This window comes from Brevundimonas sp. (assembly GCF_036732845.1).
In the GTDB taxonomy this organism is placed as follows: domain Bacteria; phylum Pseudomonadota; class Alphaproteobacteria; order Caulobacterales; family Caulobacteraceae; genus Brevundimonas.
This window is the reverse complement of the sequence record NZ_DAINBO010000006.1, coordinates 55,449-96,390: the sequence shown is the minus strand read 5'-3', so window position 1 is coordinate 96,390 and position 40,942 is coordinate 55,449. Positions and strand designations below refer to the sequence as shown.

Sequence of the window (40,942 nt, the reverse complement as noted above, 5' to 3'; positions counted from 1 at the left end):
TCTACTACTGGTTCGAGAAGATGTTCGGGGTGAAGTACAACGAGTTCCTGGGCGCCGCCCACTTCTGGATCATGTTCGTGGGCGTGAACCTGGTGTTCTTCCCGCAGCATTTCCTGGGCCTGCAAGGCATGCCGCGCCGCTATGTGGACTACCCGGAGGCCTACACCTACTGGAACCACATCTCCTCGATCGGCTACGTCGTGACCATGGCCGGCGTCGGCGTGTTCCTGATCATGCTGCTGGAGGCGGCGATCCGTCGTCGTCCGGGCGTGGCCAATCCGTGGGGCGAAGGCGCCACGACGCTGGAGTGGACCCTGTCCTCGCCGCCGCCGCACCACCAGTTCAACGAACTGCCGGTGGTCAAGTCCGACGAGCACTGAAGACCTCCCGGAGCGATCCGGGCCGGGGGCCGCCCTTCCCGACCGGGAAGGGCGGCCTTCGCCTTTTCAAAGCCCCGCAAAAGCGTATGACACGACCGCGATGATCGACGCCCCCGCCAGACCCGCCGTCTCCACGGCCCAGCCCGAGGACTATGTCCAACTGCTGAAGCCGCGCGTCATGTCGTTGGTGATCTTCACCGCCGTGACCGGACTGATCGTGGCGCCAGGCGACATGAATCCGCTGTCGGCGGCCCTGTCCATCCTGTGCATCGCCGTGGGCGCGGGCGCCGCCGGGGCCTTGAACATGGCGTTGGAGGGCGAAACCGACGCTCTGATGCGCCGCACGCGCGGACGGCCCGTCGCGGCCGGTCGCGTCAGCAAGGGCGACGCCATGGCCTATGGCGTGGTGCTGTCGGTCTTTTCGGTCATGCTGCTGGGCATGGCGGCCAACTGGTTCGCCGCCGGTCTGTTGGCCCTGACCATCGTCTATTATGCGGTCTTCTACACCTTGATGCTGAAGCGGCGGACGCCGCAGAACATCGTCATCGGCGGCGCGGCCGGCGCCTTGCCGCCGGTCATCGGCTGGGCCGCCGCGACCGGCCAGGCGCCGTGGCAGGCGTGGCTGCTGTTCCTGATCATCTTCCTGTGGACCCCGCCGCATAGCTGGGCCTTGGCGCTGTATTCGGCCGGCGACTACGCCCGGGCGGGGATACCGATGATGCCCGTGGCGCGCGGGGCCAAGTCCACTCGCGGTCAGATCGTTCTTTACAGCCTGCTGTTCGTTCCGGCGGCGATCGCCCCGGCCTTCGTCGGCCTGGGCGGGACCATCTACGCTGTCGTTTCGATCATCGGCGGCCTGGCCTTTCTGGCCCTGGCGGTCCAGGTCTGGCGTTCGCGCGCGGGCGACCAGCCCGACAAGGCCGACACGGTGGGGCGAGAGGCCGCATTGTACGACGTCCGCGCCGAGGCCAAACCGGCGCGCAATCTGTTCGCCTTCTCCATCCTCTATCTGATGGCCCTGTTCGCCGCCCTGCTGGTCGAACAAATCCCGGGCCTGGGACTGTAAGACCATGCGCCTGACCCCCGAGGAACTGGCCGCCCGCAAGCGCCGCAACATCGCCCTGGCCTGGGCGCTGGTGGCCTTCATGGCCCTGGTCTTCACCACCACCTTCCTGCGCATGCAGCACAACCGGGCCGAGGCCGCCGCCACGCGCCAGGCGGTCCTCGCCGCACAGGCGCCCGCCCAGGCTCCGGCGGCCCGGCCGTGAATCGCAAGAACGCCATCGCCATCGCCTGCGTCCTGGCGGTGATGTGCATGACCGGCGCGGCCTTCGCGGCGGTGCCGCTGTATCGGCTGTTCTGTCAGGTGACGGGCTTCGACGGCACGACCATGCGGTCGGACAAGCCGTCGGAGGTGGTGCTGGATCAAACCGTGCTGGTGCGATTCGACACCAATGTGCGCGGCCTGCCCATGACCTTCCGCGCCGAACAGGTCAGTCAGCGCGTGCGCATCGGCGAGACGGGCATCGCCTATTTCGACGTCACCAACACCTCGGACGCCCCGATCAGCGCCAAGGCCGCCTACAACGTCGTGCCCGAGCGGGCCGGCGCCTATTTCCAGAAGCTGCAGTGCTTCTGTTTCGACGAGCAGATCATCAAGCCCGGCGAGACCCGCCAGTTCCCGGTTCAGTATTTCGTCGCCCCCGAATTGGCGACCGATCGCGAGGGCCAGGGCGTGCATGAAATCACCCTGAGCTACACCTTCTATCCGACCCAGGGCTTCGACGCGGCGCAAACCGCGGGCTGACCACTGGCGCGCTCGGCGAGGCGGCGCTATAGCCCGTCGTTGAATCGAGAACTCTTCTCTGAGACCGGAAGACCCCATGGCCGACGCGCACGCCGTTCCGCATCACGACTATCACCTGGTGAACCCCAGCCCGTGGCCGCTGGTCGCCTCGATCGCCGTGACGATCATGATGATCGGCGCCGTGATCTGGATGAAGGGCCTGGCCCCGGCCGAGTCGGGTCCGGTCGCCGCCGCCCTGCTGGCCAAGGGCGACAAGGCCTTGTTCTTCGCCGGTCTGGCGGGGGTGCTGGTGTCGATGTTCGGCTGGTGGTCCGACGTCATCAAGGAGAGCCGTGCGGGCGACCACACGCCGGTCGTGTCGCTGGGTCTGCGCTACGGCATGATGCTGTTCATCGCCTCGGAGGTGATGTTCTTCGTCGCCTTCTTCTGGATGTTTTTTGACATGGCGCTGTTCAACGAGGCGCGCACCCTGATCCCCGAGGTCGGCAACTGGACCGACACCGCGGCGGCCTGGTCGACCTGGCCGCCCAAGGGCGTGGAGGTGCTGGACCCGTGGCAGTTGCCGCTGCTGAACACCATCATCCTGCTGCTGTCGGGCACGACGGTGACCTGGGCGCACCACGCGCTTCAGGTCGGCGACCGCAAGGGCGCCAAGACGGGCCTGCTGATCACCGTGCTGCTGGGCGCCCTGTTCACGGGGGTCCAGGCCTATGAGTACCAGCACATCATCCACGAGCACCTGTTCTTCAACGAAGAGGCGGCCAATTCGGGCCTGTACGGCTCGATCTTCTTCATGGCCACGGGCTTCCACGGCTTCCACGTGCTGGTGGGTTCGATCTTCCTGCTGGTCTGCCTGCTGCGCCTGTACGCCGGTCAGATGACCCCCGAGAAGCATTTCGGCTTCGAGGCGGCGGCCTGGTACTGGCATTTCGTCGACGTGGTGTGGCTGTTCCTGTTCGCCTTCGTCTATGTCGCCTTCGGTTGACGCCTGACGCACAATCCAAGGACGCTGTTCCGGCGCGGGTCGATCCGATCCGCGCCGGTCTGCTTTGCCGCTGTCCCCATTGCGGGCGCGGGCGGTTGTTCGACGGTTTTCTGAAAGTGGTGGAAAACTGTGAAACCTGCGGCTTCGACTATCGCGGGCTGAACACCGGCGACGGGCCGACCGTCTTCGTGATGCAGATCGCGGGCGGGATCGTGGTGTTCAGCGCCCTGGGCGTGGAACTGGCCTACAGTCCGCCCATGTGGGTGCATCTGGTGCTGTGGCTGCCGCTGGTGGCCGTCCTGTCCCTGGGCCTGATGCGTCCGGCCAAGGGGCTGATGATCGGCCTGCAGGTGCGCAACCGCGCGGCCGAGGTGCGCAATGACGAATTCTGAGCGCGCGCACTTCCCCTGGGTCCTGACGGTCGTCACGGCCCTGGCCCTGGCGGTGCTGATCGCCCTGGGCGTCTGGCAGGTGCGGCGGCTGGCGTGGAAGGAAGGCCTGATCGCCGCGGCCGAGGCGGCCGCCGCCAAGCCCGCGGCGCCCCTGGTCCAAATACTGGCCGAGGGCGGCGATCTGGAGTTCCGCAAGGCGGTCGTGGACTGTCCGGGGCTGGCGAGCGCGCCCTATGTCGAGCTGCGGACCATTCAGGACGGCGAACCGGGTCTGCGCCTGGTTTCGGCCTGTCGGGCGGCGGGTCGGACCTGGCTGGTCGATCGCGGCTTCGTGCTGGAGACGATCTCGGCGCGCCCGCCTGAAGCCGTTTCTGAAATCCCGACCCGGATCACCGCCGAGATCCGCGCCGCGCCGCCGCCGGGACCGATGACGCCGCCCGCCGAGGCGCGGATGTTCTATGGCCGCGACAACGCCGCCATGGCGCGCGCCCTGGACGTCCAAGGCCCGGTCGAGGCGCGGACCCTTTATGCCCTGACGTCGTCCAATCCCGATTGGTCGGCGCTGAAGCCGTCGGCGCCGCCGGTCGCCTTTTCAAACAACCACCTCGGCTACGCCCTGACCTGGTTCGGCCTGGCCGGGGCGCTGGCGGCCGTTTACGCCGCCATGCTGCGGCGGAGGCGAAAGTCCTGAGCGCGACCCTGCACACCTTGTCGAACGGCGTCCGCGTGGTCTGCGACCCCATGCCGGGCGTACGCACCCTGGCGTTGGTCGTCGCGGTCGAGGGCGGCGCGCGATGGGAGCCGAAAAACCGCTCCGGCTGGTCGCATCTGCTGGAGCACCTGGTGTTCAAGGGCGCGGGCGACATGTCGGCGCGCGACATCGTCGAGCGGATCGAGTCCGAGGGCGGTTCGATCAACGCCGCCACCGGCTATGAGCGGACCAGTTTCGAGGTGCGCGGCCTGGCCGGGTCGCTGCCCCTGGCCATGCAGGTGGTGTCCGACCTGTTGTTCCGGCCCACGCTGGACCCGGTCGACATCGAACGCGAGAAGGACGTGGTCGGCCAAGAGATCGCCGAGGCCTATGACACGCCCGACGACCACGTCTTTGACATGGCCCAGACGCGGGCCTTTTCCGGCCAGTCGCTGGGCCGGCCGATCTTGGGTTCGATCGCCAGTCTGAAGCCCGCCGACCGCGCCTCGGTCGGCGACTGGCGCGCGCGGCTGTACTCGCCGGATCGAATGGCGGTGGCCGTGTCCGGCGCCGTGGACGAGACCGAGCTTCTGGCCCTGGCCGAGCGCTGGTTCGGCGCCGAGACGGCGACGCCCGCCGAGCGACCCCGGGCAGCCGCGTTCGTCGGCGGTTCGGCCAGGCTGGGACGACGCATCGAACAGGCCAATCTGGTGTTGCAGCTTCCGGGCGTGTCGGCGACCGACCCGGACCTGCCCGCCATGCGCATCCTGACCGAGATCCTGGGCGGCGGCATGGCCTCGCGCCTGTTCCAGAGCGCGCGCGAGGAACGGGGCCTAGCCTACGCCATCGACGCCTATCACGAACCCTATGCCGACATCGGCGTGCTGGGGATCTATGCCGGCTGCGCCGCCGACCGAGCCGAAGAACTGGCGCGGGTGTGCGCCGACGAGGTGAAGGCCCTGGCCGCCGACGGCCCGACCGAGACCGAACTGGCGCGGGCGCGCACGGTGCTGACCGCCGGCCTGTGGATGTCGGACGAAAGCTCGATGAGCCGCGCCGGGCGGATCGCGACACAGGCCCTGATCTATGGACGCCCCGTGTCGTCCGACGACCTGGCGACAGCCATGGCGGCGGTCGGCCGTGACGATGTGCGCCGTTCGGCGCGGCGTCTGCTGGAGGGCGGACGGTCGGCGACGGCGGTGCTGGGTCCGCGCGCGTCGGGCGGCGCCGGAGACGTGTTCACGCAAAGTCTGTTTCCGGGCGGAAACGGCGGCTAGTCTGCGGCCATGGCTCTGCTGGACTGGATGACGGAGACGACTGGCCCGGTGATCGAGGGCCGAGGCGTGACGCTGCGTCCGCCGCGCGCCGCCGACTTCCAGCCCTGGGCCGAATTGCGCGACCTGTCGGCGGCCTATCTGCAACCGTGGGAGCCGTCCTGGGCCGAGGACGACCTGACCCGGCCCGCCTTTCGGCGGCGGCTGTCGGTCTATGCGCGGGAAATGGAGCTGGAGACGGCCTGGCCCTTCTTCATCTTCGCCAATGGGGGCGAGACCCTGGTGGGGGCGGTGACCCTGTCAAACATCCGGCGCGGCGTGGCCGAGAGCGGGACCCTGGGCTATTGGATCGGCCGCCCCTTCGCCGGTCGGGGCCATGCGACGGCGGCGGTGAAGGCGGTTCTGACCTTCGCTTTCGACACATTGGACCTGCACCGGGTCGAAGCCTCGTGCCTGCCGACCAATTTGCCGTCGCGGCGCGTGTTGCAGAAATCGGGCTTCCGCCAGGAGGGCGAGGCCAAGGCTTATTTGAAAATTAACGGCGCGTGGGCAGATCATCTTCTGTTCGGCGTGGTGTCGGACGACTGGGTTCGCGACGCCTGACGCGGCCCGTTGAGGGGCGGAACGTCGTTTGAACGCTCGACCGCGATCACTGGGCTGGGACGCGACCACCGCCATCGAGGCGCTGGCGGCCGCGGATGCGGCCCTGTGGGAGTGGACCCCCGCCGACGACCAGATCCGTTTCACCGGCTCGACCCGGCCTCTGGGCCTGGGACCGCTGGCCCCGGAGTGTTCGGGCGCCGCCTTCGTCGCCTTGGCCCAGCCGCAGGACCGCGCCCTGGCCGAGCGTGTGCTGAAACCGCAGGAGGAGGGGACCGAGATCGCCCTGCGTCTGCGCATGCGCGGCTCCGAGGTCTGTCTGTGGCGCGGCGTCTGGCTGGAGGACGGGCTGCGCGCCGCCGGCATGGTGGCCCTGGAGACCAAGTTCGCGGGTTCGGACAAGGACGGGCTGACCGGCCTGTTGGACCGCCGCACCTTCATCAATCGCGCCGCCGAGACCCTGACCCAGCCGGGCGACTATGATCTGATCGTCGCCGACGTGGACCGGCTGCGCCGCCTGAACGAGGCCTTGGGCCACGAACGCACGGATCTGGTGCTGTCGGCCCTGGGGTCGCGTCTGAGCGCCGCCTTCTCGCACGGCACGGCGCCGGCGCGGATCGGCGAGGATGAGTTCGCCGTGCTGTTGCCGCGCGGTCCCGGCAATCCGGCCGACCGGGTGCGCGAGGCGCTGGAGCAACCGCTTCGGGTCGCGGGCTTCGACATCTATCCGACCGTCTCCATCGGCGCCGTATCGACCGAGGGCGGGCCGGACGCCGCCGATGCGGCCGAACTGTTGCGCCGGGCCGAACTGGCGGTCGAGCAGGCCAAGAGCGCCGGGCGCGGCGGGGCCGCCGCCTATGGCCGGGCGCTGGAAAGCGACAGCCTGAGCCGACTGGCGCTGGAGGCGGACCTGCGCAACGCCTTCGTGCGCGGCGAGATCGAACCCTTCTTCCAGCCGATCGTGAACCTGACGACCGGCGCCGTGGCCGGTTTCGAGGCCCTGGCGCGCTGGCGTCACCCCAGGCGCGGTCTGGTGGCGCCGGATGAGTTCCTGACGCTGACCGATGAAATGGGTCTGATGAACGACCTGGGCCTGCTGATGATGACCCAGTCGGCCAAACAGTTGGCGGAATGGCTGCATCGCCATCCGACGGCCGGAAAGCTGTTTTGCAGCGTCAATCTGTCGGTCGGCGAGATCGAGCGGGCCAATCTGGTCGATGACGTCGCCCGCGTGATCAAGGAGACGGGTCTGCCGCGCGGGGCGCTGAAGCTGGAAGTCACCGAAGGCGACATCATGCGCGACACCGAACGCGCCGCCGAGGTGCTGCGTCAGTTGAAGGGGGTGGGGGCTTCGCTGGCGCTGGACGACTTCGGCACCGGTTTCTCGTCCCTGTCCTATCTGGCCAAACTGCCCTTCGACACGCTGAAGATCGACCGCTATTTCGTGCTGACGATGGACAAGGACGAAGGTTCGGCCAAGATCGTCAAATCCGTCGTCAACCTGGGCCGCGACTTGGCGCTGGAAGTGGTGGCCGAAGGGGTCGAGAACGCCGGCCTGGCCATGCTGCTGATCGATGCGAGCTGCCATTACGGCCAGGGCTTCGGCTATGCGCCCGCCCTGCCGGCGCAAGAGGCCGAGGTCTATCTGAACGAAAGCCTGGCCGATGGTGCCGCGCCGTTGAAACAGCGCTCGGCCTGACGTTTCAGGCCCAGGCGTTTCAGGCCCGGCCGCCCTGGGCCGACAGGCGGGCGGCGTCGACGCCGATGCCGGCCAAGGCCCGGCTCCATTTGCTGTCGTGGTCGGTGTCGAAAATGATGTCCAGGTCCGCGTCGGCGGTCAGCCAGACGTTTTCGGCCAGTTCGTCCTCCAACTGCCCCTCGCCCCAGCCGGCATAGCCGAGCAGCAGGACCGAGCGCCCAGGACCGGTTTCCGGGTCCGTCATCGCCGTCAGGGCCTCTCGCGTGCCGGTCATGGCCAGGCCCTCGCCGAAGGGCAGGGTGGCGTCCGGGCTGATCCAGTCGTCGGTGTGCAGGACGAAGCCGCGTTCGCGCTCCACCGGCCCGCCGACCAGGACGATGCGGCCCTGGGCGGTGTCGGGAGAGGCGATGTCCAGCCGGTTCAGCACCGCCTTCAGATCGACGCCGTTCGCGGGCCGGTCGAGCCGCAGCCCCATGGCGTGGTCGTCCTCATGCGCGCAGATCAGGATGACCGCGTGCTCGAAACGCGGATCGCCGATGCCCGGCATGGCGACCAGAAGACGACCCGCGAGGGACTGGAACTGCGACATGCACCGATCATCGACCGCAACCGGCCAGGGCGCAAGGCGTCAGGGCGGCGAACATTCAAGGCGGTGAACGTCGATGTCTTGGCGTGGGCCGCAAGGCTCTCTATCTGATCGACATCGCATCGGCGCCGCGCGCGCCCAGCCCGGAGAACACCCATGACCATCAAGGTCGGCGACCGCATCCCTTCGTCCATGCTGGGCGTGATGACGCCGGAAGGCCCGCGTCCGATCAATTCGGACGAGGTGTTCAAGGGCAAGACCGTGGCCCTGTTCGCCGTGCCCGGCGCCTTCACCCCCACCTGTTCGGCGCGCCACCTGCCCGGCTTCAAGGACAAGCGCGACGAACTGGCCGGCAAGGGCGTGGACACCGTGGCCTGTCTGTCGGTCAACGACCCCTTCGTCATGGGCGCCTGGGCGCAGAGCCAGAACGTCTCGGGCGACGAGATCGTGATGCTGGCCGACGGCAACGGCGACCTGACCCGCGCCCTGGGCCTGAGCATGGACGCCACCGGCTTCGGCATGGGCGAGCGGTCGCAACGCTATTCCATGCTGGTCAAGGACGGCGTGGTCGAACAGTTGAACGTCGAACAGGGCGGAGAATTCCGCGTGTCGTCGGCCGAGCATCTGCTGGCGCAGCTTTAAAATCCGCTCATCCCCGCGAAAGCGGGGACCCAGTCCTTTGGGCGATGCATTGAGGACGGGTCATGCCGAACGATATCCAAACCTGGAGTACGCGGCTCTCACTGGGTCCCCGCTTTCGCGGGAATGAGCGGCGTTGGGTTTGATCGGCGTGGCCGACGTCTTCACGCCTGAACAGCGCAGCGCCGTCATGCGGCGGATCAAGGGCCGCGACACCGGCCCGGAACGTCGCGTGCGCGCGGCCCTGCGTGCGGCGGGGATCGGCTATCGCCTGGGCGGACAGGGTCTGCCCGGACGGCCCGACGTGGTGATGAAGGGACGGCGGATCGCCGTCTTCGTGCACGGCTGTTTCTGGCACGGGCACGACTGTCCGCGCGGCGCGCGCCGACCCCAGGCCAACGCCGACTACTGGATCGCCAAGATCGGACGAAACCGCGCGCGCGACGCCGTCAATGCGGCGCGCCTGGCTCAGGACGGCTGGGCCGTGGTCACGGTCTGGGAATGCGCCATGCGAGCGGCCGATTTCGACGACCGATTGGTCGCTGCCGTGCGGGCGGCTCAGGCGGCGACGATTTCCGGCGCGGCTTCCTCTTCGCCCGACTGAGCGTCGGCCAGGACGTGCTGCAAGGCGCCCAGCAGGGCGGCCGGCGTCAGCGGCTTGGAGACGAAATAGGCCATGCCGGCGGCGGTGCAGGCCTCGACGTCTTCGGGCTGGGTGTCGGCGGTGACGGCGACGACCGGGGTCTGGGCGTTCGGGCTGTTCCCGGCGCGCAGGCGGCGAGTCGTCTCGCGGCCGTCCAGCTCGGGCATCCGCACATCCATGAAGATGACGTCGAACACGGCGCCCTCGCAGGCCGCCAGCGCTTGCAGGCCGTCGGCGGCGGTGGCGATGTCGCAGCCCAGCGGCTGGAGGATCAGTTGGATGGCGCGACGGTTTATGTCGTGGTCGTCGACGACCAGCACCGACAGCGGACGACCTTCGTCCTGAGCGGAGTCCTGGGCCGATGCGGTCTCGGTCTCGATCTCGATTTGGGCGGGCGCCTCGGCGGACGGCGGCGCGATCGGGGCGGCGATCGGGGCCTCGGCGCGGATCGGCGTTGCGGCCGTCGGCGCGAGACGCGGGCGGTCGGCCAGGGCGCGGGCGATGGCGCCGCGGCTGGCGTCGTCCAGGCCGGCGCCGACCGGGGCGGCGACCTGGCCCTCGCCGGGAGACAGGGTCAAGGACAGGGTGAAGCGCGCGCCCTGGCCCGGTCGGCTGCGAACCGTCAGGCGGCCGCCCATCAGGTGGGCCAACTCGCGGCTGATGGCCAAGCCCAGGCCCGAGCCGCCGAAGCGGGCGCCGACGCCGTCGGCGGTCTGGTCGAAGGCGGTGAACAGGCGGTCGAGCTGGTCACGGCTCATGCCGGGACCGGTGTCGGCGACCTCGAAGGTGATCGCATTGGCGCCGCAGTCTTCGGCCCAGGCGGCCAGGCGCAGGGTGATCGACCCCTGGTCCGTGAACTTCATGGCGTTGGACATCAGGTTGTTCAGCACCTGACGGATGCGCATGGCGTCGCCGCGCACGGCGGTGGGCAGACGGCGGCCGCCCTCCAGGGTGAGCCTCAGGCCCTTGGCCTTGGCCGGGCCGCGCCACAGACGGGCGGTCTGGGCCACCAGGGCGCGCAGGTCGAAATCGGCGACCTCGACCTTCATGCGGCCGGCCTCCAGCTTGGAATGATCCAAGAGGTCGTCCAGCAGGCCTTTCATCATCAGGCCGGCGTCGGTGATCAGGGCGGCGTGGGCGCGGGCGGCCGGGTCGCCGCCGCGCGAAACCTCGGAGGCGCCGGTCAGGATGGCGCCGATGGGCGTGCGAAGATCGTGGCCGACGGCGGCCAGGAAGGCGGCGCGGCCCGCCATGACCCGTTCGGCCTGGACGCAGCGGCGCTCGGCGTCGTGACGCGCCTTGGATTCGGCCTGGGAGGCCTTGTTCATGCGCTGCCAGGTGGTCAGGCAGAAGATGGCGAAGACGGTCTGGGCCGCGCCCGCCGCCAGCACATAGGCCGGGTCCGCTCCCGCGGCGGTCATGAAGGCCGGCGTCATGGCCATATAGATCAGTTGCGGCGTGGTGGTCAGGGCCAGGACGGTTCCCGATCGCGGGGCGTTGACCATGGAATAGACCAGGGCGGCGGGCAGCAGCACGCCCGCGCAGATGCCGCCCATGGGACCGCCGAACAGCCACAGCGGGATGGACAGGCCCCCGATCATGGCCGTGTTCAGAACCAGCACGGTCCCGCCCAGGGCGCTGCGCCACAGGGGCATCTGGTTGGCCTGGCGTCGGATGATGGGGGCGAACAACGCCGCCTCGACCATCTGCATGGCCAGATAGGCGGACAGCCACGGCAGGCTGACGGCGTATCCCAGCAGCGGGCTGACGATCAGGGCGGTGGCCGCGCCGACGCACAGCCGGATCACCAGCGCATGGCGACGCTGACGGACGGCGGCGGCCCAGCCGGGCGTTTCGTCGGTCAGATGCGGCATTCACCATCCCCACTTGGGCGCATTCTCCGCCCCTTGGGGTGACCATGGCAGATCGGCCCTAACGCTCCGTCAACGGCAGCGTCCCAACGGCGTCGCGCAGGGTGGGAAAACCGTCGGCGCGCAGGCGGCGGGCCAGATCCCGCTTGATTCGACCGACCAGTCCGGGACCCTCGAAAATCAGCGCGGAATAGAGCTGCACCGCCGAAGCGCCCAGGCGGATGCGGCGATAGGCGTCGGCGCCGGAGGCGATCGCGCCCACGCCGATCAGGGGCAGGCGGCCGTTCGCCGCCTCGGCGGCGGCGATCAGGGCGGTCTCGGCCCGATGTTGCAGCGGGGCGCCGGACAGGCCCCCGGCTTCGCCGCGATCGGGCGCGCACAGGGTCTCGGGCCGGTCCAGGGTGGTGTTGGACACGATCAGGGCGTCGATGCGGTGGGCCAGGGCCGCCTCGACGATCATGGCGATCTCGGCGGCGGTCAGGTCCGGGGCGATCTTCAGGAAGACGGGGGCGCCGTCGGCGGGTCGGGCTTCGGCGATCCGGCCCAGCAGGTCGTCCAGCGCCTCGCGGCCTTGCAGAGCGCGCAGGCCGGGCGTGTTGGGCGAGGAGATGTTGATGGTGAAATAGGCGGCGCGTCCGGCCAGACGGCGCAGGCCCGTCACATAGTCGGCGGCCTTGTCCTCGGTCTCCTTATTGGCCCCCAGATTGGCGCCGACGACCACGCCGCGCGGGCGCCGGTCCAGCCGGGCGGCGAAGGCGTCCAGGCCCGCATTGTTGAAGCCCATGCGGTTGATGACGGCGCGGTCTTCGCTCAGGCGGAACAGGCGCGGCTTCGGATTGCCCGGCTGCGGCCGGGGCGTGACCGAGCCGCATTCGACGAAGCCGAAGCCCAGGCGCGACAGCCCGCCGATGGCCTCGCCGTCCTTGTCCAGACCGGCGGCTAGGCCGATGGGATTGGGCAGGCTCAGACCCGCCAGCGTGGTGTGCAGGATCGGGTCGTCGGCGGGCGCGACGGGTGCGGGCAGGACCGACAGGCCGCGCACGGCCAGTCTGTGCGCCGTCTCGGGGTCCAGCCGCCGCAAGGTCCAGGCGCCGAGGTCGCCCAGGCTCACGCCGGGTCCTCCTCGAAGACCATTTCGCCGTCCTGGCGGACATGGAAGGCGCGGACGCGGCTGACGCTCGCGACGGACAGGCGGCCGTACAGGTGCGGGAACAGGGCGCCGCCGCGAGACGGCTCCCACACGATCGCCTGGCCATAGGGCGTCAGGTCCACGTCCAGCAGCCTCAGGTCGGCGCGACCGGCATAGTGTTTGGCCGCCGTGCCCGCCAATTGATCGGCGGCGGACAGGTGGATGTAGCCGTCGCGCAGATCCACCGCCGAGCCGTCATAGCCGCCGGCGGCCTGGATCGAGACCCAGTCGGCGGCCGAGACGATCTTATAGGCGACGTCGCTCACGCCAGGACGCCCGGATCGCGCGGGGTCAGATAGGCTTCGTGCGTCCGGCGGCCTTGCGGGTCGATGGCGAAGACCGCGGCCGAGCCGGGCGGAAAGCCGCCGGTCATCCGCTCCATCAAGGCGGGCGAGGCGGCGGCCTGCAACAGATAGTCGCCCGCCAGCACGGGGACGCCCGGATTGTGGGCCAGAACCAAGAGGCAGCCCGCGTTCTCGGCCGCCTCGGCGATCAGGGCGCGCAGCATCTCGGCCGGGGCGTTGTAGAGGTCCGGTTCGATCCGCACCTCGACGTCGCCGAAGGCGTCCTGCATCAGATCCCAGGTCTGGCGGGTGCGGACGGCGGACGAGACCAGGGCCAGGTCGGGCCGCAGGCCGCGCCGGGCCAGGGTGCGGCCCATGACGCCCGCGTCATCGCGGCCTCGGGCGCTGAGCGGACGTTCGCGGTCGCCGCCCGGATGGGCGCGCTCGGCCTCGGCGTGGCGCATCAGGATCAGGCGGTGCATGGCCTCGCCTTAAGGGCGTTCGGTCCCAGAGACCAGATGTCTTGCGGCGCAAGACCCCCTGGACGCGGGAACGGGCGTGACCGGCTGGGGTGCCAGATCGCCCAGGGCGGCGGCGGCCTGTTCGGCCAGGCCGGGGCGCACTGGGGCGTAGGCGCGGCGGCCCGCCTCCAGCAGGACGACCCCCGCCGAGCCGGGCGCGAGGCGGCGCGCCACCTGCTCCCAACCCTCGGCCAGGGAGAACAGCGGCGGCCAGGGCGGGGTGAACAGGGTGGCGGACCAGGCCAGCGGCTCCAGGCCCGCCTCGCGCACCAGACGCTCCATCTGACGGCGAGTGAAGGGACGGCCGTGGCCGAAGGGCGTCGATTCCGCGCGCGCCCACAGGCCGCCGCGCGCCGCCGCGACCAGGATGATGCGCCCCGCCGGGGCCAGGGCGCGCACCGCCTCCAGCATCAGGGCGCGGGCGTCGTCGGCCTCTTCCAGGGCGTGGACCAGCAGGATGCGGTCAAAGGCGCCCGCGGCGAAGGGCAGGCGCGCATCCTCGACCAAGAGGGCGCGGTTGCGGGCCGAGGCGGCGGGCCAGGGTTCGACCCCCTGGCCGCCGGGCATGGCGGCGATCGTGCGGCGGGCGCCGACGAAGGCGTCGAGCCACGGCGTGGCGTAGCCGATCCCCAGCACGTCGCAGCCGTCGGCCTCGCCCCAGGCGTCGGCGAGGCGACGCGCGATCAGCCGACGGGTCAGCACCCCGGCTGGTTCGCCGTAGAAGGCCCGCAATTCCTCGATGGCGCGACGCATGGATGGACCATAGGCCGACCAGGCGTGTGGGGCTAGGATGGGGCCATGGCCCTCGACATCCGAATGTTCCCCTGCCTCGGCGACAACTACGGCTTTCTGGTGCGTGACGCCGCGACGGGCGCGGTGGCGACGATCGACACGCCCGACGCCGACCGCATTCTGGCCGAGCTGGAGGCGACCGGCTGGGGGCGGCTGGACCTGATCCTGAACACCCACTGGCACGCCGACCACGCGGGCGGGAACGCGGCGGTTCAGGCGGCGACGAACTGCGAGATCGTGGGACCGGAGGAGGTGCGGAAGATCGCGCCGCTGGACCGGGTCGTGGCGGGCGGCGAGACCGTCATGCTGGGCGAGACGGCGCTGGAGGTCACGGCCACGCCGGGCCACACCCTGGGCCATGTCGTCTATCGCAGCGCGGCCGACGGCGAGGCCTTCGTGGGCGATACGCTGTTCGCCCTGGGGTGCGGACGTCTGTTCGAGGGGACGGCGGATCAGATGTTCGCCAGCCTGGGCGCCCTGGCGGCCTGGTCGGACGACACGCGGATCTGGTGCGCGCACGAATACACCGCCTCCAACGCCCGTTTCGCCCTGAGCCTGGACGACCGGCCCGAGATGAAGGCGCACGCCGAGGCGATCTTCGCGGCGCGTGCGCGGGGCCAAGCGACCGTGCCGACGGTGTTGGGGGTCGAGAAGCGGTTCAACCCCTTCCTGACGGCCGGAGATGCGGCCGAGTTCGCCCGGCGACGGGCGGCCAAGGACGGGTTCAGCGGCTGACCTGTTCGTCGGCGAAGGCGTTGATGATGCGCGCCGAGGAGGGACGGCCCGCGGGGCCTCGGTCGGGATCGACGACGATGCGCAGATCGCCGCGCGCATAGGTGGCCGAGACGCGGTCGCCCTCGACGATGGTGATGCTGCGCAGCCGGGCCAGATAGCCGCGCGCGGTGGCTGAGCGGGCCATGCGCACCACGGCGTCGGTGGTGACGATCAGGGCGTCGACCGACAGGGCCTCGGACCTCTCGCCCGACAGATTGATCTCGACCAGGCGGCCCAGGGCGGCCGAGACCAGGGCGCTGCGCCGGGCCATCAGGTTGAACAATTGCACCGGACCCAGGGTCGGCGGGGTCAGGCTTTCGCCCGGTCCGGCCAGGGTGACGGGCGAACCGGCGGGAACCCGTTTGGTGTACAGGGTCATGCCGCCGTCGGCGGTGACGCGCAGCACCAACTCGCCCGCGTCGTTGCGATACAGCACATCGCCGCGCGGGGCGGGGGTGGGACGCAAGGCCCAGGTCTCGACGCTGCGGTCGAAACGCAGCAACGGCGTCGATTCGCTGCGGTCCAGAACGAAGCCCTGGCCGGATTCGGCGACGTAACGGCCCTGGGCGGGCAGGTTGCGGCTGAACAGGCGGTCGCGCAGGGATCGGCTCTGTTGCGCCTGGGCGTTGCCGCCCGTCTGGGCCGCGGCCGCGTCGGCCGTGATCAGCGGCGACAGGGCCGTTCCCGCGACGGCGAACGCCGTCGCGGCGGCGAGGGGCGCAACCGCCCGCAAGACCGTGACCCTCAACTTCATGCCCGGATAGTCGCCATCAGGCGGAGGCGGATTTTAGGCGCCGATCCCCAAGCTTGAGCTTAGCCGACCAGATACTGACCGCCGTTCAGCGATAGGGTGCAGCCTGTGACATATCCGGCACGTTCGCCTGACAGCCAGGACACCATGTCGGCGATCTCCTCGCCCTTGCCCAGGCGGCCGACGGGGATCTGGGCGATGATGCTGTCCAGCACCTTCTGGTCCATGGCGCCGACCATTTCGGTGTCGATATAGCCGGGGGCGATGCAGTTGACCGTCACGCCCTTGCGCGCGTTCTCCAGGGCCAGGGCCTTGGTGAAGCCGATCATCCCGGCCTTGGCGGCGGAATAGTTGGTCTGGCCGATCTGGCCCTTCTGGCCGTTGATCGACGAGATGTTGACGATGCGGCCGAAGCCCCGGTCGCGCATGCCGTTGATGACCTGGCGCGTCATGTTGAAGACCGAGTCCATATTGACCCGGATCACGTCGGACCACTGGTCGGCGCTCATCTTGTGGAAGAAGCCGTCGCGGGTGATGCCGGCGTTGTTGATCAGCACGTCGATGGGTCCCAGTTGAGCCTCGACCTCGGCCACGGCGCGCTGGCAGTCCTCGAACGAGCCGACGTTGCCCTTGACCACCATGACGCCCAGTTCGCGGGCGGTGGCTTCGGCGGCCTCGGTGTTGCCGGAATAGCCGGCGGCCACCTGCATGCCGTCTTCCTTCAATCGCTGGACGATCGCCTTGCCGATGCCGCGGGTTCCGCCCGTGACGAGAGCCGTTCGAGCCATGTGCGCTTCCTTTATGTCCCTGGCGACGGCCTCTGGACGGGCCGCCTTCAGGAGAAAGCATTAGCGATCTCAACGTGCGGCGCCAAATTTCTCCTCCTCACGACGTGGAGGGGAGGCGCGGGCGGCTAGATCCGGCTCATGTCCAAGACGAAACGATAGCGCACGTCCGACTTCTCCAGCCGTTCATAGGCCGTGTTGATCTGATCGGGGGCCAACAGTTCGATGTCGCAGGCGATGCCGTGCTCGGCGCAGAAATCCAACATCTCCTGGGTCTCGCGGATGCCGCCGATCAGGCTGCCGGCCACGGCGCGGCGGCGCCACAACAGGCCCAGGGCGTAGATGGGCAGCCCCTCGGTCGACAGGCCCAGCATGATCATGGTCCCGTCCTTGGCCAGCAATTGCACGTGGCCCGCGATCTCATGCGTGGCCGAGACGGTGTTGATGATCAGGTCGAAGCTCTCGGCCGCCGCCGCCATGGCCGCCTGGTCGGAGTTGATCAGGAAATGCTTGGCGCCCATGCGTTCGGCGTCGGCCTTCTTGCGATCCGAGGTCGACAGCACGGTGACCTCGGCGCCCATCGCGGCGGCCTGTTTGACCGCCATATGGCCCAGGCCGCCCAGGCCGATCACCGCCACCTTGGACCCCGGCCCGACCTTCCAATGGCGCAGCGGCGAATAGGTGGTGATGCCCGCGCACAGCAGCGGGGCGGCGGCGTCCAGCGGCAGGGCGTCGGGGATGCGCACGACATAGTTCTGATCCACCACGATGGCGGTGGAATAGCCGCCCTGGGTGATGGTCTCGCCCGACTGGGCGGCGTGGCGGTCGGGCCAGCCATAGGTCTGGTCGAAGCCGGGGACGCAATACTGCTCTTCGCCATCACGACAGGGTTTGCACTGGCGGCAACTGTCGACCATGCAGCCGACGCCGACCCGGTCGCCGACCTTGAAGCGGGTGACCTGATCGCCCACGGCGGCGACCACGCCCGCGATCTCGTGGCCGGGCACGATCGGATAGCGGGTGTTGCCTAGGTCGTTCTTCACGATGTGCAGGTCGGAATGGCAGACGCCCGCGAATTTGATGTCGATGAGCACGTCGTCCGGGCCGGGGTCGCGGCGGTTGAAGTCATAGCGCGACAGGGGCGCGTCCGAGGCGGTGGCGGCGAAGGCGCGGGTGGCGATGGGCATGGGGTGGTCCTTCGATCTGGCGGCTATTTGAGTTTTTCGATCAGCGCTTGCGCGGCGGCGGGGTTCCGCACCTTCGCCCCGGCGATGAAATAGGCGAAGACGTCGCCGCGCCTGGCCCAGTCCTTGGTCTGTTTCGCCACCGCGTCCAGTTCGGCCGAGGTCATGCCGGTCGGCTCGTCCTCGCGGCTGGACATCAGTCGGGCGTAGGTGAAGTCCGCGGTCGGCTGGTCGATGCGGGGCCATTCGGGCGCCTCGTCGTCGACCGCATAGACGATGGCCGCGCCGTATTTCGCCGCCAGATCATAGAATTGTTGCGTGTCGAAGGTCGGGCTGCGGACCTCCAGCGCGTGGCGCAGACGCACGCCGTCCTTTTCCTTGGGCAGCAGCTTCAGGAAGCCCTCGAAGTCGACGGGATCGAATTTCTTGGTGGCCATGAACTGCCAGTTGATCGGTCCCAGCTTGTCGCCCAGGGCCGTCAGCCCCTGATCCAGAAACCGGCCCACGCTGTCGCCGCCCTCGGACAGGATTTTCCGGTTGGTGCAGAAACGGCTGGCCTTGACCGCGAAGACGAAGCCGTCGGGCGTCTCGTCGCGCCACTTCATCCAGGTGTCGATCTTGAAGCCGGAATAGTAGGTGCCGTTGATCTCGATGGAGGTCAGGGCGCGGCTGGCGAACTCCAGCTCCTTCTTCTGGCTGAGCTTGTCCGGGTAGAAGACGCCGCGCCACGGCTCATAGGTCCAGCCGCCGATGCCGACGCGCAGGGTTCCGGTCATCTGAACTCTCCTTTTGCCTTACAGGCTTGGCTTCGGGCCTGAGGGGTCATGAACCCCAAAAAATCCGAGATCAAATGTCTCGGGATTTGGAATAACGCGCATCACGGGAATGCCGCGCTTGATGCCCTGATCAATTAGCCAGAATGCATCTTCGTCTCTGGTCTTTGCGCCGAGAACTATGCTCGTAATGACTTTTGGATCGAACTCGATTGTTTTTCCCGCACCAGCCGGTTCGACAAAGCGCCACTCCTGTTCGTATTTCCAAAATTCGGCTTTGGTGCAAAGCGCGGTGGTAATCGCTTCTGCTTGGTTGTCTCCGCTAAAGAACGCCGTCAGGGCCGCCCTTTCGCTGCTGTAACGCACCTTAAAGAGTGGCATCAGTCCGCAATCTAAGCGACCACGGAACTCAAATCGAAGCGCTATACCTTTGTGATTATCGGCGTAGTGCGACCACATGAGGACAGATTGGATACACTCAGCAAGACAGAATACGCCCATTTGGGCGCCGCTGTTGTTGAAGCTCTCTCGCGTGATTTCGGTAAAAGCATCTATGCTGCTATTACCTATTGCCTGATCGATGACGGACGTGATGTCCGCTACGGACATATGCGGCATGGACTGATGAAGTCGCTGCGCAAACGCCGGTTTTTGCTCCTCGAATTCGTCAAGCGTCTTGGGCAAGAGCACCGGCGGGAGGCAGTCGAAGGGATCGTTGAAAGCCAGAGGCGATGAAAGATAGGCCTTACCTTCGAGGTACGCTGAAACCCTGTCCTGCCAAGGGGGATATTGCCCATCAGCAAGGCTAAGAAACTTGAAAAGAGGTGAAGTCGGAAAGGCGTCTTCCCAGATCATCCTCATGCCCTGCCGCCGAAACGCAGACTTTTGGCCACGACTTCGTCCTCAGTAGGCGAAGTCGCGATACACCCGGCTGATGTCGCCCTGCCAGGCGCCGTTGTAGAGGTCCAGCAGCCGTTCCGCCGGAGTGACGCCCGAGTCGGCGATGTCTTCCAGTTCGGACAGATAGCCGCGCTCATCGACCATGCCGCCGCTGAAGCGGGCGCGGTTCTTCAGGCCGTCGCGGGCGATGTGGACCATGTCCCTGGCCACGTCCTGGACGGTGCGGCCGGCGACGGTGGCTTTCAGGCCCAGGCGGGTGACGTCGCGGCGCAGACGCTCGTGATCGTCGATGTCCCAGTCCTTGCACAGGTCCCACGCCGCGGCGAGAGACGGGGCGTCGTACAGTACGCCGGTCCACAGGGCGGGCAGGCCGCAGATGCGGCTCCACGGGCCGCCGTCGGCGCCGCGCATCTCCAGATACGATTTCAGCCGCACCTCGGGGAACAGGGTGGTCAGGTGATCGGCCCAGTCCGCCTTGGTCGGCCGTTCGCCGGGCAGGGCGGGCAGGCGTCCGTCCATGAAGTCGCGGAACGACTGGCCCGAGGCGTCGATGTATCGGCCGTCGCGCTTGGCGAAATACATCGGGGTGTCCAGGGCGTAATCGGCGTAACGCTCGAAGCCGAAACCGTCCTGGAAGACGAAGTCCAGCATGCCGGTGCGGTCGGGATCGGTGTCGGTCCAGACGTTGGCGCGCGCCGACAGGAAGCCGTTGGGCTTGCCCTCGGTAAAGGGGCTGTTGGCGAACAGGGCGGTGGCGATGGGTTGCAGCGCCAGGCTGGCGCGGAATTTCAGCACCATGTCGGCCTCGCTGTCGAAGTCGAGATTCGCCTGGATGGTGCAGGTGCGCAGCATCATGTCCAAACCCAGCGAGCCGCGCTTGGGCATATAGGACCGCATGATGTCGTAGCGGCCCTTGGGCATGATCGGCACGTCCTGGCGCCGCCACATCGGATCGAAGCCCAGGCCCAGGAAGCCCAGGCCGATCTGGTCGGCCACTGACTTGACCTCCATCAGATGCTGGCCGGTCTCGGAACAGATTTCGTGGATGTCCAGCAGGGGCGCGCCGGACAGTTCGAACTGGCCGCCCGGCTCCAGGCTGATGGAGGCGGTCAGGCCGTCGGCGTTCTTGCGCTCCAGGGCGATGACGTGGCCGCCCTCGGACACCTCGCTCCAGCCGAAACGGGTCAGGCCGGTCAGCATGGCCTGGATGCCGTTGTCGCCTTCATAGGCGGGACGGCGCAGGGTCAGGCGGTCGAAGCCGAACTTCTCGTGCTCGGCGCCGATGCGCCACTGGGCCTTGGGCTTGATCCCCTTGGCCATGGCGCCGATGAGGTCTTCGCGGGTGAGCGGCGCGGTATCGGCCATCGTCTGTTTCAGCCCCTGTTGCGAAGGCTAGATGGGCGACGCAGCGGCTTCGCTCAAGAGGCTTCGGTTCGCCAATCGCCCAGGGTCGACTGCCACAGGGTCAGGGCGGCGGCCGCGGCGGTGTCGGCGCGCAGGATGCGCGGACCCAGCGAAACGGCGACGGCGAAGGGCAGGGCCAGCAGCCGCGCGCGCTCCTCGGGCGCGAAACCGCCCTCGGGACCGATCAGGATGGACCACGGGCCGAGAGGTTGGGCGGCCAGGGTCGCGGCGGCGTCGGGACCTCCGGTCTCGTCGCAGAACAGAAGGCGGCGGCCAGCGTCCTGGCCGGCGTCCCAGCCGTCCAGCAGGGCGTCCAGCTTCACCGGATCATCGACGGGCGGCACGTCCAGGCGGCCGCACTGTTCGGCGCTCTCTTCGGCGATGGCGTCGAGACGGTCCAGGCGCAGGTGTTCGCTGGTGGTGCGGCGGGTGCGGACCAGGCGGATGCGGCGCACGCCCAGCTCGGTCGCCTTCTCCACCGCGAACTCCAGCGGCGCCTTCTTGACCATGGCCATCAGCAGTTCGACGTCGGGCGAGGCGGCTTGCGGCCGGACCTGTTCCTGGGCGCGCAGGACGACGCCCTTCTTCAGCACCTCGGCGACGCTGACGCGCCATTCGCCGTCCTGGCCGTTGAAGACCAGCAGGTCGTCGCCCGCCTTCAGCCGCATGACCTGGGTCAGGTAGCGCGACTGGTCCAGCGTCGGCGCGACGGCCGCGCCGGGGGCGAGGGTCTGGGGGATGTGGAGGCGGATCATGGGTTTTGCATTACCGCTCGCGACACCCACCGTCATCCTCGGGCTTGACCTTGTCATCCCGGACGCCGCGAAGCGGCGATCCGGGACGGGATGACACCGACCTTGACGCCTCCCGGACAACCCGCAAGGGTTGCGCCGGGAGACGGCCATGCCCAAGACCTTTTACGTCTATCTGCTCGCCAGCGGCCCGTGTGGATGGCTGTACGTCGGGGTCACCAACGACCTGGTTCGGCGCGTCGGAGAGCACAAGCAGGGATTGATCCCCGGCTATACGTCTGAGCGCGGAATTGATCGTCTCGTCTGGTATGAGACGCATACGTACATCGACCAGGCGATCCTGCGGGAAAAGCGGATCAAGCGGTGGCGGCGCGAGTGGAAATTCGCGCTGGTCGAGGAAAACAATCCGCGTTGGGCCGACCTCTATGGGGAGTTGAGGGCGGGGCAGGTTTAGGCCCGGTTCGGCGGGGCCGCCCGGGCCTGACGATTTGTCAGCTAGTTCGTCCCCGATCTCGCTTCGCTCGTCGGGGATGACAAGGGAACGAGGGCGCGGTCAGAGCGTCCGCGCGATCAGCAGTTTCATGATCTCGTTGGTGCCGCCGTAGATGCGTTGCACCCGGGCGTCCTTGTAGAGTTGGGCGATCGGATACTCGTTCATATAGCCGTAGCCGCCGTGGAGCTGGAGCATCTCGTCGATGGTCTCGCCCTGGATGTCGGTGACCCAGTATTTGGCCATCGAGGCCGTGGCCGCATCCAGTTCGCCCTTCAGGTGCAGGCCGATGCAGTGGTCGACGAAGACGCGGGCGACGGTCAGCTTGGTCTTGACCTCGGCCAGTTTGAACTGGGTGTTCTGGAAGTCGATGACGCGCTTGCCGAACGCCTTGCGCTCCTTGACGTAGGCGACGGTCGCCTCCAGCCCGCGTTCGGCGGCGGCGACGCCCTGGACGGCGATGTTCAGCCGTTCCTGGGGCAGTTGCTGCATGAGCTGGTAAAAGCCCTGTCCCTCGACCCCGCCGATGATGTTGTCACCGGGGACCTTCACTTCGTTGAAGAACAGTTCGGAGGTGTCGTTCCCCTCCATGCCGATCTTGTGCAGGTTGCGGCCGCGCTCGAAGCCCTCTGCGCCGTCCGTCTCGACGACGATCAGCGACACGCCCTTGGCGCCCTCGGCCGGGTCGGTCTTGGCCACGACGATGACGAAATTCGCCAACTGGCCGTTGGTGATGAAGGTCTTGGAGCCGTTTACGACGTACTGGTTGCCCTGTTTCAGGGCCGTGGTCTTGACGCCCTGAAGATCGGAGCCGGCGCCCGGCTCGGTCATGGCGATGGCGCCGACCAATTCGCCCGAGGCCAGACGGGGCAGCCAGCGCGCCTTCTGCTCGGCCGTGCCGTAGTGCCAGATGTAGGGGGCGACGATGGCGTTGTGCAGCGAGATGCCGAAATGGTCCGCGCCCTTCCAGCCCAACTGGCGCATCAGAACGACTTCGTGCCGATAGTCGCCGCCCATGCCGCCGTCTTCCTCGGGCATGGACAGGCCCAAGAGGCCGGCCTCGCCCGCGTCGTTCCACAGCGAGCGGGGGACGCTGGAGTCGGCGATCCATTGCGCCACCTTTTCCGGCGGGGCGTGTTCGTCGATCCATTTGCCGACGCTGTCGGAGAAGAGGGTGATCTCCTCTTCCTGCATGAAATCGGGGGTCGGGACGTTGAGGACGTTCATGAGGAGGTTCCGAGACGTTCGATTACTTGCATCAATTCATGCGCCTGACCGTGGGCGTCGCCACCGTTCCGAGCCTGGGGGAATTCGATCAGATCGACGGCAGACGACAGACGAAAGCGCCATTCGTCCCGAGACACCTGACGCTGCTTGAGTTCGCTGCGCAGCGTTTCAACAAGCACGGCCTTGTCTTTGTCGGAACGACCGGATTCAAGGTAACGTCCGAAATGTTCCGCCAAGCGACCTTGCAGCGGATCGTGCGTGTTCACGGATCGAGTCCGAACCCAGCCGACCACGCAGATCACAATCCCGCCCAAGATGCCGAAAACCCATGGCAACGGCAGGCTGAATTCCACCTCAGAACGCCTCGGCGGGCATGGTCATCAGCACATCCGCGCCGGTCTTCAGCTTCTTCAGATGGGCCGCGCCGTCGGGCAGGATGCGCTCGACGAAATAGCGGCCGGTCTGCAGCTTGGCGACATAGAAGGGATCGGTCGAACCGGCGTCGATCTGTTTCTGCGCGGCGACGGCCATCTGCGCCCAGACATAGGCCAGGGCGTTCAGGCCGAAGATGTTCAGATAATCGGTCGAGGCGGCGCCCGCGTTGTCGGGGTTGGCCATGCCGTTCTGCATCAGCCACATGGTGGCCTCTTGCAGGGTCTTCTTGGACTCGGCCAGACCGTCGATGAAGGGTTTGACGGCGTCGCCCGCGTCGCCGTGTTCGGCCACATAGGCGTCGACGTCGCCGAACCAGCTCATGATGGCGCGGCCGCCGTTGGACGGCAGTTTGCGACCCACCAGGTCCAGCGCCTGGATGCCGTTGGTGCCCTCATAGATCATGGTGATGCGCGCATCGCGCAGATATTGCGACGCCGGGAAATGCTCGGTGTAGCCCGAGCCGCCGTGGACCTGCATGGCCAACGACGCGGCGTGGAAGCCCTTGTCGGTCAGATAGGCCTTCAGCACCGGGGTCAGCAGACCCATGTAGTCCTTGGCCTTGGTCGCCACGGTCTCGTCTTCCGACTTCTCCAGGTCGGCCTGCAGCGCGGTCCACAGGATGAAGGCCTGGCCGCCCTCGACGAAGGCGCGGGCCTCCAGCAGCATGCGGCGCACGTCGGGGTGGACGATGATCGGATCGGCCGGGCCGTCCGGGTTCTTCGGACCCGTGAGCGAACGGCCTTGCAGGCGGTCCTTGGCGAATTCGACGGCGGCCTGATAGGCGGCGGCGCCGATGGCCAGGCCTTGCAGACCGGTGCCCAGGCGGGCCTCGTTCATGACCACGAACATATTGTTCATGCCCCGGCCTTCCTCGCCGATCAGCCAGCCGGTGGCGCCGTCGTACTGCATGACGCAGGTGGCGTTGCCGTGGATGCCCATCTTGTGCTCCAGGCCCGCGCATTCGACGGCGTTGCGTTCGCCGATCGAGCCGTCGTCGCCGACCATGAATTTGGGCACCAGGAACAGCGACAGGCCCTTGATCCCGGCCGGGGCGCCTTCGACGCGGGCCAGGACGGTGTGGATGATGTTGTCGGCGAAGTCGTGCTCGCCCGCCGAGATCCAGATCTTCTGGCCGGTGATGGCGTAGCTGCCGTCGCCGTTGGGCACGGCCTTGGTGCGCACCATGCCCAGGTCGGTGCCGCACTGCGGCTCGGTCAGGTTCATGGTGCCGGTCCATTCGCCGGTCGTCATCTTGGGCAGGTATTTGGCCTTCAGTTCGTCCGAGGCGTTGGCGTGGATGCCCGCGTGGGCGCCCGCCGTCAGGCCCGGATACATCGAGAAGGCCGCCGAGGCCCCGGCGGTGAACTGGCCCACGGCCGAGCCGATGACCGACGGCATGCCCTGGCCGCCGTAGGCCGGGTCGGCGGTCAGGGACGGCCAGCCCGCCTCGACCATCTGATGATAGGCTTCCTTCCAGCCCTTGGGCGTGGTGACCACGCCGCCCTCGGCCCAATGGCAGCCTTCCTTGTCGCCCGGATTGTTGATCGGGGCGATGACCTCGTCGGAGAAGCGCGCGGCCTCTTCCAGGATCTGCTGGGCCAGGTCGGACGACACGTCCTGGAAGCCGGGCTGATTGGTGTAACGGTCGATCTCCAGCACCTCGTTCAGGATGAACGTCAGGTCGCGGACAGGCGCCTTATAGGCCATGGTCAGGCTCTCGCTTTGAAGGGCGGGTGATGGTCGGGGTTCAGGCGTTCACGCAGCAGGCTGGCGTATTCCTCGGCGCCGGGCAGCAGGTCGGGGCGGTATTCGCCCAGTTGCTGCTCCATCCAGGCGCAGGCCTCCTCGGCCGTCTGGATGGCGCCCTCGATGTCGTCGCGCTGTTGTTTCAGGGCCTCGATCTGGGCGCGGTGACGGCGCAGGGCCACGGCCATCTGATGGGCGTTGTGGTCTTTGCGGTCGTACAGATCCAGCATCTCCTGGATCTCTTGCAGGGTGAAGCCGATGCGGCGGCCGCGCAGGATCAGCTTCAGCCGCGCCCGGTCGCGCGCGTCATAGACCCGCGTCTGGCCCTTGCGGGCCGGGGTCAGAAGGCCCTTGTCCTCATAGAAACGCAGGGCGCGCGCGGTCGCGCCGAACTCGCGGCACAGGTGCCGGATCGAATAGGTGCGATGATCGTCGGCGGTCGGCATGACCGCCTGCATAACCCGAACTTGACGTGCACGTAAAGGGAAGCTTTCGCCTCCCTCGACATCAGGCGTTCGGTCGGCGGCCGATCAGCACCGCGCCGGTCATGCTCAACAGGATCAGATTGACGACCGCCAGGCCCCATTCGCCGCCGATGGCGTGGACGCCGGCCATGACGGCCGCCAGCGTCGCCAGGCCGACGGTCGAGACCAGCAGCACAGGGCGGCCGATCCGCCACGAGACCAGCGGCGCCAACAAACCTAGGGCCAGGCCGACCTCCAGCCCGCCCAGACCGCGCACGAAGCCGTCCGAGGCCATGGCCGGCCAGGACATCAGGGCGATCAGATTGTCCATCGGCTCGGTCAGCTTGGCGTAGCCGGCGGCGATGAAGAACATCGCCAGCCACCCTTGCAGGGTCCACAGGCCGAGGTTGCGGTAGGTGGCGCACAGCTTCAACTGCGCGGGGGTCAGGGTCTGGGTCGTCATGATCGGAGCCGGGGAGGGCATGGTTCTGTAACAGCAGCCAGATCAGATCGCGGACGTCATCCTTCAAGGGCGACGAGCGTGACCGTAACCAAGCGTGATGCTTATCCCGTTAACGCCGCGGCCGAAACGTGGCCGTGAGCGCTGAAAATGCGCGATTTGGGCGGCCGGATCGCCTGTCGGTTACTGACCGTTGCCGTCGGGCCACGCCCAGGCGTCGCGGGCGCTCTCCAGCCGGGCCAGTTTGGCGTGCAGGGGCGCCCAGTCGTCGTTCGCGTCGATGGCGGCCCAGATCGCCTCGACCTCGTCGATGCGCATCTCTTCCGGTTCGGCGGCGGCGAACATGGCGTGCTCCAGCCGCTCGGGCCGATCCGGCTCGTGCTCGAACAGGGCGAAGCGGAAGGCGTCGAACGCCTCGCCCTGATAGACGGCCCGGCGCGGCCCGCGCAGGGCGCGCTCGGACGAGGCGAAGCCGGCGAACCAGTCGAAGAACAGCGGCTCCCACCGCACAGCCTCGCGGCCTTGACGCAGCAGGGCCAGGGCCGTGTCCAGCAGGCGCTGGTCGGCGGCCTCGCCCAGGCTTCGGACGCCCAGCCGGGCCAGGAAGGCGGCGCGCAGTTCGGTGATATAGGCCGGGCCGAAACCGTTCAGGGCCTCGGTCAAGGCCGCCGCCTCGGCGACCGGCTTCAGACAGCCGGCGAACTGGGTCAGGTTCCAGAACACCGCCTCGGGCTGGCGCGCAAAGGCGTAGAGGCCGAACTGGTCGAAATAGGCGGCGGTGAAGCCCGGTTCATAGTGCGGCAGGAAACGCCACGGGCCGTAGTCGAAGCTCTCGCCCGTGACGTTCAGATTGTCGGTGTTCAGCACGCCGTGCACGAAGCCCGCCGCGATCCAGCGCGCGGTCAGCCGGGCGTTGGCCGCCACCACCGCCGCCAAAAGGCCAGGCGCGTCGCCGGGCGCGACGGCGGGGTGATACAGCGACCGGACGTGCTCGATCAGGCTCTCGATCTGGTCCGTGCGCTCGAAATAGGCGGCGCGCTGGAAGGTCCCGAAGCGGATGTGGCTGTGCGACAGCCGCACCAGAACGGCCGAACGGGTCGGCGACGGCTCGTCGCCGCGCTCCAGCGCCTCGCCGGTCTCGATCAGGCTGAAGGCGCGGCTGGTGGGCACGTTCAGCGTCTCCAGCATTTCGGCGGCCAGCACCTCGCGCACTCCGCCCTTCAGCGTCAGCCGTCCGTCGGCCGTGCGTGACCAGGGGGTCTGGCCGGACCCCTTTGTGCCCAGGTCGAGCAATCGGCCATTGCGGCTTGCCCTATCGCTCTCGGCTTGAGGGCGCTCGCGCATCTGGGCGAACAGAAACCCCCGTCCGTCGCCCAGGTCGGGGTTATAGGTGCGGAACTGGTGGCCGTGATAGCGCATGGCCCTCGGCTGCGGCTGGCCGGGCAAGGGCTGGAAGCGGCCGAAATGGGCGATCCATTCAGCGTCGCTCAGGGTCTCCAGCCCGACCGTGGCGGCGGCGCGGTCGTTGCGGCGGCGCAGGACGGTCTGGGGAAAGTCGGCCGCGCGCACGGCGTCGCCGAATTCGTCGCCCAGATCGAAGAAGCGGGGTTCGGGGCGATAGGCGGGGGAAACGGGCATGGGCCGCAGATGCGGCCTGGCGCGCTCTGACGCAACCGTGATCCGTCGCCCTTGAACGGCGAGGCCGCATCCGTATGGTCGCGCCCAGAGATCGGGCCGCGCCAGCGGTCAGGCCGGCGCCGACAGGCGAACCCGGTCCCGACGTCCGTCGATAACCGGGCGTCACGACAGTCCCATCGCTTTGTGGAGGCCGCCGTGGCGCGCAAGATCACCCTGGATTTCCTGAAGACCGAAGCCGGTTCCGGCGCCGTGCTGGGCCTGGCCGCCCTTCTGGCCCTGATCGTCGCCAATTCGCCGATGGCGGGCGGTTATTTCGCCTGGCTGAAGAGCGAGCATCTGTTGCAGCTCGGGCCGCTGACCCTGACGATGTCGGTGTCGGAATGGATCAAGGAAGGCCTGATGGCGGTCTTCTTCCTGGTCGTCGGCCTGGAGATCAAATACGAGATCCTGCGCGGCGAGCTGAGCGATCCCAAGAAGCTGGCGACGCCGGTTCTGGCGGCCCTGGGCGGCATGATCGCCCCGGCCCTGGTCTATCTGGCGGTGACGACGCCGCTGGGCGGGCCGCACCAGGGGTGGCCCGTTCCGCTGGCCACCGACATCGCCTTCGCCCTGGCCGTCTTCGCCCTGGTCGGACGGGACCTGCCGACCTCGCTGAGGGTCTTTCTGCTGACCCTGGCCATCGTCGACGACCTGGGGGCCATCGCCCTGATCGCCCTGCTGTTCAGCCAGGGGGTGTCGTGGCAGCCGCTGCTGATGGTGGTCATCCTGTTGACCGTGGGCGGGGTGCTGGCCCGGTTCCGCAAGGTTCCGGCGCCGTTCTGGGTGCTGGGGTTCGCGGCGGTCTGGTGGCTGACGGTCGAGGCGGGGCTGTCGACGTCGCTGAGCGCGGTGGCCTTCGCCGCCATCGTGCCGATCCGCGCCCGCGCCGAGGACCGCCAGAGTCCGTTGCGGGAGGCGATGCACGATCTGCATCCCTGGGTCGCCTTCCTGGTCCTGCCGCTGTTCGCCTTCGCCAAGGCGGGGGTGTCGTTCGCCGGCCTGTCGCTGGATCAGGCCTTCGCGCCGCTGGTGATCGGCATCGCCCTGGGCCTGTTCCTGGGCAAGCAGGCGGGGGTGTTGGGCCTGGCCTGGCTGGCGACGGCGCTGAAGATCGGCAAGCGGCCGACCGGGGCCAGTTGGATGCAGGTGTACGGCGTGGCCGTGCTGTGCGGCGTCGGCTTCACCATGAGCCTGTTCATCGGCGCCCTGGCCTTCCCCGGCGCCGTGGATTCGCCGCAGCAGATCGAGGTCAAGCTGGGCGTCATCGGCGGGTCGCTGATGTCGGTGCTGTGGGGCGCCCTGGTTCTGGCCCTGGCTGGACGCAAGTCGGGCAAGGAAATCGCCGAAACCGAGCCGGTTTAGCGGCTTAAAGGGTCGAATATTGACCTAGCGTCATCGGTTTTTGTCGCTTTCGTGTCACAGTCGAGGCGACGGTAAGGACAATTGGACGCGGGAAGCTTCGCCGCTCCTTGGCAGGGACTCGGGGTCGCGGTACCCATAGGGTTCGAGAATCCTCGCTCCACAGAAGGGCGGGGACAGGGATCAGGAACGTCTCGGTCGTCCTTCCGGCGGCCGAGCCATCGAGAGCCGGGAGAGCCGTCCATGCGTCGCGCCAATCTTCTACGTTGCACCGTTTCCGCCGCCGTCGTCGGCGCGGTCGCCTTCGGTTTCGCCGGGGCCGCCGCCGCCCAGGACGGGCCGACGACGGTCGACGACATCATCGTCACCGCCCAGAAGCGCGAACAGAGCCTTCAGGACGTGCCGATCGTGGTCACCAGCCTGTCGCAGGAAGTCCTGCAAGACGCCGGCGTCAAGGACATCAAGGATCTGACGATCCTGACCCCGGGCATGACCGTGACCTCGACCACCACCGAGGCTTCGACCACCGCCCGCATCCGCGGCGTCGGCACCGTCGGCGACAACCCCGGCCTGGAAAGCTCGGTCGGCGTGGTGGTCGACGGCGTCTATCGCTCGCGCAACGGCGTCGGCTTCGGCGACCTGGGCGAAATGGCCCGCATCGAGGTGCTGAAGGGTCCGCAAGGCACCCTGTTCGGCAAGAACACCTCGGCCGGCGTCATCAACATCATCACCGAGGCCCCGTCCTTCACGCCGAGCTGGAACCTGGAAGCGACCGCCGGCAACTATGACGCCTGGGGTCTGTCGGGTTCGGTCACCGGCCCGATCACCGACGAAATCGCCATGCGCCTGTACGCCGCCCGGCGCGAGCGTAACGGCTTCTATGACGTCGATGTCGGCGCCGGTCCGCGCACCCTCACGGACGACGCCAACCAGGAATTCTACACCCTGCGCGGCCAACTGCTGTTCCTGCCGAACGACGCCGCCTCGATCCGGGTGATCGCCGACTATACGCGCCGCACCGAATACTGCTGCGCCGCCGTGCAGGTCCGCACCGGCCCGACCTATCCGTTCATCGACGGTGCGGCCACCGGCACTGGCCAGCGTCCGCCGGCCCCGGGCAACGGCGCCCTGCCGTTCTCGCGTCAGGCCTTCTCGAACCGCGACACGGGCCAAGAGATCATCGACCGCGGCATCTCGGCCGAAGCCAATATCGACGTCGACTGGTTCGGCGGCTCGACCCTGACCTCGGTCACCTCGTTCCGCGACTGGTCGACGACCAACGGCATGGACCTGGACTTCACCAGCGCCGACATCGCCTATCGCAACCAGGACGGCGAGTTCCGCTCGTCGTTGGACAGCCTGACCCAGGAATTCCGCCTGGCCGGCGCCAATGACCGTCTCGACTGGCTGGTCGGCGTCTTCGCCAACCGCGAGAACGTGACCCGCCGCGACAGCTTCTACTTCGGCGCCGCCTATGCGCCGGTGCTGTCGTACCAACTGTCGGCCTCCCTGAACGCCGCCACGGCCGGCGCTATTCCGATCAGCCCGTCGATCATCCCCTGCTTCACCCGCACGGCCCAGACGACCCTGGGGCTGCAGCAGTGCCTGGGCACCGGCGGCGCCATCATGGGCGGCGGGCCGTCGTTCGCCGCCGGCCAGAGCCTGCGCGACAACTACGCCCAGGCCTCGGAATCGGTCGCTCTGTTCACCAACAACACCTTCCACCTGACCGACGCCTTCGACATCACGGTCGGCCTTCGCTACACCTATGACAGCAAGCGCCTGGACTCGCTGCAGACCAACGTCGGCACAAACGGCCTGACCTGCGCCGCCGGCCTGGCCAACCAAGGGGCCATCGTCGGAGCCGTCGGCGCCACCAACGCTCCGGCCATCCTGGGTCGTCTGTGCCTGCCCTGGTCGAACCCCTTCTACGCCAACCGCGCGCGCTCGGAAGAGGTCAACGACAGCGAAGTCTCGGGGACGGTCAAGGCCAGCTACCGCCTGAACGACTCCATCATGGTCTATGCGTCGTACGCTCGCGGCTACAAGAGCTTCGGCTTCAACATGGACCGGGTGCAGTCGGGCGTGACTCCGAACGCCTCGCTCTACTTCCCGTCGGAAATCGCCGACAGCTATGAGGCGGGCATCAAGACCACCCTGTTTGACCGCACTGTGCTGTTGAACGCCACCTACTTCGACCAGACGTTCAGCGACTTCCAACTGAACACCTTCCTGGGCACCGCCTTCGTGGTGGAATCGATCCCCGAGCTGACCGCTCGCGGCGTCGACGCCGACTTCATGTGGTTCACCCCGATCGAGGGCCTGAGCTTCGCGGGCGGCGTGACCTACACCGACGCCAAATACGGCAAGTTCACCGCTGCGGACCTGTTCAACCCGGCCAACTTCAACCAACTGTCGCTGCTGCCGGGCAACCGCTCGTCCTTCGCGCCGGAATGGTCGGGCACCGCCTCGATCAACTTCGACCGCGAAATCGGCGGGGGCCTTCGCGCCGGCTTCGCCCTGTCGGCCAAATACATGACCGAGTACAACACCGGCTCGGACCTGCTGCCCTTCAAGATGCAGGACGCCTTCACCACGGTGAACGGCCGCATCTCGATCGGCGCCGCTGACGACCGCTGGACGCTGGACCTGTGGGGTCAGAACCTGACCGACGAAGACTACGTCCAGGTGGCCTTCAACGGCTTCCTGCAAGGGTCGGCCTTCAACGGCCCGCTGAACACCGCGCCGGGTCCCTATCAGGGCAGCTACTACAACCCGTCGCTGGACAGCCAGACCTACGCCGCCTTCCTGGGCCAGCCGCGCACCTACGGCTTCACCCTGCGCTTCAAGCACTGATCGTTCCCTACAAAGGGGGCTGACGAGACCGGCCGGGGTTCGCCCCGGCCGGTTTTTGTTTGGCCGGGTGTTTCCCCGTTGAGGGCGGAGCGGAATGCCTGCGTGGCTCACCCCGGCGTCAGGTCCCCGGTGCATTCCAGGGGCGAACCTAGGGTCTGGACCCCAGCGGTCGCCGAGGAGGCGGTGGGCGAGGGGCGCCAGCACCCGTCGCGGGCACGGCCTGTCGCATTGGGCGAAGGGACCGGGGGCAGGCGACAGGCCGCAATCCGCCTGGCCTCGTTCATCCCCCGCGGTCGCGAACAGCGGCGCCGCACCGACCATGAAAAAGGGTCCCGGCGCGAACCGGGACCCTTTCTGTGATCGGACGTGGCGCCGGCCGCTATTCCGCCGGTTGTTCGCCGGTGTCGTGGGCGTGGCGGAGTTTGCGGCCCAGCACCTGCTCCAGCCGCGTCTTGACGCCGTCGATCAGGCTGAAGGCCGCCGGGATGAACAGCAGCGACAGGGCCGTGGAGGTGATTAGGCCGCCGATCACGGCGACGGCCATGGGGCTGCGGAACTCGGTGCCTTCGCCGAAGGCCATGGCGATCGGCAACATGCCCAGGCCCATCGCCAGGGTGGTCATGATGATCGGTCGCGCCCGCTTGTGCGCGGCGTCGATGATCGCCTCGCGCCGGGTCATGCCCTGTTTCATGGCGATGATGGCGTAGTCGACCAGCAGGATGGAGTTCTTGGCCGCGATGCCGGTCAGCATGATGATGCCGATCAGCGCCGGCATCGACAGCGACTTGCCGGTGACCAGCAGCAGGAAGAAGGCCCCGCCGAACGAGACGGGCAGGGCGGCCAGGATGGTGATCGGGTGGAAGAAGCTGCGGAACAGCAGCACCAGCACGGCGTACATCAACAGAATGCCGGTGATGATGGCGAACATGAAGCCGGTCGCCGTCTCTTGCAGGTTCTCCAGCTCGCCGGACACCGCCTGAGTGACGCCGGCGGGCAGGCCGCGCATGGCGGGCAGCTCGTTCACCCGCTGGGACGCCTGGCCCAGGGTGATGCCGTTCAATTCGGCGGTCAGGGTGGCGACCCGCTTGCGGTCCAGGCGGTCGATCTGGTTCGGCCCGGCGCCGAAGGTGATGTCGGCCACGGCGTTCAGCGGCACGGCCGCGCCGGACGCCGTCGGCACCTTCAGCGTCTCCATGACGGCCAGGTCGCTGCGCGCCTCTTCGCGCAGCATGATGCGGATCGGGATCTGCCGGTCGCCGAGATTGAATTTCGGCAGCAGTTGATCGGCGTCGCCCAGGGTGGCCACGCGGGCCACGGAGCTGATGTCCGAAGTGGCCACGCCTTGAAGCGCGGCGATGTCGGGCTTGGGCGTGATCAGGATCTCGGGCCGCACCAGGGCGGCGGACGAGATCACGTTGGCCAGGCCGGGGATCTCGCGCATCTGGCGTTCGACGGCCGAGGCCGCCTGGGCCAATTGGGCCGGGTCGTCGCCGACCAGTTGGATGGAGACCTGGTTGCCGGACCCGTCCTGACCGAACTGGACCCGGGCGCCGGGGATGGCGCGCAGGACCGGTCCCATCTCCTGCTCGAACGCCTGCTGGCGCAGCTTGCGCTCGCCGCGCTTGACCAGATTGACGGTGATGTTGGCGCGACGCACCTCTCCGGCCGAACCGCCGCCGCCGGGACCGAAGCTGACGGTGGCGGAGCCGACCGAGGCGTAAACGGACTTCACCTCGGATCGTTCTGACAGGATGCGGCTGACCTGCTGGGACACGGCGTCCGTCTCGGCCAGGGTCGAACCGGGCGGAAGCTGGACGGCGATGTTGGAGCGGGACACGTCCTCCGCCGGAATGAATTCGAACGGCAGCATGGCCGCCAGCACGAAGGAGCCGGCCAGGAACAGGGTGCCGCCCCCCATGACCCACAGGCGGTGATCCTTACGCCGCTGCAACAGACGACGGCCCAGCGGCCGCCGCTTGCCGCCCTGGTCGCCGCGGAAGTCGTTCAGCACCCAGTTCACCATGCGCAGATAGCCGCGCATCCAGGCCGGGTCCGCATGCTCCTTGCCCTGGTTGCGCCGGAGCATATAGGCGCCCATCAACGGGGTCAGGGTTCGGGCCACGATCAGGGAGAAGAAGACGCTGACGCAGGCGGCGATGGCGAAGCTCTTGAAGAACTGGCCGACCACGCCGGGCATGAAGCCGGTCGGAGCGAACACGGCCAGCAGGGTCGCGGTCGTGGCCATGACGGCCAGGCCGATCTCGTCGGCCGCCTCGATGGCCGCCGGATAGGGCGCCTTGCCGTCGCGTATGTGTCTGACGATGTTCTCGATCTCGACGATGGCGTCATCGACCAGGATGCCGATGGTCAACGACAGCGCCAGCAGGGTCACCACGTTCAGCGACTGGCCCCACATGTCCATGATCCAGAAGGTCGGGATCAGCGACAAAGGCATGGCGATGGCCGCGATCAGGGTCGCCCGCCAGTCCCGCAGGAAGACGAAGACCACGGCGATCGCCAGCCCCGCGCCCAGCAGCAAGGCTTCGACCGAGGCGTGGAAATTGTTGATCACGTCCGAGGTGGTGTTGCTGACCTCCTCGATGGTGACGCCGTCCATTTCCTGGTCCAGGCGCGCGATCTCGGCCTTGGTCGTCTCATAGACGTCCAGCTCGGACGACCCCTTGGAGCGGCTGACGCTGAAGCCGACGACCTCTTCACCGTTGTAGCGGGCGCGGCCGCGCGGCTCGGACCACTGGTCCACCACCTCGCCCAGGTCGCCCAGCCGCACGGTGCGGCCGCCGACCGGGATCAGGGTCTCGCGCAACTGTTCGACCGAGGCGGCCGAACCCATGGTGCGGATGGCCTGCTCCTCGCCGCCGATCTCGCCGCGTCCGCCGGGCAGATTGATGTTGGAGGCGCGCAACTGGTTCGACACGGCGGCGGCCGAGACGCCCTGGGCGGCCAGGCGCGCGGGGTCCAGCTTGATGCGGATCTCGCGGTTGACGCCGCCGTCGCGGCTGACCTGGCTGACGCCGTTCACCGACAGCAGGCGTTTGGCGACGGTGTTGTCGACGAACCAGCTCAGCTCTTCGGGGTTCATGCCAGGCGCGCGGACCACATAGGTGGCGATCGGCATCTGGGTGAATTCGATCCGCTGGACGATCGGCTCCTGCACGTCGGCGGGCAGGTTCTGGCGGATGCCGGCGATGGCGTTGCGGACGTCGTTGGTCGCCTTCTCCAGATCGACGCCGAGTTGGAAGGTGATCGAGGTGGTCGAGGCGGAATCGCTGACCACCGAATTGATGTCCTGAACCTCGCCCAGACCGGCGACCGCGTCCTCGACCAGCCGGGTGACCTGGGTCTCCAGCTCGGTCGGCGCGGCGCCCGACTGAACCACCGTCACCGCCACCACGGGCAGGTCGACGTTGGGGAAGTTGTTCACCGGCAGGCGGAAATAGCTGAGCACCCCCGCCAGGGTCAGGATGATGAACATCAGGATGATCGGAATCGGGTTCCGAATCGACCAGGATGAGATGTTGTTGAAATTCATGGCCCGGCCCTATTTGGTCGCGGCGGCGGGGCGCGCGGCGGCCGCTACGGGACGGCCGATGGCCACCAGGTCGCCTTCGCCCAGGAAGCCCGCGCCCTGGACCACCACCTGCTGGCCCGCCTGCAGGCCTTCGCGCACGGCGACGACGTCGCCCGACCGTGCGCCGGTGGCGACGGGGGTGAAGCGCACGGCGCCGTTCTGGCCGATGACATAGACGCCCGACCGTCCCTCGCGGAACACGATCGAGGCCGAGGGCACGGTCAGCATCGGCTGGTCGCCGACGTCGATGTCGGCGCGGGCGAACATGCCGGAGCGCAGACCGTCGCCCGAACCCAGCGAGATGCGGGCGACGCCGAGACGGGTCTGGGGGTCCACCTCGGGCGTCACGATGCGGACGCGTCCGGTGGTCGTTCCGGCCTGGTCGGAGGTGATGACGGCGGTCTGGCCGGGACGGATCAGGGCCAGTTCGGTCTCGGGCGTCTGAGCGTCCAGCTCCAGCCGGCCTTCACGGACCATGCGGAACAATTCGGTCCCCGCCTGGACGATCTGGCCGCGGGTGACGCTGCGGCTGATGATGCGGCCGGCGACGGGTGCGCGCAGATTGGTCTGGTCCAGGCGGGTCGCCGTCTCGGCGCGCGCGGCGCGGGCCGAGACCAGTTGCGCTCCGGCCGACCGCTGCTCGGCCACGGCCATGTCCAGCGAGGCCTGGGACAGGAAGCCGCGCGCCTTCAGTTCGTGGGCGCGGGCCAGTTCGGCGTCCTCGCGCGCGGCGTTGGCCTCGGCGGCGACGACGGAGGCGTCCTGCTGGCGCAACTGAGCGCTGAGCAGGCTGTCGTTCAGCTTGACCAGGATCTGGCCCTGACGGACGACGGCGCCTTCATCGACATAGACGCCGACGGCCTGAAGCCCGCCGGTTTCGGCGGCCACCGGCACCTCTTCCCAGGCCGAAACGGTGCCCGAGGCGGTCACGACGCGCGGCAGATTGACCAGGGCCACGGTCGCGGCCGTCACCGTCTGACGCGACGGCGTCTGGGCCTTCTCGTCCTTCTTGTCGCCGCCGCAGGCCGCCAGCGCCATGACAGCCGCCAGCGCCAGACCCGCGCGGGCCGTCGTTCGGGTCGTAATCGCCACGTCAGTTCATCCCCTGTGCATCCGTCGCCGAGGAGGACCGGCGACGGCGGACGCCCGGTCGCGGGCGCCCGAAATCCAACGCTTTTCTTATGCCTGTTCGCGACTCGTTCTCAAACCGACAAAGCGACGTTCGGGTGAGATATTGAAAGGGGCGTGTTCCGCAAGACGCGCGGGCGTCGCATTGGCGATTTTCTTTGCGCCGTGCTAGGCGCGCGCCATGTCCACGCCTCCCATCGAACGCATCCGAAATTTTTCTGTGGTCGCCCACATTGACCACGGCAAGTCGACGCTGTCAGACCGCTTGATTCAGATCACCGGCGGTCTCAGCGCGCGCGAAATGTCGGCTCAAGTCCTTGATAATATGGACATTGAGAAAGAACGAGGCATCACGATCAAGGCGCAGACCGTACGCCTGAACTACAAGGCCAAGGACGGCCAGACCTATGTCCTGAACCTGATGGACACGCCCGGCCACGTCGACTTCGCCTATGAGGTCAGCCGGTCGTTGGCGGCGTGCGAAGGCTCGCTGCTGGTGGTCGACGCCTCACAGGGGGTCGAGGCTCAGACCCTGGCGAACGTCTATCAAGCGATTGATAATAATCATGAAATCGTCCCCGTCCTGAACAAGATCGACCTGCCGGCGGCCGAGCCGGAGCGGGTCAAGGCCCAGATCGAAGAGGTCATCGGCCTGGACGCCTCGGACGCGGTGATGTGCAGCGCCAAGTCCGGCATCGGCATCGAAGACGTGCTGGAGGCCATCGTCACCCGGCTTCCCGCCCCCAAGGGCGACCCGGCCGCGCCGCTGAAGGCCATGCTGGTCGACGCCTGGTACGACCCCTATCTGGGGGTGGTGCTGCTGGTGCGGGTGTTCGACGGCGTGCTGAAGGCCGGTCAGCGGGTGAAATTCATGCAGAACGGCTCGACCCATCTGGTCGACCGGGTCGGCGTCTTCCTGCCCAAGAACACCCCGGTCGAAAGCCTGGGACCGGGCGAGGTCGGCTTCATCACCGCCCAGATCAAGGAGGTCGCCCACGCCGCCGTCGGCGACACCATCACCGAAGAGAAACGCCCCACCGCCGAGCCGCTGAAAGGCTTCAAGGAGGTGCAGTCGGTGGTGTTCTGCGGCCTGTTCCCGGTCGACGCGGCCGATTTCGAGGACCTGCGCGCCGCCATCGCCCGCCTGCGCCTGAACGACGCCAGCTTCACCTATGAGATGGAGTCCAGCGCCGCCCTGGGCTTCGGCTTCCGCTGCGGCTTCCTGGGCCTGCTGCACCTGGAGATCATCCAGGAGCGCCTCAGCCGCGAGTTCAACCTGGACCTGATCGCGACCGCCCCCTCGGTGGTCTATAAGATCGAACTGCGCGACGGCTCCCACATCGACCTGCACAATCCGGCCGACCTGCCCGACGTGATGCAGATCATCGAGATCCGCGAACCCTGGATCAAGGCCACGATCCTGACGCCCGAGGAATATCTCGGCGGGGTCATCAAACTGTGCCAGGACCGCCGCGGCGAGCAAAAGGAGCTGACCTGGGTCGGGACGCGCGCCATGGTCGTTTACGACCTGCCGCTGAACGAGGTGGTGTTCGACTTCTACGACCGGCTGAAGTCGATCTCGAAGGGCTACGCCAGCTTCGACTATGAACTGGCCGACTATCGCCCCGGCGACCTGGTCAAGATGAACATCCTGGTCAACGCCGAGCCGGTGGACGCCCTGTCGATGCTGGTCCACCGCAGCCGCGCCGAGACGCGCGGCCGGGGCATGGTCGAGAAGATGAAGGAGCTGATCCCGCCGCACCTGTTCCAGATCCCGATCCAGGCAGCCATCGGCGGCAAGATCATAGCCCGCGAAACCGTGCGCGCCCTGCGCAAGGACGTGACGTCCAAATGCTACGGCGGCGACGCCACCCGCAAGAAGAAGCTTCTGGAGAAACAGAAGGAAGGCAAGAAGCGGATGAGGCAATTCGGCAAGGTCGAGATCCCGCAGGAAGCCTTCATCGCGGCATTGAAGATGGATGAGGATTGAGGATGTTCGGCTTGGGAGGCGAGAAGCCGTCGAGTGTCGAGCGTGCGCTTGCACTCGCCGTCGATACCCGGAAGTTCGAAATAGAGCGGTTCTGGCAGCGCGCCCTTTTCTTCTGGGGTTTTATCGCCGCAGCCGCCGTCGCCTATTCGTCAGAGGCTTTTAAAGACGACCACTACGCGAAGTTGGTCATCGCCTGCTTTGGCGTCGTTTGCAGCCTCGCCTGGACGCTCGGTAACCGAGGGAGCAAATATTGGCAGGAAGCCTGGGAAAGAAAGGTTGAAAATCTGGAGCAGGACGCGCTTGGCATGCGGCTCTTTTCCCAGATCGAACGCCCTCAGAGTAAGGGCTTTTGGGGCGGTTCTCGTTTCTCGGTCAGCCAGCTTGCCATCGCCCTGAGTGATTTCACACTGATCGTTTGGATCGTGGCTATGTTCAGGTGCGTGAAGATTGACCCCGCTGGAATGATCGATGTGGGCGAGGCCGTTGTTGTTGGGTTCACGGCATTTTATGGCCTGGCTATGTTCCTGGGCGCCAAAGTGAAGGTCGAGGCTGACCAGTAGAATATGGTGCTGGCGGCGCTTGGTCTGACACTCGGCCTATCCAAACAGTCTGTCCTTTCTGCCCTCCCTGAACCTGCCGATCCTGTGCAAGTATTCGGAAAAGGAGACAGCCGCCGCCCTCGCCCGCTAGAAGCGCGTCATGACCTCCGCCCCCCTTCCTGACGCCGGCCGCAACTGGGTGGATCGGCATGCGCCCGAGAGGCTGAAGCCGTGGCTGAAGCTGGGGCGGTTCGATCGGCCGATCGGGATCTGGCTGCTGTTGTTGCCCGGCTGGCAGGGGATCGCCCTGGCGCTGGCGCACTATCGCGTCACGCTGGGGGCGTATGAGGCGTGGCTGTTCGCCGGGTTCGCGATCGGGGCGTGTCTGATGCGGGCGGCGGGATGCGCCTTCAACGACATCGTCGATCGCGACATCGACCGTCAGGTGGCGCGCACGGCCGGGCGGCCGGTGGCGTCGGGCCGGATTTCAGTGAAGGGGGCCTGGGGGTTCGTGGCCGGGTGCAGCCTGGTGGCGTCGGCGATCCTGCTGACGCTGAACCTGACGGCGATCCTGTTGGGGGTCGGGTCGCTGGCGCTGGTGGCGGCCTATCCGTTCATGAAGCGGATCACCTGGTGGCCGCAGGTGTGGCTGGGGCTGACGTTCAACTGGGGCGCGCTGATGGGCTATGCGGCGGCGGGCGGGTTCGCGTCCAGCGCCGTCCTGGCGCCGGTGCTGGGACCGTTCCTGCCGCTGGTCTGGGCGGGGCTGTGGCTGTGGCTGGGCGGGGTGTTCTGGACCCTGGGCTACGATACGATCTACGCCCTGCAAGACATCGAGGACGACGCCATGGTGGGGGTGAAATCCTCGGCGCGGCGGCTGGGCGGACGGGTCAAGGTCGGGGTCGGCGTGTTCTACGCCCTGGCCGTGGCGTTCGCGGCGGTCGCGGGCTGGTCGGCCGATCTGGGGGCGGGGTTCTTCGGCGTGCTGATCGCCTATGCGGCGCACCTGGCCTGGCAGGTGTGGAGCCTGAGGGCGGATGATCCGGCCCTGGCGCTGCGGTTGTTCAAATCGAACCGCGAGGCGGGGCTGATCCTGCTGGCGGCGATCGGCCTGGGGGCGCTAGTCTAGGGGCGAACCCCGGAGCCTGCCCCATGTCCGCCTCGCGTCTCGTCCTGATCGCCTCTGTCGCCGCCCTGGCGCTTTCGGCCTGCAACCGTGATCGGGACAAGGCCGCGCCCGACGCGTCGCCGTCCGCGCCCGGCGCCGCGGCGACCCCGGCCGAGGCGGGCGCGCCCCTGGGCTATG

Annotated in this window: 41 protein-coding genes (1 of these 41 running past the window's edge); 20 read left to right on the top strand and 21 right to left on the bottom strand. The window is 67.8% G+C overall.

Annotated elements, in window-relative coordinates; genetic code table 11:
• From V7D63_RS03915 to V7D63_RS03870, 10 genes are all read left to right on the top strand, one after another.
• Positions 1 to 380: cbb3-type cytochrome c oxidase subunit I (locus V7D63_RS03915; RefSeq protein ID WP_333590945.1), on the top strand; the 380-nt coding region annotated here is incomplete at its 5' end.
• Between the two features lie 100 nt (positions 381 to 480).
• The gene (locus V7D63_RS03910; protein ID WP_333590944.1) at positions 481 to 1,446 is read left to right on the top strand and encodes a heme o synthase; all 966 of its coding nucleotides are present in this window, start codon (positions 481 to 483) and stop codon (positions 1,444 to 1,446) included.
• A 4-nt stretch (positions 1,447 to 1,450) separates the two neighbouring features.
• On the top strand, positions 1,451 to 1,648 hold the full coding sequence (locus V7D63_RS03905) for a hypothetical protein (protein ID WP_333590943.1): 198 nt from the start codon (positions 1,451 to 1,453) through the stop codon (positions 1,646 to 1,648).
• On the top strand, positions 1,645 to 2,187 hold the full coding sequence (locus V7D63_RS03900) for a cytochrome c oxidase assembly protein (protein WP_333590942.1): 543 nt from the start codon (positions 1,645 to 1,647) through the stop codon (positions 2,185 to 2,187). The genes V7D63_RS03905 and V7D63_RS03900 overlap by 4 nt, the downstream gene beginning before the upstream one ends.
• 76 nt (positions 2,188 to 2,263) lie before the next feature.
• The gene (locus tag V7D63_RS03895; RefSeq protein WP_333590941.1) at positions 2,264 to 3,172 is read left to right on the top strand and encodes a cytochrome c oxidase subunit 3; all 909 of its coding nucleotides are present in this window, start codon (positions 2,264 to 2,266) and stop codon (positions 3,170 to 3,172) included.
• Positions 3,169 to 3,564 carry a DUF983 domain-containing protein gene (locus tag V7D63_RS03890; RefSeq protein ID WP_333590940.1) on the top strand — a complete coding sequence of 132 codons (396 nt, stop codon included), beginning with the start codon at positions 3,169 to 3,171 and terminating at the stop codon, positions 3,562 to 3,564. The genes V7D63_RS03895 and V7D63_RS03890 overlap by 4 nt, the downstream gene beginning before the upstream one ends.
• A complete protein-coding gene (locus tag V7D63_RS03885; RefSeq protein ID WP_333590939.1) occupies positions 3,551 to 4,255 on the top strand; it encodes an SURF1 family protein in 705 nt (234 codons plus the stop codon). Before V7D63_RS03890 ends, V7D63_RS03885 begins: the two co-directional genes overlap by 14 nt.
• A gap of 50 nt (positions 4,256 to 4,305) precedes the next feature.
• Entirely contained in the window at positions 4,306 to 5,532 is a 1,227-nt protein-coding gene (locus tag V7D63_RS03880) for a M16 family metallopeptidase (protein ID WP_333590949.1), read from the top strand.
• A gap of 9 nt (positions 5,533 to 5,541) precedes the next feature.
• Positions 5,542 to 6,132 (top strand): GNAT family N-acetyltransferase, encoded by a 591-nt coding sequence (locus V7D63_RS03875; RefSeq protein WP_333590938.1) that lies wholly within the window; start codon positions 5,542 to 5,544, stop codon positions 6,130 to 6,132.
• A 28-nt stretch (positions 6,133 to 6,160) separates the two neighbouring features.
• The gene (locus V7D63_RS03870; protein ID WP_333590937.1) at positions 6,161 to 7,828 is read left to right on the top strand and encodes a putative bifunctional diguanylate cyclase/phosphodiesterase; all 1,668 of its coding nucleotides are present in this window, start codon (positions 6,161 to 6,163) and stop codon (positions 7,826 to 7,828) included.
• A 19-nt stretch (positions 7,829 to 7,847) separates the two neighbouring features.
• On the opposite strand, the gene V7D63_RS03865 is transcribed toward V7D63_RS03870, so the two are convergent.
• Positions 7,848 to 8,417: a YqgE/AlgH family protein gene (locus V7D63_RS03865; protein WP_333590936.1), complete on the bottom strand. Its 570-nt coding sequence runs from the start codon at positions 8,415 to 8,417 to the stop codon at positions 7,848 to 7,850.
• A 153-nt stretch (positions 8,418 to 8,570) separates the two neighbouring features.
• Here V7D63_RS03865 and V7D63_RS03860 point away from each other — a divergent pair, with 153 nt between their 5' ends.
• Both V7D63_RS03860 and V7D63_RS03855 read left to right on the top strand, forming a co-directional pair.
• Positions 8,571 to 9,056 (top strand): peroxiredoxin, encoded by a 486-nt coding sequence (locus V7D63_RS03860; protein ID WP_333590935.1) that lies wholly within the window; start codon positions 8,571 to 8,573, stop codon positions 9,054 to 9,056.
• A 148-nt stretch (positions 9,057 to 9,204) separates the two neighbouring features.
• Positions 9,205 to 9,657 carry a very short patch repair endonuclease gene (locus V7D63_RS03855; protein ID WP_333590948.1) on the top strand — a complete coding sequence of 151 codons (453 nt, stop codon included), beginning with the start codon at positions 9,205 to 9,207 and terminating at the stop codon, positions 9,655 to 9,657.
• On the opposite strand, the gene V7D63_RS03850 is transcribed toward V7D63_RS03855, so the two are convergent.
• The 5 genes from V7D63_RS03850 to V7D63_RS03830 are packed head-to-tail and all read right to left on the bottom strand — an operon-like array spanning position 9,612 to position 14,314.
• Positions 9,612 to 11,570 (bottom strand): ATP-binding protein, encoded by a 1,959-nt coding sequence (locus V7D63_RS03850; RefSeq protein WP_333590934.1) that lies wholly within the window; start codon positions 11,568 to 11,570, stop codon positions 9,612 to 9,614. The two genes, V7D63_RS03855 and V7D63_RS03850, sit on opposite strands and share 46 nt — an antisense overlap.
• A 58-nt stretch (positions 11,571 to 11,628) precedes the next feature.
• Positions 11,629 to 12,678, bottom strand: a complete 1,050-nt coding sequence (locus tag V7D63_RS03845) for a quinone-dependent dihydroorotate dehydrogenase (RefSeq protein ID WP_333590933.1) — start codon at positions 12,676 to 12,678, stop codon at positions 11,629 to 11,631.
• The gene (locus V7D63_RS03840; protein WP_333590932.1) at positions 12,675 to 13,022 is read right to left on the bottom strand and encodes a DUF952 domain-containing protein; all 348 of its coding nucleotides are present in this window, start codon (positions 13,020 to 13,022) and stop codon (positions 12,675 to 12,677) included. Before V7D63_RS03840 ends, V7D63_RS03845 begins: the two co-directional genes overlap by 4 nt.
• Positions 13,019 to 13,522 carry a SixA phosphatase family protein gene (locus tag V7D63_RS03835; RefSeq protein ID WP_333590931.1) on the bottom strand — a complete coding sequence of 168 codons (504 nt, stop codon included), beginning with the start codon at positions 13,520 to 13,522 and terminating at the stop codon, positions 13,019 to 13,021. The genes V7D63_RS03840 and V7D63_RS03835 overlap by 4 nt, the downstream gene beginning before the upstream one ends.
• Positions 13,523 to 13,531: 9 nt before the next feature.
• Entirely contained in the window at positions 13,532 to 14,314 is a 783-nt protein-coding gene (locus tag V7D63_RS03830) for a methyltransferase domain-containing protein (RefSeq protein WP_333590930.1), read from the bottom strand.
• Positions 14,315 to 14,359: 45 nt separating this feature from the next.
• Between V7D63_RS03830 and gloB the strand changes: the two genes are divergently transcribed.
• A complete protein-coding gene (gene gloB, locus V7D63_RS03825; protein ID WP_333590929.1) occupies positions 14,360 to 15,088 on the top strand; it encodes a hydroxyacylglutathione hydrolase in 729 nt (242 codons plus the stop codon).
• Here the strand turns inward: gloB and V7D63_RS03820 are convergent.
• From V7D63_RS03820 to V7D63_RS03790, 7 genes are all read right to left on the bottom strand, one after another.
• Complete coding sequence (locus tag V7D63_RS03820) at positions 15,078 to 15,881, bottom strand: DUF4908 domain-containing protein (RefSeq protein WP_333590928.1); 804 nt, start codon at positions 15,879 to 15,881, stop codon at positions 15,078 to 15,080. The two genes, gloB and V7D63_RS03820, sit on opposite strands and share 11 nt — an antisense overlap.
• 59 nt (positions 15,882 to 15,940) lie before the next feature.
• Positions 15,941 to 16,666, bottom strand: coding sequence for an acetoacetyl-CoA reductase (gene phbB / locus V7D63_RS03815; protein ID WP_333590927.1), 726 nt, complete (start codon positions 16,664 to 16,666; stop codon positions 15,941 to 15,943).
• Positions 16,667 to 16,791: 125 nt separating this feature from the next.
• Complete coding sequence (locus V7D63_RS03810; RefSeq protein ID WP_333590926.1) at positions 16,792 to 17,850, bottom strand: NAD(P)-dependent alcohol dehydrogenase; 1,059 nt, start codon at positions 17,848 to 17,850, stop codon at positions 16,792 to 16,794.
• Positions 17,851 to 17,873: 23 nt separating this feature from the next.
• Entirely contained in the window at positions 17,874 to 18,623 is a 750-nt protein-coding gene (locus V7D63_RS03805; RefSeq protein ID WP_333590925.1) for a DUF72 domain-containing protein, read from the bottom strand.
• A gap of 18 nt (positions 18,624 to 18,641) precedes the next feature.
• On the bottom strand, positions 18,642 to 19,475 hold the full coding sequence (locus tag V7D63_RS03800; RefSeq protein ID WP_333590924.1) for a DUF2971 domain-containing protein: 834 nt from the start codon (positions 19,473 to 19,475) through the stop codon (positions 18,642 to 18,644).
• 48 nt (positions 19,476 to 19,523) lie between these two features.
• A complete protein-coding gene (locus tag V7D63_RS03795; protein WP_333590923.1) occupies positions 19,524 to 20,885 on the bottom strand; it encodes a glutamate--cysteine ligase in 1,362 nt (453 codons plus the stop codon).
• Positions 20,886 to 20,938: 53 nt separating this feature from the next.
• Positions 20,939 to 21,679, bottom strand: a complete 741-nt coding sequence (locus tag V7D63_RS03790) for a 16S rRNA (uracil(1498)-N(3))-methyltransferase (RefSeq protein WP_333590922.1) — start codon at positions 21,677 to 21,679, stop codon at positions 20,939 to 20,941.
• A 148-nt stretch (positions 21,680 to 21,827) separates the two neighbouring features.
• On the opposite strand from V7D63_RS03790, the gene V7D63_RS03785 reads away from it, so the two are divergent.
• Positions 21,828 to 22,130, top strand: a complete 303-nt coding sequence (locus V7D63_RS03785; protein WP_333590921.1) for a GIY-YIG nuclease family protein — start codon at positions 21,828 to 21,830, stop codon at positions 22,128 to 22,130.
• 99 nt (positions 22,131 to 22,229) lie between these two features.
• Here the strand turns inward: V7D63_RS03785 and V7D63_RS03780 are convergent, their stop codons facing one another.
• The 6 genes from V7D63_RS03780 to V7D63_RS03755 all read right to left on the bottom strand — a co-directional run bounded on the left by V7D63_RS03780 (position 22,230) and on the right by V7D63_RS03755 (position 28,136).
• Entirely contained in the window at positions 22,230 to 23,393 is a 1,164-nt protein-coding gene (locus tag V7D63_RS03780; protein WP_333590920.1) for an acyl-CoA dehydrogenase family protein, read from the bottom strand.
• Complete coding sequence (locus V7D63_RS03775) at positions 23,390 to 23,746, bottom strand: hypothetical protein (protein WP_333590919.1); 357 nt, start codon at positions 23,744 to 23,746, stop codon at positions 23,390 to 23,392. The genes V7D63_RS03780 and V7D63_RS03775 overlap by 4 nt, the downstream gene beginning before the upstream one ends.
• A gap of 1 nt (position 23,747) precedes the next feature.
• On the bottom strand, positions 23,748 to 25,535 hold the full coding sequence (locus V7D63_RS03770) for an acyl-CoA dehydrogenase C-terminal domain-containing protein (RefSeq protein WP_333590918.1): 1,788 nt from the start codon (positions 25,533 to 25,535) through the stop codon (positions 23,748 to 23,750).
• A gap of 2 nt (positions 25,536 to 25,537) precedes the next feature.
• Positions 25,538 to 26,020 (bottom strand): MerR family transcriptional regulator, encoded by a 483-nt coding sequence (locus tag V7D63_RS03765; RefSeq protein WP_333590917.1) that lies wholly within the window; start codon positions 26,018 to 26,020, stop codon positions 25,538 to 25,540.
• 61 nt (positions 26,021 to 26,081) lie between these two features.
• A complete protein-coding gene (locus V7D63_RS03760; RefSeq protein ID WP_333590916.1) occupies positions 26,082 to 26,501 on the bottom strand; it encodes a DoxX family protein in 420 nt (139 codons plus the stop codon).
• Between the two features lie 180 nt (positions 26,502 to 26,681).
• Positions 26,682 to 28,136 (bottom strand): protein adenylyltransferase SelO family protein, encoded by a 1,455-nt coding sequence (locus tag V7D63_RS03755; RefSeq protein ID WP_333590915.1) that lies wholly within the window; start codon positions 28,134 to 28,136, stop codon positions 26,682 to 26,684.
• A gap of 195 nt (positions 28,137 to 28,331) precedes the next feature.
• Here V7D63_RS03755 and nhaA point away from each other — a divergent pair, with 195 nt between their 5' ends.
• Positions 28,332 to 29,537 carry a Na+/H+ antiporter NhaA gene (nhaA, locus tag V7D63_RS03750; protein WP_333590914.1) on the top strand — a complete coding sequence of 402 codons (1,206 nt, stop codon included), beginning with the start codon at positions 28,332 to 28,334 and terminating at the stop codon, positions 29,535 to 29,537.
• Positions 29,538 to 29,777: 240 nt separating this feature from the next.
• Positions 29,778 to 32,390, top strand: coding sequence for a TonB-dependent receptor (locus V7D63_RS03745; protein ID WP_333590913.1), 2,613 nt, complete (start codon positions 29,778 to 29,780; stop codon positions 32,388 to 32,390).
• 379 nt (positions 32,391 to 32,769) lie between these two features.
• Here V7D63_RS03745 and V7D63_RS03740 read toward each other — a convergent pair whose 3' ends face one another.
• Together V7D63_RS03740 and V7D63_RS03735 are read right to left on the bottom strand one after the other, a co-directional pair.
• A complete protein-coding gene (locus tag V7D63_RS03740) occupies positions 32,770 to 35,940 on the bottom strand; it encodes an efflux RND transporter permease subunit (protein WP_333590912.1) in 3,171 nt (1,056 codons plus the stop codon).
• A 9-nt stretch (positions 35,941 to 35,949) separates the two neighbouring features.
• Positions 35,950 to 37,071: an efflux RND transporter periplasmic adaptor subunit gene (locus tag V7D63_RS03735; RefSeq protein WP_333590911.1), complete on the bottom strand. Its 1,122-nt coding sequence runs from the start codon at positions 37,069 to 37,071 to the stop codon at positions 35,950 to 35,952.
• 217 nt (positions 37,072 to 37,288) lie between these two features.
• On the opposite strand from V7D63_RS03735, the gene lepA reads away from it, so the two are divergent.
• The 4 genes from lepA to V7D63_RS03715 all read left to right on the top strand — a co-directional run.
• Positions 37,289 to 39,097: a translation elongation factor 4 gene (gene lepA, locus V7D63_RS03730; protein ID WP_333590910.1), complete on the top strand. Its 1,809-nt coding sequence runs from the start codon at positions 37,289 to 37,291 to the stop codon at positions 39,095 to 39,097.
• Between the two features lie 2 nt (positions 39,098 to 39,099).
• Positions 39,100 to 39,657, top strand: coding sequence for a RipA family octameric membrane protein (locus V7D63_RS03725; RefSeq protein ID WP_333590909.1), 558 nt, complete (start codon positions 39,100 to 39,102; stop codon positions 39,655 to 39,657).
• Positions 39,658 to 39,796: 139 nt separating this feature from the next.
• Complete coding sequence (gene ubiA / locus V7D63_RS03720; protein ID WP_333590908.1) at positions 39,797 to 40,765, top strand: 4-hydroxybenzoate octaprenyltransferase; 969 nt, start codon at positions 39,797 to 39,799, stop codon at positions 40,763 to 40,765.
• 23 nt (positions 40,766 to 40,788) lie between these two features.
• A protein-coding gene (locus tag V7D63_RS03715; RefSeq protein WP_333590907.1) for a DUF3298 and DUF4163 domain-containing protein crosses the window boundary here: on the top strand, positions 40,789 to 40,942 show its beginning. Its footprint extends 683 nt past the window's final position; 154 of the gene's 837 nt are visible here — the first part of the coding sequence; the start codon lies at positions 40,789 to 40,791; the stop codon falls past the right edge of the window.

Bases quoted from the DNA above. Each gene is read 5' to 3' on its own strand.
- V7D63_RS03850 (WP_333590934.1), bottom strand. From the start codon at position 11,570: ATGCCGCATCTGACCGACGAAACGCCCGGCTGGGCCGCCGCCGTCCGT.
- V7D63_RS03740 (WP_333590912.1), bottom strand. From the start codon at position 35,940: ATGAATTTCAACAACATCTCATCCTGGTCGATTCGGAACCCGATTCCG.
- gloB (WP_333590929.1), top strand. From the start codon at position 14,360: ATGGCCCTCGACATCCGAATGTTCCCCTGCCTCGGCGACAACTACGGC.
- V7D63_RS03865 (WP_333590936.1), bottom strand. From the start codon at position 8,417: ATGTCGCAGTTCCAGTCCCTCGCGGGTCGTCTTCTGGTCGCCATGCCG.
- V7D63_RS03785 (WP_333590921.1), top strand. From the start codon at position 21,828: ATGCCCAAGACCTTTTACGTCTATCTGCTCGCCAGCGGCCCGTGTGGA.
- V7D63_RS03875 (WP_333590938.1), top strand. From the start codon at position 5,542: ATGGCTCTGCTGGACTGGATGACGGAGACGACTGGCCCGGTGATCGAG.
- V7D63_RS03905 (WP_333590943.1), top strand. From the start codon at position 1,451: ATGCGCCTGACCCCCGAGGAACTGGCCGCCCGCAAGCGCCGCAACATC.
- V7D63_RS03805 (WP_333590925.1), bottom strand. From the start codon at position 18,623: ATGACCGGAACCCTGCGCGTCGGCATCGGCGGCTGGACCTATGAGCCG.
- V7D63_RS03880 (WP_333590949.1), top strand. From the start codon at position 4,306: ATGCCGGGCGTACGCACCCTGGCGTTGGTCGTCGCGGTCGAGGGCGGC.
- phbB (WP_333590927.1), bottom strand. From the start codon at position 16,666: ATGGCTCGAACGGCTCTCGTCACGGGCGGAACCCGCGGCATCGGCAAG.
- V7D63_RS03860 (WP_333590935.1), top strand. From the start codon at position 8,571: ATGACCATCAAGGTCGGCGACCGCATCCCTTCGTCCATGCTGGGCGTG.
- V7D63_RS03910 (WP_333590944.1), top strand. From the start codon at position 481: ATGATCGACGCCCCCGCCAGACCCGCCGTCTCCACGGCCCAGCCCGAG.
- V7D63_RS03810 (WP_333590926.1), bottom strand. From the start codon at position 17,850: ATGCCCATCGCCACCCGCGCCTTCGCCGCCACCGCCTCGGACGCGCCC.
- V7D63_RS03800 (WP_333590924.1), bottom strand. From the start codon at position 19,475: ATGATCTGGGAAGACGCCTTTCCGACTTCACCTCTTTTCAAGTTTCTT.
- V7D63_RS03830 (WP_333590930.1), bottom strand. From the start codon at position 14,314: ATGCGTCGCGCCATCGAGGAATTGCGGGCCTTCTACGGCGAACCAGCC.
- V7D63_RS03820 (WP_333590928.1), bottom strand. From the start codon at position 15,881: ATGAAGTTGAGGGTCACGGTCTTGCGGGCGGTTGCGCCCCTCGCCGCC.
- V7D63_RS03895 (WP_333590941.1), top strand. From the start codon at position 2,264: ATGGCCGACGCGCACGCCGTTCCGCATCACGACTATCACCTGGTGAAC.
- V7D63_RS03835 (WP_333590931.1), bottom strand. From the start codon at position 13,522: ATGCACCGCCTGATCCTGATGCGCCACGCCGAGGCCGAGCGCGCCCAT.
- V7D63_RS03885 (WP_333590939.1), top strand. From the start codon at position 3,551: ATGACGAATTCTGAGCGCGCGCACTTCCCCTGGGTCCTGACGGTCGTC.
- V7D63_RS03795 (WP_333590923.1), bottom strand. From the start codon at position 20,885: ATGGCCGATACCGCGCCGCTCACCCGCGAAGACCTCATCGGCGCCATG.
- V7D63_RS03780 (WP_333590920.1), bottom strand. From the start codon at position 23,393: ATGAACGTCCTCAACGTCCCGACCCCCGATTTCATGCAGGAAGAGGAG.
- V7D63_RS03765 (WP_333590917.1), bottom strand. From the start codon at position 26,020: ATGCCGACCGCCGACGATCATCGCACCTATTCGATCCGGCACCTGTGC.
- V7D63_RS03770 (WP_333590918.1), bottom strand. From the start codon at position 25,535: ATGGCCTATAAGGCGCCTGTCCGCGACCTGACGTTCATCCTGAACGAG.
- V7D63_RS03745 (WP_333590913.1), top strand. From the start codon at position 29,778: ATGCGTCGCGCCAATCTTCTACGTTGCACCGTTTCCGCCGCCGTCGTC.
- V7D63_RS03790 (WP_333590922.1), bottom strand. From the start codon at position 21,679: ATGATCCGCCTCCACATCCCCCAGACCCTCGCCCCCGGCGCGGCCGTC.
- lepA (WP_333590910.1), top strand. From the start codon at position 37,289: ATGTCCACGCCTCCCATCGAACGCATCCGAAATTTTTCTGTGGTCGCC.
- ubiA (WP_333590908.1), top strand. From the start codon at position 39,797: ATGACCTCCGCCCCCCTTCCTGACGCCGGCCGCAACTGGGTGGATCGG.
- V7D63_RS03760 (WP_333590916.1), bottom strand. From the start codon at position 26,501: ATGACGACCCAGACCCTGACCCCCGCGCAGTTGAAGCTGTGCGCCACC.
- V7D63_RS03755 (WP_333590915.1), bottom strand. From the start codon at position 28,136: ATGCCCGTTTCCCCCGCCTATCGCCCCGAACCCCGCTTCTTCGATCTG.
- V7D63_RS03725 (WP_333590909.1), top strand. From the start codon at position 39,100: ATGTTCGGCTTGGGAGGCGAGAAGCCGTCGAGTGTCGAGCGTGCGCTT.